The following is a 57,671-nucleotide window of genomic DNA, read 5'->3' as shown; positions in this document are numbered from 1 at the left end:
ACGATCTTGATCATGATCCGTCCGGAGGGGCGGATGATGAGTTTTCTGATTCTGGATGACGGTGTCGGCATGAGCCGGGAGCGGCTTGAAGAGGTTCGCCGATCCCTGCACGAGCCGCTGGATCACAATGATTTGGATCAGGAAGGAGCCGCAGAGGAAGGCGGCTACGGCCTGCGCAACGTGAATGAGCGTCTGATGCTGCATTACGGTCCGGATGCTCAGCTTGAGGTGGACAGCCGGGAGGGCGGAGGTACCCGGATTGCATTCACGATTCCGATGTTGGAGGGGGCGCCATGAAAGTTTTGATCGTTGATGATGAGGAAATCATTCGCGAAGGGTTGTCCAGTGTCATTTCATGGAGCGAGCTTGGGCTCACCTTGCTGCCGCCGGCCTCTTCGGCCGAGGAAGCGCTGGAGCGGCTGCCCGTTGATAAGCCGCATATTATTCTGACGGACATCCGGATGAGCGGCATAACCGGGCTTGAGATGGCGGATGAAGCGAAAGAGCGGCTGCCGGACGTCGAGATTATTATTTTGTCGGGCCATAACGATTTTGCATACGCGCAGAAGGCGATCCGGCAGGGCGTGGTGGACTATCTGCTGAAAACGAGCCCGCCGGAGGATATTATCCAGACCGTGCTGAAAGCGAAACAGCGGCTCCAGGAGCGCTGGGCCGACAAGACCCGGGAGGACCGCATGGCCCGCGATGAGAAGGAGCGGCAATTTTACAAATGGGTGATTCAAGGAGAGCCCGTGCCCGGAGAGCTGCCTTCCTTTATCGGGGAATCGTTTACACGAGCGGGAGAGGATCCCGGCGCCTATCATTGGCAGGTGCTCATCTTGGAGGCGCAGGGCTGGAATGGGCCTGGTTATTCAGCTTCGCTGCTGCTGTTTGCCGTCCAGAACATGCTTCAGGACCTGCTCCCATACAGTGCATTTGCAATCCAGAAGGATAGCCTGGTCGGCCTGATGGCGGTTGGCGCAGGCGGAGAGCCGGCTGGTGCCAAGCCGCAGGACGGATGGCTGCATCTGATCGGCAGGGTAGAGAACCTGCTGAAATGCAATATCCGGCTGGCGATCGGAGAAACGGTGACGAGCGTTGAGCAGGCGCATCAAAGCTATACGGCTGCCGCTTCCGTCTTCCGCTATTTTCACCTGCTGTCATCAAAGGTGTTGGATTACCGGGTCATTGCCAGCCGTCAGGGCGGGAAAATGCTGCTCTCCCAGGAGGAGGAAACGGCGCTTGGCACGCTGCTGCTGGACAACGATCCAGTGGCATTGAACAGGTGGGTGGAAGGCTTGTACGAGACGCTGTCCGCTGATCCGCAGAGCACGTTCGAATCCGCGGAGGCCTGTCTGCAATCGGCGGCCGTGGCAGGCTATCGCTGGCTGGAAAGAACGCTGCGCACGACCGGGCGGGAGGAAGAGCTCCGCATGGAGCCATGGCTGCAAACCGAAAGGGAGGGGCTGCTGCCTCGGGGCGCCCTGTTCCGTTACTTGCATGAAATTATGGATCATTATCATACTCATCTGGGCGATGGTAGCGAGGCGCATGTGAGGCGGGCTAAAGCGTTTGTGGAATCTTCATCATTACGAGAGATCAGCTTGCAGCAGGTGGCCGGGCATCTGCATCTTCACCCTGGGCATCTGGGGGAGCTGTTTCGGAAGGTGACCGGCACGACATTCGGGGATTATGTAACCGAGCTGCGCATGAAGCGAGCGATGGAGCTGCTGGCAGCGTCACCGGCCAAGGTGAGTGAAATTTCACTGCTGATCGGTTATGAAGATGTGAAATATTTCAGCAGGCTGTTTAAGAAGCATGTCGGAAAAACGCCGAGCGAATATCGGGAAGAGACACAGGCAGGAAGTGAGGTTAAGGCATGGAACTGACAGGTCCTTGGAAAATACAGCATTATGAGGTGGGAGAGAAGCATCCGCTTGAGCTTGCGGCACCCGGACTGGATGACCGCTTCTGGATCGGCGCTGCGGTGCCGGGCGATGTACATTCGGCCCTGATCGAGCGAAGAATCATTGATCCGCCGTACTTTGGCCATAACGATGCCAAATGCCGCTGGATCGAGCAGAAGGAATGGTGGTATCGGACGACGTTTACCGTGGACGAAGCGGCTCATCAGGACGAACGGTTTGAGCTCGTGTTCGAGGGGCTGGACACCTTCGCCAAAATTTATGTAAATGGGCATGAGATCGGATCAGCCTCCAATATGCTGATGTCTCACACGTTTGATATTACCCGTATCGTTCGTGCTGGCTGGAACTCGCTGGCCGTCCGGTTTGATCCGCTGTTCCTTCACCATCGTGACAAGGAGCAGTTCGAGTGGTCCTCGTATACGAAGGAGCGGCCCTGGATACGGAAGGCAGCGATGAATTTCGGCTGGGACTGGGGGCCGCGGATGGTGACGGTCGGGATCTGGGGCAAGGTCCACCTGAAGCGCCGTCATGCGGCCAAGCTGGAGGGCGTATATGCAAGCACGATCAAGGCGAGCGCAGAGGAAGCGATCATCCGCTTCGAAGCCGGGATGAAGGCCTACAGGAAGCATGCTGCTGCAACTGTCTCTGTCTGTCTGATTGACGCGGATGGACAGGCGGTGGTCTCAACAGAGCTGAATATGGAGCGGGGAAGGACCGAGCGTGAGCTGGTTGTACCTCATCCCCGCCTATGGTGGACGCATGACCTGGGTGAGCCTTATTTATATACGCTTGAGGTCAAGCTGCTGGTAGATGGTCAGGAAGTGGATCATTACGTGACCCGTTATGGAATCCGGACCATCGAATTGGCGCTCCAGGATCCGGACGGGAATGACACATTTACCTTTGTATTAAATGGTGTCAAGGTATATGCGAAGGGAGCGAACTGGATTCCGGCAGATCACTTGATCGGCGCTATTCGGGAATCGACCTATCGCGGACTGGTAGAGCTGGCTGTGGAAGGACATATGAACATGCTCCGCGTCTGGGCCGGGGGCATTTACGAGAAAGATATTTTCTATGACGAATGCGATCGTCAAGGCGTGCTGGTGTGGCAGGATTTTGCTTTTGCCAATGCGCTGTTCCCGGACTTCAATCAGGATTTCATGAACAACGTCACCGCGGAAGTGATCGACAATGTCAAAAGGCTGCGCAATCGTGCCTCCCTGGCGCTATGGTGCGGAAACAATGAAATTGATTGGCTGTATGACATGAAATCGGCGGCAGGGGATATTACCGGCCCGTTCTTCGGAGAGAGCATCTATCATGAATTGATCCCGTCGTTGCTGGAGGAGCTGGACCCGAATCGCCCATACTGGCCTTCTTCGCCGTATGGAGCAAGCGGGGACAACGATGTCAATGATCCGGACTGCGGAGATCGTCATAATTGGCAGGTCTGGCACGGCTCCGTCTATCCGCGAAAATATGGGGAAGCGCCGCTGCTTGACTACAGCGTGGAAGGCGTGACCTTCAAAAATTACAAAAAGGATGATGCGCTGTTCAGCAGTGAATTCGGGATGCATGCTTCGGCGAACCGCTATACGCTGGAGAAGAACATCCCCCAAGGGCAGTTCTATTGGGGCAGTCCGGAGATGGCTCACCGCAACAAGGATACCAATCATCAGAAGGGGATTCTGCTGATGCAGGGTTATACCGGCATTCCGCATCATATCGAGGAATATATGAATTTCTCCATGCTGACGCAGGCCGAAGGGCTGAAATACGGGATTGAGCATTTCAGGCGGAACAATCACCGCAACCGCGGCGCGCTCGTGTGGCAGTTGAACGACAGCTGGCCGGGGACAAGCTGGTCGATGATCGATTATGAGCTGCTGCCGAAGGCCTCGTATTATTACGCGAGAACGTTCTTCCATCCTGTGCTGCTGTCGCTGGAGCATGAGCCAGGCGAACCGCTGAAGGTGTGGCTGGTCAACGACAGGCTTGAATCTCTTCAAGGGACGGTGACGCTGACGGTATATTCTTTTGCAGGCGAGGTCATTCATCGTTCAGCATTTGAGGCGGGGGTTCCGGGGCAGAGTACAGCGCTCCTCGGTGAACGATCCGAAGTTGAGGTGCTGAGCGGGCATGAGCCAGGGCAGGTGCTGATTGAGCTTGCGGCTGCCGGATTCGCCGCGCCTGCCAGCCGCTACTATCTCCGTGATCCGAAGGAAGTTTCTCTGCCTACCGCGCGACTTGAGGCTGCGGTCCATCCGGATGAGGGGATGGTGACCGTGACCGCCAAGGAGGGCCTTGTCCGGTTCGTAAAACTGGAGCTGCCGCTCGGAAATTTGCGATTCAGCGACAACTATTTCGATCTATTGCCGGGAGAAAGCCGCCAAGTGCTGATCCGGCATCCGGAAGGAATAGAGCCGGATTGGTCGCAGCTGCGGGTAAGCGGCTTGAATGCCGGGCCATCCATCTAGAGAGATTCGGATGATGTGAGCAGGACTCTGCGCTGTTACAGAGCCATGATGCAAGTGATAAACGGATCGACAAGCGGATGATAAAAAGGATCGGAGTTTCCCCGAAGGCCGGATGGTCTGGGGGAGACTCCTTTTTCTACTTGGATAACCTCGTGAATAGACGGCGGCAATCTTTGTCCGGCAGGAGATAGATGGTATGGATCTACTCGACAGAAACAGAGATGCTACGACAATTTCTCCCCATACTCAAATCTAGGCGCCAATGTTATAATCAAGCCAAAAATAGAATAAATACTAGAAATATGCCCCTGTTAAGCGAAATTCGTATTCCCCGAAGCCGCTATCGTTCACACGGCTTACTGTTCCCCGAACCGTTATTTTCGTAAATATGAATCATCCGGCAGGACCGGATGTCGTCCTTCATAATCCTGATTGAAGATTTAGGAAAGCCAATCTCATAAAAATATGGAAGAAGCGAAGGAGGATCTGGCGAGTGCTGATTCAGAGGAAACCGTCCCGAAAGATACTGCTCAAGGTGGGCGATGCTGCGCCTGCGCTGCAGCCGCTGCTGGATTATTATGACGAGCTGGAGCGCAGCGGGTTGAGCTTCGAAATGCTTAGCAGCCAGCGGATCAGAGAGTATCAACTGCATGCACTCAACGTCACATTACGCCATGCCTGGAAACACAATGATTTCTATCGCCATGCGTTCATACAGGCGGGGTTAAGCAAGCCTGAAATTGCTGATCTGGGGGAAATGACACGTATTCCGTTTCTGAGCAAGGATGATATCCGTGGGGAGAAATCCAAGCTGCTGTGCTGTGATCGGAGGGAGGTTGGCCAGGTTCATGTTAATTTCGGTTCGACAGGCGGGCCGATTTATACTTCCTTCACCCTTAACGATCAGTATGTGTATGAACTGCTGCCGAAGTATACGCAGCTGTTCCCGGAGAATGAGCAGGATGTCGTGGCGGTGGCCCTGCCTTATGAATTTGCGCTTCCCGGCCTCGGTTTCCAAAGATTGTATCAATTCGCTTTTGGAAGTATGGTGCTGTCGCTCGGCAAGGGCAGCTACATGGCGCCCGTCGATCAATCCCTGGAATTGATGAAGGAATTCCGAGCCTCGGTAATGGCCACTACGCCATCGTATGCGGTGATGCTCGCAGAGGAAGCGGACGAGCTTGGAATGGACTTGCGGAGAGAGATTGGCTTGAAACGGATCATTCTGACCGGTGAAGGCTGTTCTCCGACGTTTCGGGAGCGGCTGGAGCATATTTGGGGCTGTGAGGTTTCCTTCTTCTATGGTTCCTCCGAATGCGGAGTGATCGGGATTGAATGCAGCGAGCACAGCGGCTACCATGTCGCTCAAGGTCATGTCATCGTGGAGATCGTTGAGCCGAACACTGGCCGCTTGCTCGATGACGGGGAGGTAGGCGAGATCGTGGTGACGACCTTGCTGAGAGAAGGCATGCCGATGATCCGCTATCGCAGCGGTGAGATTGGCTATCTTCAGCAAGCGCGCTGCAACTGCGGAAATCCGATGGAAATCATTCATTTAAGAGGACGTCAGGAGAACCAGATTATGCTGGATCGTGAGATGTTCTCGCCATTCATGCTGGAGCATTACCTGCTTCAGGTGCCTGAGGTCGGATTCTGGTATCACTTCAAAATTACAGCGACTCAGAAGCTGATCATCGAGATCGAGCCGTACCAAACCGATATGGGAGATCGCGAGCTGAGTGACAAAGTCTCGGAGCATATGAAGGAGAAACTCCATATCGATTGCGATATCCGGGTGCTGCCGAGACTTCCGCGAGCCTACGGGAAAGCAACCCGCATCGTTTTTGACGAGGACTGATGCCGTGAAGAGGCTGATGCCGAATCATTCATCCGGAACATGAAATAAAAGACCCGCCAGCTTCGGAAAGAATACTCCGGGGAGGCGGGTTTGTCTGTATGTGCTGCCTTTAGGACGGCTTGTTGTTTTGCTGTTTCAACAGATCACGAATTTCGGAGAGAAGCTCTTCCTCTTTCGAAGGGGCAGGCGGCTCTTCGGCCTTCTCTTCTTCCTTATGCTTGAAACGATTGATCAACCGGATAAACATAAAGATTGCAAACGCCGTGATCAGGAAGTCAATGACGGATTGGAGGAACACGCCATAGGTTATGACGGCATCTCCTACGGTGGCCTGCAGGCCGGAGAAGTTGATTCCGCCTAGCAGAAGCCCAATCAGCGGTGTGATGATGTCATTGACCAGAGAGGATACGATGCTCCCGAATGCAGCGCCAATGATGACCCCGATCGCCAAGTCCAATACGTTTCCTCTAAGGGCGAAGGTCTTAAATTCTTTTAACAGTTTCAAAATGTGTTCACCTGCTTCTAAGTAATAGGGATCGCTGTATCGCGTTATGTACATATTCCAAAAGCTATCCTATCAGCTATTGTATGAATATGCAATACAACGAAAGTGGTGTTTTTTGGCTTGGTGAACCACGAAGGAAGCGTGCAATATAAAAAGCAGCTCTTCCCGGTCCGGTGGAGCAGGGAAGAGCTCTTCATGCATGTATAACAGACTGACGCGGCTGCCGCGGGCCGTGCCTATTCCCGCACCCAACGGCTACAAGATGTAAGCGTTCAGTGGCATGAACCTAAGGGCTAAAATCAAGTTCAACGGTTCCCGTGCGGCTGGTTGCGCCGCCCGGCATAATAAGGATCTCCCGGGTCTAGATCCACGACGACACGATGCGGTGCAGCCAGCGCATATTGGTGCTCATACCGCCACTGCCTTGCGCCAGGTAGGGGAGGGACGGAGCTGGCGCCCAGGACGGTGATCAGCTTGCCGTGTTCGAAGAGATCGTGACCGAAGCTCGTCAAGCGGCTGGCTACCTCGTCCGGCTCCAGGTCATAGAAATGGCATTGCACATCAGGGATGCCCAGAGCGGCAAGTCCGATGGAATCCATGAGCATTTCCTTCCGCGCGTGCTCGCCATGCTGCATCGGGAAGAAACGAATATTCATCGCCCCGTATAGTAAATCCCCCTTCTGAACCGCCGCGATCCATGCAGCGGGCTCTACCAGCTTGTCGCTCTCGCGGAAATAAATCGCGTCTGCTGGCGCTGTCTCTAGCACTGCCAGCAGAGCATCGGTAAACAGCTGCAGCCTGGATTTTGGCTCTAGCCCGGAGGCCATCAGGTCCACGAGCAGCCATGTATAGGCACTTTCCTTCATCACGGCTGCCGCCTCCGGCCAGTGCCTGCTGTGCTGGATTGACGATTCATATTTGCTTATCGGACGTTGGGAGATCGGAATGAGGCTTGTCTGTGCAGGCAGCTCGCCTTCCGCATACTGCACCATATAGTCGAGGTGGAAATAATGGAGCAGCTGCTCTTTCTTAATGTTCTCCCTCTGCGCGTGATACTCAATAGAAGGAGTGAGCCCCTCAGGCTCGGGGGCACTGACTTGCCCGGTATAGCGCCCCATATTGCGCTGAAGTGTCTCCGGATCCAATACGGGCTTCTTCTTGTATATCAGCTCTGCCGCATACACACGGGCAAACCCGAAATCCTGTTCTTCTTCGATTAATGCTTTCACATGGCTGGCGTTCATGGTAGATGGGTGATTACGATTCGACACATTCGTTCCCCCTAACAAACCTAATAATAGCTTCATTATATCAATCTACCAAACTCTACTACAATACCATGTTATTACCATCCCACGACAGCGAAAAAAAAAGATGCCCCGCAAGAAGTTCATCTTGCGGGGCATCTTGATGGAATCGGTCACTGCTGTACAATCGCAACGATTTCGTCTTCCAGTTCCAGCCTGATCTGTTCACGGTAGGCCCGGATATTGTATTCGGTATACAGGTAGCGAAGAATCGCCTCCGTAAGGTTAGCCTCAATCAAGTATTGACTGCGGCCGTGAACCCATACCTCGGCAGTATACCCTGTATCTTCATCCCAGCTGAGCTCCACAGTAACATCTGTCGGTTTGACGCCTTTGCGCTCTGCCTGATGCAGGCAAATGGCATTGACGATTTCGTCCATGCTGAGAATCATTGATTAATACCGATTGTTATTATGATGATTGTTGTTGTGTTGCTCTACAGCTGGCTTGCGACGATTTCGGATCGTGCGCACGATAGCCATAATGACCATAATGATGGCCCAGATGGCGACCAGGTTAATCAGAAGACCCAGAAGCTCACCCATGAAGCCCATACCAGCAAACATGCCGCCGAACAGAAGTCCTGCAAGACCACCGATCATCATGCCTTTCATGAATCCGCCGCCGCCAAAAAGACCGCCACCGCCTGTACGGTTCGCTGTCGAGCCAGCAGTTGCGCCCGTGTTGTTGTTGGACGAATTGCTCTGCTGAACGTTGCTGTCATTCTTCTTCGGCGTATTGGTGTAAGACTTTGTTCCGGACTTGAATCCGCCGCCTCGTCTTGCATCTGCGGAATCAGGCGCCAGCGTTACAAAGAAAAGTGTAAATACCACTAGAATCGCCAGTACTTTTTTCATATCGTTCTGTTGAGCCTCCCAGAAAAAATTTAGTGTACATCTAGTACATACGGACGAGTCACGACATGGTTTCAAATAAATAGGATCATGATTGTCCTGAACTGGATGACTGATGCTGTTTCAGCAAACTGAGGACCCAATCGCACCATTTCAGCTCGGTTTCAGCCAACATGAGCCCTTTGGTAGCCAGAATATAGTTGCTGAAAGTCTTGCTTCCGAATTCACGGCTGTCCTCCGGAATACCCTCTAATATATTCTCGAAGAATCGCTTCTTCTCCGTATAGATGCTTCTGCGATCTTCGTATATATCGATGGCGACACCGATCTCGGCGAGCCACAGACAGAATGTGCGAAGTGAGAGCTCATCCTTCGTGACCGCTGGGGCAATCGGCTGGTACATCCATTCACGCAGCTTCTGCAGGCCTTTTTCCGTGATGGCATATATTTTTTTGTCAGGCTTGTCATTCTGCTGTACCCAATAGGAAGAAAGCAGCTGCTTGTCTTCCATGCTGGCGAGAAGAGGATAGATTTGACTGTGCTTGGCTTGCCAGAACGGCTGTATCCTTAGCATCAGATCATATCCGGATGATTCTTTTCTGGCCACTAATCCTAGCAATCCGTATGACAACGTATTCATGGACATAACTCCCTTTGAAACGCATATCGTGGACCCGGGCGAGGATGCGTCATTCGCCTGTTGGTCCGTTTGATCAAAGTGTACACTGAAACTGTATGGTTTGACAACTGAAAGTAGACCTTGAGTGAAATAATATGGAAAATTTGTGACCAAAAATGGGCAAAGGCGTGACGGGCTTTACGCCGGCTAAAGCAGCTTTAATGAAACAAAAAAAGGAGGTGCTCTGCAAGATCGTTAGTCTTGACAGAACACGCTCCTTGGCTGTTATGCACAATCCGTAGAACGCTGCATAGAACCAGAGGCCGGAGGGCGCGAGTTAGCTCTCGTACCCATCCACAACAAGATCAAGCGCCCCGGTCGTCGGATGAATGACCATGCCATGAACCGGTACATCCGGTGGAAGGAGGGGGTGATTCTTGATCAGGCTGACCGTACTGCGCACGCCGTCCTCCACGTTATCGAAGCCGCGCAGCCATTTGTTAAGCCGGATGCCCGAGTTTTCAAGCGTTGCAAGCACCTCATCGGAAATGCCGCGATCCCGCATATGCTGAATCATCACTTCAGCATTGAGGGAGGCCATGCCGCATTCATGATGGCCAACGACTACCACTTCCTCGGCCTGAAGCTCATACAAGGCCACCATCACACTGCGCATAACACTGCCGAACGGTTGGGAAATGATCGCCCCGGCATTTTTAATGACTTTTACATCACCGTTCTTGAAATTCATCGCTTTGGGCAGCAGCTCAACAAGACGGGTATCCATGCATGTGATAACGACCATTTTCTTGTCCGGGAATCGGCCGGTTACGTAAGATTCATATTCCTTGTTCTCTACAAAACTGCGGTTATGTTCCAGAATGCTATGAAGATGTTTCGTTGTCATTTAGGTTTCCTCCTCGAAATGTCACTTGAATTAATCGCGGTTATCAACGATCCGAATGTTGGTGCCATAGTTCTGCGAACTGCTGTCCAGCTGGAAAGAATAGGTGTTTTCGTTGCCTTCAAGCCTCATTTGTTCTTCGAAAAAGACGGCCTGCCTGCTGTTCATATAAAACGGGATCGGGCTGTCGGTTTCCATAGCGATATCGTCTTCGGAAGCCTTGTGAATGATCTGCAGTGCGGGAACACCATTGACGGCACAACCGCAGCCATCGGTGTCATAGACCAGCCTGACGCCGCCGGCAGCGGTCCCGATCTTCTCTTTCAACCTTCGTTCCGCTAAAGGGGTTAACTGTAATTTCATGGGCCCATGACACTCCTTTGTATGTAAGTATGAATTTATGCTTTCTGAAAGTTGATTATATACCTAGTAAAAAGTATCATCAATAGAGTAGGGGCGAATCCTATAAATTGTATAAGCAGGTGATATGGATGGATGCACAGTTACATAAACATTGGGAGCAGTTTCAGCAGCTCGTTCGCAAAATTATAAGCTATAACGAAGCCCTTGGTTTGCTGTATTGGGATCTGCGCACAGGCGCACCGCGCAAAGGGACGGATATCCGTTCGGAAACGATCGGCATTTTGTCAACGGAAGGCTTTAAGCTGCAGGTGTCTGAGGAGATGGGACAGCTGCTGGCGATTTTTGCCGAGCCACAAAATGAACAGCAGCTGGATGAACGCAGCCGCCGTATGGTCGCCGAGGTTCGCAAAAACTATGAGCAGAGCCAATCCATCCCGCCGGAGAAATTCCAGGAGTACACGATCCTGTCTTCGCAGTCGGAAGTGAAATGGGAGGAAGCGAAGGAGAATAGCGACTTTGCCGGATTCGAGCCGTATCTGTCCAGAATCGTTGCCCTCAAGCAAGAATTTATTGATTACTGGGGGGTAAAGGATACCCGGTACGATACTTTGCTGGATATGTATGAGCCGGAGATGACGGTGGAGAAGCTGGACGCGATCTTTGACCGGCTGAAAGCCCGTCTCGTTCCGCTGGTACAGGCCATCCAGAAATCCACATTCGAGCCGGAGACCGGCTTCCTGAAGCAGCTGTTCCCGAAAGAGCAGCAGAAGAAGCTCAGCCTGTTCCTGCTGGAGCAGATGGGCTACGACTTTGAAGCGGGGCGTCTGGATGAGAGCGTCCATCCGTTCGCAACAGGCCTGAATCCGCGCGATGTGCGGATTACAACCAAGTTCCATCAGGACGACGTGCTTAGCGCCATCTACAGCTCGTTGCATGAAGGCGGGCACGCCCTGTATGAGCAAAATGTGGACATCGAGCTGGCAGGCACGCCGCTTGCGGGCGGAACGTCCATGGGGATCCATGAGTCCCAATCCCGCCTGTGGGAAAATATGATCGGCCGCAGCCGTCCGTTCTGGAACCGGTATTTTACCGATTTGCAGCAGCATTTCCCGGAACAGCTGAAGGACGTTACAGCTGAGCAGCTGTTCCTGGCAGCCAATCGGGTAGAGAATTCTTTGATCCGGATCGAAGCGGATGAGCTGACTTATAATCTGCACATCATTATCCGCTATGAAATCGAGAAGATGATTTTCAACGAAGGGCTGAGCGTCAAGGAGCTGCCGGCCACCTGGAACGCCAAGTATCAGGACTACCTCGGGCTTACACCGCCGAATGACGGCGTCGGCGTCCTTCAGGATGTTCATTGGTCCGGGGGAGACTTCGGCTATTTTGCCTCGTACTCCCTGGGCAATATGTATGCGGCCCAGATTCTGAACACGATGCGCCAAGAGATTCCGAACCTGGATAATCTCATTGAAGAGGGCAAGCTGGCACCGATCAAGGAATGGCTGACCGACAAAATCTACAAGTACGGCAAAAGCGAGAAGCCGGCTGAGATTATTAAACGTGTCACCGGCGAGGAATTGAACCCGGATTATCTGGCAGACTATCTGGAAGCCAAATATACGGAGATTTACAAGCTGTAGTTCGTATCTTTATTCCGGCTTGACGGGATTGAGGAATAGGGAATATTTGCGAAAATGCTGAAGATTGCGGCCTATGTATGGCTGCGGTCTTCGGCGTTTTTTTTGTCTCATCCGCACCCTCCTTGCCTATCGGGCCCTTGCGGTATCCAGGCTGTTTAACCTTTGACCGAGACTGTGCATATGCTGATAGAAATGCAGGGTCAAGGAATGGAGGGGGACGTACGATGAAGCTTCATAAGAAGGGTCACGCATGGCTTGGGCTGACGCTGGCCTTGCTGTTATTGTGCGGTACAGTACTGTCCGGCTGCGGCGGGAGCGGTGACAAGACCAAAGTGAGGATCGGTGAAGTTACGCGGTCGATCTTCTATGCTCCGCAATATGTTGCGCTGGAAAAAGGTTTTTTCGAGGCGGAAGGACTTGATGTAGAGCTGCAGACGACACCGGGCGGAGACAAGACAATGACGGCCCTGCTGTCCGATGCGATCGATGTAGCGCTGGTCGGGTCGGAAACCTCCATATATGTATACCAGCAGGGCTCAGACGACCCGGTGATTAATTTCGGCCAGCTGACACAGACGGATGGAACGTTTCTGATGGCGCGAAACACCGACACTGAATTTGACTGGGAGATGCTGAAGGGAAGTGTCTTCCTCGGCCAGCGTAAAGGCGGCATGCCGCAGATGGCCGGAGAATTTGCGCTACGCAAAAAAGGGGTGGATCCCCATGCGGATCTGGAGCTGATTCAAAATATCGATTTTGCCAACATCGCTTCGGCCTACGCTTCCGGAACGGGGGAATTCGTACAGCTCTTTGAACCGCAAGCTTCCATCTTCGAGAAAGAAGGGCGCGGCAAGGTCGTTGCTTCCTTCGGGGTTGAAAGCGGCAAGCTGCCGTACACGGCATTCATGGCCAAACAGAGCTATATCAGCCAAAAAGAAGATACGGTCCAGCGGTTTACGACGGCGCTCTATAAAGCGCAGCAGTGGGTCGATTCCCATTCGCCGGAGGAGATCGCCGACGCGATCCTGCCGTATTTCAAAGATACAGACCGGGACATTGTCGTATCCTCCGTCAAGCGCTACAAGGAACAAGGAACGTACGCATCCGATCCGATTCTGGATGAAGAGGAATGGAACAATCTGCTGGATGTAATGGACCAGGCAGGCGAGCTCAGGGAGCGGGTCGCGCCGGAGGCCATCGTGGATAACTCCTTTGCCGAAAAAGCGATGGAAAGCAAGTAAGAGGTACTTCTAAGCCATATCAGAAAGGAGAGTGCGCCATGGTACCTGTCGTGGAAATGAAAAACATCGCCCATGTGTACGTCACCGACCGGGAAGCCTCTCTGGCTGTGGAAGGAATTGATATGCAGGTTCGAAAAGGGGAGTTCATCAGCCTGGTCGGGCCGAGCGGATGCGGGAAAACAACCATTCTGTCCGTCATTGCCGGGCTGTTAAAGCCCTCCCGGGGTGAAGTGCTCGTTCACGGAAAGCCGGTGAACGGGCCGACCTCTGAGGTGGGGTATATGCTGCAGCAGGACTATTTGTTTCCTTGGCGGACCATTATGGAGAATGCCATGATCGGCCTGGAGCTGACCGGGAGGCTGACGCCGGACAGCAGGGGCCGGATTGAGAATCTATTGCAGGAGATGGGGCTGGGGAACAGCGGAACACTGTATCCCGCCCAGCTGTCCGGCGGGATGAGGCAGCGGGTGGCCCTCGTGCGGACACTGGCTACGGACCCGGCGCTGCTGTTGCTGGATGAGCCATTCTCCGCCTTGGACTACCAGACCAAGCTGCAGCTGGAGGACCTGATAGTACAAACGCTCAAGGAGCGGGGGAAAACGGCGATTCTGGTCACCCATGATTTGTCCGAAGCGGTTGCCATGAGTGATAAGGTGGTGCTGCTGAACCGGAATCCGGGCAGGATCCATCGCATGTTTGTCATACCGGACCATATTCGTCAGGCACAGCCTTTTCATGCACGCAACCAGCCGGGCTTCAATGAGTTATTCCAGGAAATATGGCAAGAGATGCAAATGACGACCCGTGAAGGAGTGGACTGACATGGCGAACAACAATCGCAATCCTTCCGATCAACGTTCCTCTTCCCAAGGCTCATCTTCAAGTGAGTGGCTGGATCACATCCACCGGATGCACATGAGGCAAAAGCGTGGCTTGCAGGCTCGGGTATTGACAGTACAGCTCAGTTTGCTGCTGCTGTTTTTTGTATGGTGGGAAATGGCCGGCAGATGGAAATGGATTGATGTGCTGCTATTCAGTTATCCGACCCGTATTTTTGCGAATATATGGGATTACATGATCAGCGGTGAGCTGTGGGGGCATTTGGCCATCACCGTCGGGGAGACGGTCGTCGGCTTTTTGCTCGGAACGCTGCTGGGCACCTTGCTGGCGGTATGCATCTGGTGGTCTCCATTCCTGTCGAAGGTGCTGGATCCGTACATGGTTGTGTTCAACAGCATGCCCAAGGTGGCGCTCGGTCCGATCTTCATCGTCATGTTCGGGGCCGGCTTCAACGCCATTGTGGTCACCACGCTGTCCATCACCATCATCGTAACGACGCTGGTCGTCTACAACAGCTTTAATGAAGTCGATGCCAATCTGATCAAGGTGGTTCGCACCTTTGGCGGAACGAAGCCGCAGGTCTTTCAGCGGGTGATCCTGCCTGCTTCTTACCCGGCGATCGTCTCAACGCTGAAGGTGAATGTCGGCATGGCCTGGGTCGGCGTCATTGTCGGCGAGTTTTTGGTGGCGAAATCCGGACTTGGGTACCTGATTATGTACGGCTTCCAGGTGTTCAACTTCACGCTGGTGCTCTCCAGTCTGCTCATTATTGCGGTGGTGGCGACGGCGATGTATCAAATCGTAGTTTATATTGAAAGAAAACTGCTGGCCCACCGCTAGGGCGGCCCAATGTGATGGATGCAGTTGTGAATGGAAGGAAAATCCGCTAGGATGAGAAGGAGAACCATATCATCCTAGCGGAGGCATACATGGGATTTCGAGTCATTAAATCAGCGGTTGCATCTTTGCTGGCTATTCTAATTACAGACGCATTGAACATCCCCGGCGCGACGTCCGCCGGTCTATTAGCGATTCTGGGGGTGGACGTCACCCGGAAGCGGAGCGTGCGCTCGGTAAGCGCCCGTTTTTTTGCATCTGTTCTGGGACTGTTGCTGGCCAGTATTTTATTCTATTCATTCGGATTTCATTATTGGGTTCTGGCCCTCTATATTCTTCTGGCGTTTCCGGCGATTGCCAAAGCGAACTTCAAAGAAGGCATCATCACCAGCTCGGTCGTTGTGTTCCGGGTGTTTTCCGGTGAGGAGATCGGATTGGACATCCTGCTGATCCAGATTGCCTTGCTGATCATCGGCCTCGGTTCTGCGATGGTGGTCAATTTGATCTACATGCCGAACAGCCAAGGCTCCATGACGGAAATTCGCCACAAGGTGGACGGGCTCTTCTCGGTCATCTTCAAGCATTTCTCACTTACATTAAAAGATCCGACCCATGTATGGGACGGACGCGAGCTAATTGAAGCAAGCCGCCAAATCGAGCGGGGCATCCAGGAGGCGAATCGGACGATGGAGAATCAAATCATTCATCCGAGCGCCAGCTGGAACATATATTTCTATATGCGCAAGGAGCAGATGGAGATCGTCCAGAGCATGATGCATCAGATTTCGCAAATTTACGAGAAGCTCCCGCACGGGGTGCTGGCCTCCGCGCTGTTCGAGCAGCTGAGCAAGGATGTCATATCCGAAGGGTACACCGGCCAAACCGAGGTGCTGCTGAGTGAGCTGCAGGCCAAATTCAGGGAGATGGAGCTGCCGACGACGCGTGAGGAGTTTGAACTGCGGGCAGCGATTATGCAGCTGTGCCGCGAGCTGGAGTATTATCTGAACATTTCGAAGAAATACAAGGCGCCCACGTCGAAAAAAGCTCGGGAGAAAGCGGAAAACGCAGATTAAATGCGGCAGGGTCGAACTTTTTTCTAATATTTTTGGCATCATATGAATTTATTTGGACCACTTCATTCAACATTCGCCCATGTCTTGCATACACATGTATGGAATGATTGTATGGAGGAGGTTCGAAGATGTCATTGAGTCATAAACACCAATGTAGAGAAATCATCACAAAAGCGATCTGTGGCAAAGGTCGTAAATTCTCTACCGTAACACATACCGTGACTCCGCCTAATAATCCGACCAGTATTTTGGGGGCTTGGATTATAAACCATCAATACGAGGCGGTTGCCGCCGGAGACGGAATTGAAGTTATAGGTACTTACGATCTCAACATCTGGTACTCGCATAACAAAAATTCACAGACGGATGTGGCAAAAGAAACGGTATCGTATGTAGAACGCGTGCCTCTTTCCTATCTGGATCCGAAGCATCGTGCGTCAACGGTTGAAGTGTCGGCAGAAGCGACACAGGAGCCGAGCTGCGTGGAGGCTACCGTGTCCTCGAATGGCACCAGTGTCATTCTGCGGGTAGAACGGGAGTATGCGGTGGAACTGGTGGCGGAGACGAAGGTTCTGGTGAAGGTGTGCGAGCATCAGCACGGCGACTACGAAGACAAAGATTTCGATTACGTGCTCGGTGAAGAAGTGGAGGATTATGAAGACCTTGAGTTTGAAAATCTGGAGGATGAACTGTAAGCTCTCCTCCGAACCGGTTGTATTACAGCATATGCGGTGAGGGCAGCTTTGCGGAGGGCGGATGCCCTCTTTTTTATTTTTTTCTTGGAGGTGGATTGACATTGATTAGACAGCTCGACAACCCCGTATCCCGTCATGAATATGTCCGCGTGGCCGAGGCGGCGGCATCGGCTTCCCAGTCCCGGCTTGAATGGTCGGGCATTCCGTCCCGAATCGTTTCCCGGCAGCGGCCACAGGATCGCTATACCGCCAGCTACACGGTAAGGGTCAGGCAGCTGATGCCGGCCTTCATCCAGCTTCATCTGCAAGGAGGCAGCTCGTTCCAGCATGAGCCGGACCCGCATACGGGTCTGTTCGCAGACGGGCTGCATCGACGGTTAGGCAAAGCGGCGGTGCGGACGCTCTACACGCTCGGCGCAGAGGAAGGCGAGGTGCAGCTGACAGTCCTGCCGGGACGCGGTTACGTGGTGGATGAGGTATGGCAGAAGGAGAGCAGCAGAAAAGCGGTGATGAGCGCTGGGCCTGTGCGTACCGAGGGTTCGTCTCCTGCAGTTGTAAACATGGAGGGCCAGCAGGATGCCGTATTGCTGATGGGGATGGATCCGGAGTTTGTGCTGGTGCGGGATGGACAGATTGTGCTCGCGTCCGAGTTCATGGACAGGGTCGGAACGGTCGGATGCGATTCGGTGCGCGACCAGGATCAGCTGATCTACCCGCTGGCAGAGCTGCGGCCAGATCCGCAGCCGGACCCGGAGGCGCTGCTGCTGGAGATGCGCAAGGCGCTGCGGGAAGCCTCCCGAATTGTGACGGACCGCTCGCTCGCCTGGAAAGCAGGAGGACTGCCTGTACCGGATTATCCGCTTGGCGGCCATATCCATTTCAGCGGGGTACCGTTAACGCTGCATCTTCTGCAGGCGCTGGACAATTATTTGGCGCTGCCGCTCCTGATTGTGGAGGACCCGCGGGCGAGGGGCCGAAGACCTCGTTACGGCTTTCTCGGCGATTTTCGCAGGCAGCCCCACGGCGGGTTTGAATATCGTACGCTGCCAAGCTTTCTGGTGTCGCCGTTTGTGACGAAGGTTGCGCTCTCCATTGCCTATCTGGTTGCCCGCTACAGCGACCGACTGCAGGCCAGACCGCTGAATACGGAACGGTACCACCGGGCTTTTTACGAAGGTGACGTCGATTTATTAAAGGAGTGTATGCCGGGGTGGCATCGGGATATGTCTTCCTTGCCGGAATATCCGAAATACGCATCGGAGATCGAGCGGCTGATGGCATTCATCCGGGAGAGCCGGACTTGGAATGAGAGCCGGGATATTCGCCCGCTATGGAACATTCCGGTCAAGCCGTAAGTCCATGCCGACAATTTCTGTTATAATAGAGGTCAAGCTTGAGAGGTATGGAGGTACGTCATGGCTAAATATACGCCGATGATTGAACAATATTTAAAGATAAAGGAACAAGCGCAGGATGCGTTTCTTTTTTTCCGTTTGGGCGATTTTTATGAAATGTTTTTTGATGATGCGATTCTGGCTTCGAAAGAGCTGGAAATTACATTAACCGGCCGGGAAGGGGGCGGGGATGAGCGCATCCCGATGTGCGGTGTCCCTTACCATTCCGCCGAGGGCTATATTCAACGTCTCATTGAAAAAGGCTACAAGGTGGCGATCTGCGAACAGATGGAGGATGCCTCCGCTGTCAAGGGTATGGTCCGACGGGAAATCGTCCGGGTGGTGACACCCGGCACGATCATGGACAGCAAGGTGGTTGGCGACAGGTCCAACAACTATATGGTGTGCGTGACCGGCACTGGCGGCTTGTACTCGCTTGCCGCGTGCGACCTGTCAACCGGGGAGCTGTACGTGACCTCGGTGCCGGCATCGGAGGAATGGCTGCGCGATGAGATCAATCTGTATGAGCCGTCTGAAATGATCGGCGATGCCGACCTGCTGGACGTCATCTCCGGGCAGATGCCGCCGGGAGGCCGGGCTGTGGTGTATACGCCTTGGGAACGCCGGGAGGACGAGCTGGTGAAATCCCAGTTCGGCGAGGCTGCCTGGGCCCGTCTGGAGGAGGAGCGCCGAATTTGCGTCTCGCTGCTGATCTCTTATTTAAGTGAGACACAGAAGCGTTCGCTCGGTCAGTTGACCGAGATTTCGTCGTATGAACCGGGGCAATACATGGTGCTTGATCCGTTCACAAGACGCAATCTGGAGCTGGTGGAGACGGTTCGCGAGCGCTCCAAGAAAGGATCGCTGCTGTGGCTGCTGGATCGGACGGAAACCTCGATGGGCGCGAGATTGCTGCGCCGCCGGATCGACAAGCCGCTGCTGTCCAAGAGCCGGATCGAGGAGCGGCTGGAGGCGGTTGAATATTTGTATCATCAGTACATACTCCGCGAGGATCTGCGCGGGGCGCTCAAGGAGATATATGATCTGGAGCGCCTCGTGGGGCGGATCGCCTTTGGCAGCGCCAACGGCCGGGATATGAATGCGTTGAAGCTGTCCTTGGGACAGGTGCCGGGCATCAAGGAGATGTGCGGCACTGCCGGGTCGGCGACGCTCCGCCGCCTGGCGGCGGAGATGGACGCCTGCGAGGACCTGCGCGAGCTGATCGAGGAAGCCATTGTCGATGATCCGCCGGTCTCGGTACGCGATGGCGGCATTATCAAGCCGGGCTTCCACGAACGGCTTGACGAGCTGCGCGAGGCCAGCACGAACGGCAAGCGCTGGATCGCGGAGCTGGAAGCCAGAGAGCGGGCGGAGACGGGCATCAAATCGCTCAAGATCGGCTATAACAAAGTGTTTGGCTACTTCATTGAAGTGACCAAGTCCAATCTGTCCTCGCTGCCGGAGGGACGCTATGAGCGCAAGCAAACGCTGGCTAATGCGGAACGTTTCGTCACACCGGAGCTGAAGGAGAAGGAGAGCCTGATTCTGGAGGCGCAGGAGAAGATGGTGGACCTCGAGTATGCGCTGTTCACTGAACTGCGGGACAAGCTGAACACCCAAGTATCCCGGCTGCAGAAGCTGGCTGAGAAAATCGCGGAAATTGATGTGTATCAATCACTGGCTGCGGTCAGCGCCGAGCACCGCTTCGTCAAGCCGGAGCTGAGCGAAGGGTACGATCTGATCGTCGAGGGCGGCCGCCATCCGGTGGTGGAGGCGGTCATGAAGGACACGTCCTTCGTCGCCAACGGCACGGAGCTGCGGAAGGACGGCTCGTCCATCCTGCTCATCACCGGCCCGAATATGGCCGGGAAGAGCACGTATATGCGCCAGGTGGCGCTGCTGTCGATCCTGGCGCAGATCGGCTGCTTCGTTCCGGCGGAGCGGGCGGTCATCCCGATGGTCGACCGCATCTTTACCCGGATCGGAGCAGCCGATGACCTGATTGGCGGCCAGAGCACCTTCATGGTGGAGATGGCCGACATTCAGGTGATGACAGACAAGGCAACGCCGCGCAGTCTGATCATTATTGACGAGCTGGGCCGGGGAACGTCGACCAGCGAAGGGATGGCGATTGCCCAGGCGGTCATCGAATACGTTCATGACCATATTGGCTGCAAAGCGCTGGTGTCCACGCATTTCCACGAGCTGGCTCATCTGCAGGAGAGCTTGTCTGGCCTGCGGAATTTCTCGATGGCGGTGCAGGAGAGCGGGGATAAGGTGCATTTTCTGCGCAAGCTTATTCCGGGCGCGGCAGACAGCAGCTACGGCATTTACTGTGCGCGTCTGGCCGGTCTTCCGCACAGCATTATCGAGCGCGCCTACGGGCTGCTGCAGGGACTGGAGCAGGTATCGCTGCTGGCTGTTGGCGCCGGTCAGGGAGCAGCCGCAGCTGCTGGTGGGCTGCCTGGCGATGGCAGCCCGCGCCCGCATGAAACTGGCGGGGCTGCCCCGCTGAAGGAGCTGCGGCGCAGCGAGCCAGAGGCGCAGGCTGATGAAGCGGTCGCCATCGCTAGCGGGACGGCTGAAGCTGCCGCAGAGCGCGGGCCAGCGCCGGGCGAGGTGATCCAGCTGTCGATTTTTGACGAGGCGGATACGGCGGCTGCAGAGCATGCGGATGCCCGGCGACAGACAGCGGCCGCAGCCGAGGCCGCAGCATTCGACCCTCAGGTGAAGGGCATTATCGATGCGGTAAAAGGAGCGGATGTCATGAATATGACTCCGCTTCAGGCGATGCAATTGCTGAATGAGCTGAAGCAGAAAGCCAGAGACTTGTAAACGGATTTGCCGTTTATTCATAAGAATCATAGATGATCGTTACCGTAACGGAGGTGGAACCATGGGAAAAATACATGTGCTGGACGAGCATATCGCCAACCAGATTGCTGCGGGTGAAGTGGTGGAGCGGCCGGCATCGGTCGTGAAGGAGCTGGTCGAAAATGCGATTGACGCCGGCAGCACGAGAATCGATGTAGCGGTGGAAGAAGGCGGTCTTGCCAGCATACGTGTCACCGATAACGGCTCGGGAATCGATCCGGAGGATTGCGAGACGGCATTTTACCGGCATGCCACCAGCAAAATTGTTGAAGGGCGCGATCTGTTCCGGATCACGAGCCTCGGATTTCGCGGCGAAGCGCTGCCGTCCATCGCCGCCGTATCGAAGGTGCGCCTTATTACTTCCAGCACGGGCGATGGGCAAGGACGAAAGATTGAGATCGAGGGCGGCCATCTGCGGGTGAATGAGGAGACGGCTGCAACAAGAGGAACGGATTTTCTGGTTAGGGAATTGTTTTACAATACCCCGGCAAGGCTTAAATATATGAAGACCATCCAGACCGAACTGGGTCACATCTCGGATTACATGTACCGGCTGGCACTGTCCAGGCCCGATATCGCCTTCACGCTTCGCCATAATGGCAATACATTGCTGCAGACGCTGGGCAATGGCGATGTGCTGCAGGTCATCGCGGCGGTGTACGGTACCCAGGCGGCCAAGGCGATGGTTGCGGTGCAAGCGGAGAATATGGACTACACGTTGAGCGGCTACGTCAGCCGTCCGGACTTTACGCGTGCCAACCGCAACGGGATGTCGCTCATCGTCAACGGCAGGTACATCCGGAATTATGGCCTGTTCCAGGCCATTCTGAGAGGGTATCACACCTTGCTGCCGATCAACCGCTTTCCGCTTGCCGTCCTGCAGCTGACGATGCATCCGTCGCTGGTGGATGTCAACGTCCATCCATCGAAGCTGGAGGTCCGGTTCAGCAAGGAGCCGGAGCTGTACTCGTTTGTCGAGGAAGAGATCCGGGGAGCGCACCAGCAGGAGGTGCTGATTCCGCGACCGGCCAAACAGCAGATTGGCAAGGGAGACGGCGGGTATATTCAGGAACAGCTGCGGTTTGCGCCAGGACAGACATCGCCTTCTGCTTCCCCTGAGCGGGACACAAGGGAGATGGATGCACCAGCCTCGCCGCCGTCATCCGGGAACGCGTCTGCGCGGGTAGACCGGGACGCTGCATCGCTCCCTTCGGAGCCGTGGGGAGGCGGATTCGCCGCCGGCAGCGCCCAAGGCGCCGCGACAAGGCCGCCACAGGATGGGCAGGCCTATCGTGCAGGGCAAGGGTCATCCGCCTCGTCTGCGCAAATGAGAGAGACGGCAGCAGCCTCCAGTTATCAGTCGGATTACCGGAAGGCTCCTGCATCCGCTGGCAGCCCTAATGTGGCTGCTGTGACCCGGGAATGGCTGCAGAGCGCAGCCGGACCGACGCCGGAAATACCGGCGTTTCCCGAGCTATCCTATATCGGGCAGCACCACGGGACCTATATCGTGGCCCAAAATGACAGCGGCCTGTATCTGATCGATCAGCATGCCGCACATGAACGGATCAACTACGAGTTTTATTACGAGAAGTTTGGCAATCCGGCGGATGCTTCGCAGGAGCTGCTGCTGCCGATAACGCTGGAGTTTACGCCAGCTGAAGCGGAGAAGCTGAAGGAGCGGCTGCACTGGTTTGAACAGGCGGGCGTTTATCTGGAGTTTTTTGGCGGGCAGACGTTTCTGGTCAGATCCCATCCGTTCTGGTTCCCTCAAGGCGATGAGAAGGAGCTGATTGAGGAAATGGCGGAATGGGTGTTGAGCGAGCGCAATATTGATGTTGCGAAGCTGCGGGAGAAATCGTCCATTCTCTGCTCCTGCAAGGCGTCGATCAAGGCCAATCAGAAGCTGACCGAGCAGGAAGCAATGAAGCTGATCGAGCGGCTCGCTGCCTGCCGTCAGCCGTATACCTGCCCGCACGGGCGACCGATTATCGTCTCCTTTTCCGCCTACGATCTGGAGAAAATGTTCAAGCGTGTTATGTAGACGGCAAGGAGGAGTATCATGATTATAACTACTGGAGAAGCCGAGGCGCCTGACATTGTGGAGCGCGCACGGCAGCTCGCCAGGGAAACCGGTTGCCGGTACGTCCGGCGCTGCGGCATGTCGGTTCGTAAGCTGGCTGCCAAAGCCGGGGACGATACCGTTCTGGTCGTGCTGAGCGGCAATGTCCGGCTCAGCGGGCCGGACGGTGCGGTGATGGAGTTTCATCCCAGCATGGGGTTTATTCGACTGAAGCGGGTGCTGAAAGGCATCCCGGACCCGATGCTGGAAGCAGCAGGGATGGAGGAAGGCGACTCGGTCATCGATTGTACGGCCGGTCTCGGCTCAGACTCGCTTGTATTCTCGGTCAAGAGCGGGCCTCGTGGCCGGGTCGTCGCGCTGGAAAGCTCCCTGCCGCTGTATGCGCTGCTCAAGGAGGGGCTGCGCTGCTATGAGAGCCAGCTGGAGGCCAGCGATGACGCGATGCGGCGTATTGAGGTCAGGCACGGGCATCATCTCGACTATTTGCGCGCTTTGCCAGACCGCAGCGTGGATATCGTCTATTTTGACCCGATGTTTCGCGAGCCGCTCACGGATTCCGCTGCGATCCATCCGCTCCGGCTGTACGCCAATGGGGAGCCGCTGGATGCTGACAGTGTCAGGGAAGCGGTCCGGGTAGCGAGAAAATCCGTGGTGATGAAGGAATCGAGATTCAGCGGGGAGTTTGAGCGGCTGGGCTTTGCGGTCCCGGAGCGGGGAACATCGAAAATAACGTACGGAGTGATTTCCATTGACAGTTGACAGTAAACCGAAATTGCTCGTGCTGATCGGCCCGACAGCGGTCGGAAAGACGAGAATGAGCATCGAAATCGCCAAGGCATTCGGCTGCGAGATCATATCCGGAGATTCGATGCAGGTGTATCGGGGGATGGATATCGGAACCGCCAAAATCAAGCCGGATGAGATGGAGGGGATCCCCCACCATCTGATTGATATTCATGATCCGGAACATGCCTATTCGGCGGCCGAATTTCAGGAGCAGGCGACCCGCATCATCCAGGAAGTAGGAGACCGGGGACGCCTGCCGTTCATTGTGGGCGGCACCGGGCTGTACATTGAATCCGTCTGCTACGGCTTCCGGTTCTCGGAAGGGGGCGCCGACGAGGCGTTCCGGCAGGAGCAGCTCCGCTATGCGGAGGAGCACGGGGCCGAAGCGCTGCATCAGCGGCTGCATCAAATTGATCCGGAGATGGCCGGAAAGCTTCATCCGAATGACTTGCGGCGGGTCGTGCGGGCGCTGGAAGTATATCATTTGACAGGTGTCCCGCTGTCAGCCCAATTGGCGTCCCAAAAGAAGGAATCTCCCTATCAACTATGCCTTATCGGTTTGACAATGGATAGGCAAATGCTATATAAACGTATTGAAGAACGTATCGATCAGATGCTGGGCGAGGGACTCGTTGACGAGGTGGCGTTCCTGCTTGGCAGAGGCTTTGGACCGAGCCTCGTGTCCATGCAGGGACTCGGATATAAGGAGATCGTTTCGTATCTTCAAGGACAATGCAGCTATGAAGATGCGGTCGAGCTGCTCAAGCGGGATACGCGCCGATTTGCAAAACGCCAGCTGTCATGGTTCAGGCATATGAAGGACATCGAATGGGTGGATGTATCGAACCCGGCAAATTTTTCGGCTAATTATGAAAAAATCCGTGCTATAATAGCAGGAAAGTTCGGCTCAAATCTTGAATATACTTCAAAACAATCTAATTGATCCATTGGGGGTACGGCTAATGAACAAGTCCATTAACATCCAAGATACGTTCTTGAACCAACTGCGCAAAGAGAACATTCCGGCCACGGTATACCTGACAAACGGTTTTCAAATCCGTGGAACGATCAAGGCATTTGATAACTTTACGATCGTGATCGACAGCGATGGCCGTCAGCAAATGGTGTACAAGCATGCCATCTCCACGTTCATGCCGCAGCGCAATGTTTCCCTGATGCAGGATAACAGCAGCGAAGAATAAACCCGATCTGCTGATTGATTCCCTGGGTCCGAAACATACGGTTACAAAAGCATTTGAAACTTTTTCGTCTATAATTCGTTTAGTTGTATAAGGAGTGCAGAGAGCAACCTGAAAAGGTTGTTCTTTTCGTTCCGACGTCATCTGATGCGAACAGGTTCTAGTATATCCCGCAAGGGAGCAAGGAGGGGGACAAATGGCTGGAAAAGATAACGAGATGTCCAGGGTAAAGAAAAATAAACCAACACCCGCAGCTGGCAAAAAAACAGCCAAAAAGAAAAAAGGCAGAGGGAAGCGCATTGCATGGGCTTTGTTCTTCACAGCTGTATTTGCAATATTTTGTGCGCTGGCCGGCTATTTGTTCATCATGATCAGCGGCGAGAAGCTGCTGGAGCAAAATCAGGATAAATTGACGGCTTACGGAACTTCCAAAGTATATGACCGCAACGGTGTCCTTATGGGCGAACTGTCCATTCAGAAGAGCGACCCGGTTAAATATGAAGATATTCCCGAATTGCTGGTGGCGGCGTTTATCGCAACAGAGGACAAACGCTTCATTGAGCATAACGGGGTGGACATCTGGGCGATCGGACGGGCGGCCGTAAAGGATATTATGGCCCGCTCGATGGTCGAGGGCGGCAGCACGATCACCCAGCAGCTGGCGAAAAACATATTCCTCACGCGTGACAAGACATTCTTCCGGAAAGCGACGGAGATGTCGATCGCCTTGGCGCTTGAGCGGAATCATACCAAAGAAGAAATTTTGGAGATGTATTTGAATCGGATCAACTTCGGGGGTCCGTATTATGGCATTAAAGCGGCCTCCATTCGCTATTTTGGCAAATCCAATCTGGATGATCTGGAGCTATGGGAAATGGCGACACTGGCGGCTATGCCGAAGGGGCCTTCCCGCTACAATCCGCTCAAAAACCCGGACCTTTCCAAGGAGCGGCGTGCGGTTGTGCTGACGCTGATGGCGCAGCAGGGCTACATCTCGCAGGAAGAGGCGGAGGAAGCGAAGAAGGTGGACTATACGTACAAGCCGCCTGAAAGCAAGCAGCATTACACCGCCTTTATCGATTATGTGATGGAAGAAGCGGAGGAGAAGCTGAACTTAACCGAGGATGATCTGAACGTTGGCGGCTATCAAATCTATACAACGATGGATATGAACGCACAGCGTGCGGTCGAAGATGAGTTCAACAATCCGGCGAACTTTGAGGAAAGCCCGGATGATCAGCCCGTGCAGGGCTCCATGGTTATCATCAACCAGGAAACCGGCGGCATTGTGGCGATTTCCGGCGGCCGAGACTATATGCGGGGCGGATTCAACCGGGCGACGGACAGCCGCCGTCAGCCTGGCTCTTCCCTGAAGCCGATCGTTTCTTACGCGCCGGCGCTGGAGAGCGGAGAGTTCAGCAAGGATTCCAGGCTGAGCAACAAGCAGCAGTGCTTCGGCAACTATTGTCCGAGAAACCTACACGGTTATTCCGAGACGATCAGTATGTCGGATGCGATCCAGAACTCGGAGAACATTCCGGCGGTGTGGCTGCTGAATCATATCGGTGTGAAAACCGGCGTTAATTTTGCTCAGAAGCTCGGCATTCAAATGACCGAAAAGGATATGAACCTGTCGCTTGCCCTTGGCGGGATGAGTACAGGCACCAATACGTTTGAGATGGCCCAGGCGTTCAGTGCGTTTGCCAATGGAGGCCAGCTGAACGAAGCGTTTGCCATTAAGCAGATTAAAGACAGCAAAGGCAAAATCATTTACGAGAACAAGGGACGCAACGCCGAACGCGTCATGAGCGAATCAACAGCGATTCAGATGACGGAAATGATGCAGCGCGTCGTTCAGGACGGTACTGGACGCAATGCCCGAATCAGCAGGCCGGTAGCCGGTAAAACAGGCACCACGCAGAGTGGTTATGAAGGCATCAGCTCGAACCGTGACGTGTGGTTCGTCGGATATACGCCGGAGCTGACGGCAGCAATATGGATGGGTTATGATCAGCCCGATCGCCAGCATCTGCTGAAGCGAAGCAGTTCGATGTCCGCGGCGATGTGGGGTAAGATTATGGAGAAGGCGGTGCAGGGTTATGAAGCGAAATCATTCCCGAGCATGGAAGCCGAAACGCCTCCACCGGAGCAAAACCATGAGCTCGCCGCAGTAACCGGTCTGACGGGCTCGTATGATGAGCAGAGCCTCAGCGTCAAGCTGAGCTGGAACCCGGTTGAAGGAAACGGTATTATGTACCGCGTCTATCGCAAGGAAACGTCAGAGGCTGAATACAGACGGATTCTGGATGTGAGCGGAACCTCTATGGATGATATGAGCGCATTGGAAGGCCTGACATACGAGTATTATGTGACGGCCTATGATCCAGCTACAGATACCGAGTCCGAGCGTTCCAACATCGTGCAGATTGTCGCTGCCGGCGAACTGCCGCCGGAGGACCCGGAAGAACCGGATTCGGAGGAGATCATCGATCCTGACATCCCGGACGACGGGACCGGCGGGATTGAAGATCCGGGCATGATCGATAATCCTGGAAATCAGGGCGACCAAGGTCAAGGAGGCAGCCCGGATCAGAACCAAGGGCCGGGCCGTGGCAATGGAAACGGCGGCAATGGCAGTGGTCCAGGTCAGGGGAACGGTCCCGGCAGCAATGGTCCAGGTGCCGGAGACGGGGCCGGAGGATCCCCAGACGGCTCTGAGAACGGGGGCGACTCCAATACCGGTGAAGACACTGGTGACAGCGTATCGGAGCCGGAAGTGGAGACGGTACCCGGAACGGTAGTGACACCGGAACAGCCAACCGAACCGACCGACAATCCATGAATGAAGCGCGAGCAGCGGGGTGTCCCCCCTCTGGCTCGCGTTTTTTTCGGTTCATAGCCAGCCTGCGAAGGAAGGAATTTATAGAAAGGGCTTGCGGTTGGCCTGATGCGGTTGAGTAAATGACGGATTTTGAGTGTACAATCCAAATGTGGTAAGCTGAGAATACGATATGGGGAGGAAAAGTTCCATGAAACGTAAATTCGGAGATCGGGCAAATTGGCGCCGAATCACCCGTCGGCACTTCACTTCCCGTTATGTGGAATGTGAGCAATTCACAGGATATCTCACTTTATATACCATATATGGACTGAAGGAACCTTTATGGAAAACTTACGGCAGCCATACATACCGCATAGCGGATAAAGGTTACTCCTGGCTTCAGTACTATCCGAAGGACAGTCATTATATTGTGACCGCCATGTTTGATGACAAACGGAATATTATCCAGTGGTACATCGATATATGCAAGAAACAAGGCGTGACCGATCAAGGGGTTCCCTGGTTTGATGATCTGTACCTTGATGTCGTTGTCGTCAGCAACGGTGAGGTGTTCCTGCTGGATGAAGATGAATTGGAGGAAGCGCTGCAGCGAAATGATATCACCCGCGACGATTATCAATTGGCGAAGGCGACGGCGCGCAAGCTGCTGCGGGCGATTGATGCGCATGAATTCCCGTATTTCATGATGTCTCTTAAACATCGCAATCGGCTGTTTCATAACGGGGAATTTAGGAGGAAGAAATGATGGAACAGGATGTGTATCTGAGGCGCATGACCGCCGCGATCCAGAAAGGGCAGAAGCGGAAGAGGCGCCAGGGACGAAGCCGGCTTGGGCGCAGGCTTGTATTCGTCGGCATTGGCCTCCTGCTGCTGGGCGCCATGTGGACAGGTTACATCGTATGGAAAATCGAAAGCGCGGTTAGTGCGCCAGCGGAGCAGGCCGATGTCGGCATCATACTGGGCGCTTCCATGTGGGGAGAAGAGCCGAGCCCGGGTTTGCGCGAGAGACTGGAGCATGCTCTGGAGGAATACCGCCAGGGGCGGTTTGAGAGTTTCATCGTCAGCGGCGGTCTGGATGCCCCGGGTATGAAGTATACGGAGGCGGAAGGGATGCGCAACTATCTCGTGCAGGCTGGGGTGCCTGAAGAGCGGATCTATCTTGAAAATGAAGCGACAAGCACATATGAAAATCTGCTGTTCAGCCAACAGATCATGCAGGAGCAGGGCTGGGTAACAGCTCTGATTATGACCCATGACTACCACGGGTCAAGGGCGATGGAGATTGCTCGTGTGTTGGGGTATGAGGAGCCTACGATATCCTTGACGGAATCTACCGTCCTGCCGATGGCCAAGCATAAGTCGAGAGAGGTTCTTGCTTATACCAAATGGAAGATGGACAGAGCGCTTCTGGCGCTAGGCTGGCGATAAGGCGAAACTTCTAATATGCAGGCTGTCAATAGAATACATTGGAATAGATAGTCAGCCCTTTGGATAAAGAGGTGAGAGCAATGAACGGGCGTGCAACGGCCGCTGGCGGCCGGTCTGAAGGACGGCCATCGAGACAGATCAATGTCGTGCTCCGCAGCAGCGAACCGCCGCTGATCAGCAGCACGGCTCCCGAGCGCGAACCGGCTCCTTCCCCGAACGCCGTTTCACAGCACAGTCTATTCCAGGACATTCAGAAGGAACTGGACCAATTGGTTGGTCTGGAGCAGATTAAAGAGCTGGTATTTGAAATTTACGCTTTGCTTCAGATTGCCCGCATGCGCTCAGATGCCGGGCTCATCAGCGACGGACATGTATTCCATATGATTTTCAAGGGGAATCCCGGCACGGGCAAAACAACGGTGGCGCGCATCGTTGCCAAACTGTTTCAGAAGATGGGCGTGCTCAGCAAGGGCCATCTGGTCGAGGTGGAACGAGCCGATCTGGTCGGCGAATATATCGGGCATACAGCGCAAAAAACAAGGGATTTGGTAAAAAAGGCGCTGGGGGGAATCCTGTTTATTGATGAGGCTTACAGCCTGGCAAGAGGCGGGGAGAAAGATTTTGGCAAGGAAGCGATTGACACGCTTGTAAAGGCGATGGAGGACCATAAGAATCAATTTATTTTGATTTTGGCGGGGTATAGTGAAGAGATTGATTTTTTTATGAGCACGAACCCCGGGCTTCATTCCAGGTTTCCGATTCAGATGGATTTTCCGGATTACAATCTGGACCAGCTGATCCAAATTTCAGAACTGATGGCGAAGGAGCGGGATTATATTCTGATGCCGCAGTCGCTCGTCAAGCTGAAAGAACATTTGCAGAACGAACGGGAGAACGGGAGTCATTCGTTCAGCAATGCCCGCTACGTCCGCAATCTAATCGAGAAATCCATCCGAAATCAATCGGTGCGCTTGCTGAATCAGTACGTGACCGGGAATCCGGGTAAGCTGGAACTGATGACACTCAGGCCGGAAGACTTCAGGTTTAACGGAAAAATACCATGATTTATGACCATTCAGCGTTGATAATAAACTTACCGCCATACCGCGTGCCGCTCTGTGCAACAACGGCTCTCTTGCAAGCTTGCAAGGGAGAAGAGAGCTGATTCATAACCGCGCCCGCGGTTTGGTATGTTACAAGAGACTTTACAGGCAAAAAGGAGCAGGATACATGGCAAACAAGACACATGACACCGTATCAGCGCTTGAGGATAAAGCAATTCTGGTCAGTTTGGTGACCGATAGTGTGAAGCGTTCGGGCATTGATCCCGAGGAGTCTCTTCTGGAGCTTGTGCAGCTTGCCGAGACGGCAGGCGTGGAAGTGCTTGATGTGATTACTCAAAACCGGGAGACCCCGGATTCCAAATGGTTTATCGGTAAAGGCAAAGTGGAAGAGCTGCGCATGGCGATCGACGGCCTGGGCGCATCCACGGCGATCTTTGATCAGGAGCTCTCCGGCGCCCAGGTCCGCAACCTGGAGGAAGCGCTTGATGTGAAGATAATCGACCGCACGCAGTTGATTTTGGATATTTTCGCACAGCGGGCCAAAACACGGGAAGGGATTATCCAGGTCGAGCTGGCACAGCTCACCTATTTGCTTCCAAGACTGTCAGGTCACGGGAAGAATCTATCACGTCTCGGTGGAGGCATCGGGACGCGGGGACCTGGTGAGAGCAAGCTGGAGACCGATCGTCGGCATATCCGGGACCGGATCAGCGATTTGAAGCGTCAGCTTGACGAGGTGACTCGCCATCGCAAGCTGCACCGGGAGCGCCGGAAAAAGAGCGGTGCGATTCAGGTCGCGCTCGTTGGTTACACGAATGCAGGCAAGTCTACACTGCTCAACCGGTTAACCGCATCGGACGTTTATGTGGAGAATCAGCTGTTTGCGACGCTGGATCCGACATCGAGAGTGCTTGAGCTGCCGAGCGGCAAAGAAGTTGTGCTGACCGATACCGTCGGTTTCATTCAAAATCTGCCGCATGACCTGATCGCAGCTTTTCGGGCGACGCTGGAGGAGGCTAATGAAGCGGATCTGATTCTGCATGTGGTGGATGCATCCTCGACGATGCGGGAATCTCAAATGGACGTTGTGCAGTCGATTCTGGAGGATCTTGGCGCGGCCGAGAAGCCGCAGATCGTTCTGTTTAACAAAAAGGATGCGTGCCAACCTGAACAGCTGGAGATGCTGCCATCGGGGGATGGATACTTGAAGATTAGCGCTTATGATGAAGCCGATCTGAATACGGTCCGGGAAGTGATTCAGGACCGGCTGTCCGGAGGCAATGTCAGGTTCCGGATTCCGGCTGACCGCGGTGACCTGCATGCTGTCGTCTATCGTGTCGGGGACGTGCTGGAACAGTCATTCGACGAGAATGACCTGATCTATGAAGTGCGGATCAATACAGCGGATTACGAGAAATCCGGTTATCTGCTTGAAGATTTTATCGAGAAGTAAGGGATTGTAAGCATCAAGCCGCCCTGCTGGCGGAAGCTTAGGAGCAGGGCGGCATTCATTATTATTTCACGTGTTGACGGGGGAGAGAACAGCTGGTTATGGCAACATTTTCGGAGGAATTATTGCAACTGGGCCGCACTGTAGAAGAGAAGATCGCCGGGAAAGTGCGGGAGATCGATCACATCGTAGATACGAATCAATGGAAGGTGATCGAGGCGTTTCAGCGCCGTCAGGTCAGCGATTTTCATTTTTCCGGTTCCACGGGTTATGCTTATAATGACCGTGGCCGCGAAGTGCTGGATGAAGTATACGCGGACGTATTCGGGGCCGAATCGGCTCTGGTGCGTCCTCATTTTGCGTCGGGAACGCATACGATATCCACCGCGCTGTTCGGGGTGCTAAGGCCCGGCGATGAGCTGATCTACATTACGGGGCGTCCTTACGACACCCTGCACAAGGTGATCGGACAACCTGGAGATGGAACGGGATCGCTGCGTGACTTTGGCATCGGTTATGGCGAAGTTGCGCTAACAGCGGATGGAGAAGTGGATTGGGAGGCTGTTGAGGCAGCGGTCACCCCGGCTACGAAGGTGATCGGGATTCAGCGTTCTCGCGGATATGACTGGCGGGCTTCCTTTACCGTTCAACAGATCGGCGAAATGGTAGAGCGTATTCGGGCGATCCGTTCCGATCTGATCGTGTTTGTGGACAATTGCTATGGGGAGTTTACCGAGGAATTGGAGCCTACCCAAGTCGGTGTTGACCTGATGGCGGGCTCGCTTATTAAAAATCCGGGGGGCGGGCTGGCCGAGACCGGCGGTTATATTTGCGGCAAGGCACGTTATGTGGATCAGGCGGCCTATCGTCTGACAGCGCCGGGTATCGGGCGCGAGGTTGGAGCGATGCTCGGGACGACCCGAGGCATCTATCAGGGGTTGTTTATGGCTCCGTCCACGGTTGGACAAGCTATTAAAGGAAGTATTTTTGCTGCGGCGATGTTTGAGGAGGTGGGATTTCAGACGAAGCCAAGTTGGCAGGAATCGCGGACGGATCTCATTCAAGCTGTCTCATTTGCCAGTGCAGATCAGCTGATCTCATTTGTCCAGGGCATTCAGAAGGCGGCTGCGGTCGACAGTCATGTCGTTCCGGAACCATGGGATATGCCGGGTTACGAGCATCCGGTTATTATGGCAGCTGGAACATTCATTCAGGGCGGAAGCCTCGAGCTGTCTGCCGATGCCCCGATCAGAGCTCCGTATATCGGCTATATGCAGGGAGGTTTAACGTATTCCCATGTTAAATATGGGGTACTTATGGCACTTCAGAGTATGAAAGATTATAAACTTCTGTGAGTTAAGCTTACATGTGGTTGACGTGTCTGATTAGGAAATGTACAATAAGATCAGAATAGACCACTTGGAAGGTTGATGAGATATGGGTGATGAGATTCGCAGGAATATGGCGCTATTTCCAATCGGCATCGTAATGAAGCTAACGGATCTATCCGCCAGACAAATTCGTTATTATGAACAGCACAACTTGATTGTCCCTGCCCGTACTTCGGGCAACCAACGCCTGTTTTCCTTTAATGATGTTGAGCGCCTGCTGGAGATTAAGGCTTTAATCGAGAAGGGTGTCAATATCGCCGGGATCAAGCAGGTAATGAATCCTGTAACGAAAGAGTCGGAGGAGGCTACTGTCATTACGGCAGATACTGAGAATAAACGCCGTGAGATGTCAGAGTCCCAGCTACGCCGTTTGCTCAAGCAGGAATTGGTTACAGGCAAGCGGCCGGGTCAGGTTTCGTTGATTCAAGGTGAGCTATCCCGGTTCTTTAATAAATAAGGATTCGATGCTTATGGGTAGTAAAATTGTCATTTTTATAAGGGAGAGGATACAGTGAGCTACACTAAAGAGGACATTTTGCGCATTGCCAAAGAGGAAAATGTTCGGTTTATCCGTTTGCAATTTACCGATTTGCTGGGAACGATCAAGAACGTTGAGATTCCGATTAGCCAGCTGCCTAAAGCGCTTGACAATAAAATGATGTTTGACGGTTCGTCCATCGAAGGCTACGTGCGGATCGAGGAATCGGATATGTACCTGTATCCGGACCTGGATACATGGATGATCTTCCCTTGGGTGTCGGAAGTTCGTGTAGCGCGTCTGATCTGTGACGTGTACATGCCGGACGGAACGCCGTTTGCAGGCGATCCTCGCGGAATTCTGAAGAGATGCCTGAAGGAAGCGGAGGAGATGGGTTTCACTTCGATGAACGTGGGACCGGAACCGGAATTCTTCCTGTTCAAGACCGACGAGAAGGGCAATCCGACCACCGAGTTGAATGACCAAGGCGGATACTTCGACCTGGCTCCTACGGACCTTGGCGAGAACTGCCGTCGCGATATCGTGCTGACACTGGAAGAGATGGGCTTTGAGATCGAGGCGTCCCACCATGAGGTAGCTCCTGGCCAACACGAAATTGACTTTAAATATGCGGATGCCATCAAAGCGGCAGACCAGATCCAAACATTCAAACTCGTTGTTAAGACGATTGCTCGCAAGCATGGTCTGATTGCAACGTTCATGCCTAAACCGCTGTTCGGAATGAACGGATCGGGCATGCACTGCAACTTGTCTCTATTTAAAGGCGACCAGAACGCCTTTGTCGATGTGAATGATCCGCTCGGCCTGAGTGCAACAGCGCGTTATTACATGGCGGGAATTCTGAAGCATGCGCGTGCTTTTGCAGCGATCACGAACCCGACGGTCAACTCTTACAAGCGTCTGGTTCCTGGATATGAAGCGCCTTGCTACGTTGCCTGGTCCGCGAGTAACCGCAGTCCGATGATCCGGATTCCGGCATCCCGTGGCCTGAGCACTCGGATTGAGGTGCGCAACCCAGATCCGGCTGCGAACCCTTACCTGGCTTTGGCTGTTATGCTGAGAGCTGGACTGGACGGCATTAAGCGCGAGCTGTCGCTTCCGGCTCCGATCGACCGGAACATCTATGTGATGACCGAAGAAGAGCGCATTGAAGAAGGCATCCCTAGCTTGCCTGCAAGCCTGAAGGAAGCGCTGAGCGAGCTGATCCGCAGCGAAGTGATTTCTGAAGCGCTGGGCGATCACGCACTGGCTTACTTCTATGAGCTGAAAGAGATTGAATGGGATATGTACCGTACCCAAGTACATCAATGGGAACGCGATCAGTACATTACGATGTATTAATTTCAACATGTGCCCAAACCCCTTGCGCCGTCTGGTGCAAGGGGTTTTTGTATGGCTAGACGGATTAGCAAATGGTTGGCGAGCCGGACAGTATCCGATGGGTCGTCGCTGAAACGGGGCAAGGGCCGGCCAATTCCTAACCAAACAAGCATGCTAGAGAAAGGGACGAAAAGTTAAGAAGGAAGAAACGTGGGAAATGGATGCCGGGGCTTGGCGATGAACAATTTTATTTAGCAGTACAAAAAAACGAGGCTGTTCCCCGCAGGTTAGCGGGAAGCAGCCTCGATTTCATGTTCAGTGGCTTTCGATTAAATCAGTGTACGTCTCTGAACAGTCCAATGACCTTGCCAAGAATGGTAACATGATTCAGGCGCAGCGGCTCATAGGTTGGATTCTCCGGTTGGAGGCGAATGTGATCCTTTTCTTTGTAGAAGGTCTTAACAGTCGCTTCATCGTCCTCGGTCATCGCTACGACGATGTCTCCGTTATCAGCGGTCTGCTGCTGCCGGACGATGACATAGTCACCATTATAGATGCCTGCATCAATCATACTGTCCCCGACAACCGACAGCATGAACACTTTATCATCACCTACATAATGCTGAGGGAGAGGGAAGTAGTCTTCAATGTTCTCGGTAGCCGTGATCGGCACACCTGCGGTTACTTTCCCGACAACAGGAACTCTGGCGATCGTATGGGTGAACATATGGCTGGTCTCGGATTCCTCTTGCCCCAGCAGCTCGATTGCTCTTGGTTTCGTCGGGTCACGGCGGATTAAGCCCTTCTTCTCCAGGCGGTCCAGATGCCCGTGAACGGTAGAACTGGAAGCCAGTCCGACAGCTTCCCCGATTTCCCGGACGGATGGAGGGTAACCTTTGCTGCGAACCTCATTGCGGATAAACTCTAGTATCGCCAGTTGGCGGCTGGATATTTTCGACATGCCGTATCAACCCCACTTAGTAACGTTTGGTAAAATTATAACATAGAACCTCCGTTCGTACAAACATAAGTTCTAAAAAAATAATAGAACAAATGTTCCTTGAACCTATTGAATCAAACAGGTGTTCGTGTTATATTAAGAGCATAAGAGAACACCTGTTTGGGGAGATGATGTTTTCATGTTGAGATACAGTACATACCGGAGCATTTATGATACGGTTCCTGCACAGCAGGAGAGCGTAGCAGAGAGATGGATGAAGCGCGCAAGACAGCATATGTCGACGATTCCGGCGATCAAGATCGTTTTGCTTCTTTTTATTATTGTATCGGGATGGACAGGCGCTTATACGGTGTTTGCGGGCGGCGCGGACAAGCCGGTTCAAGCGGTCGAGTTTATTGTCCAACCTGGAGACTCACTGTGGAGCATCGCTTCTAGTCAGAAACCGAAGAATACAGATACACGTGTGTATCTTGAACATATACGGCGTTACAATGGGCTGAAGGGGACGGAGATTCAAGCAGGGGAAGTGTTGAAGCTGCCTGTATGGTAAGGCTCGTGACCTGTTTTATTTGGTTGCTCCTTGTCGATTAGAGAGATGATATCCTTGTTGTGATCGAGACGGGGGATTCATCAGTACACGCTGATCGCTCAATTAAAGCGTCATTCCTTTTATGATGCTTTAATTTATGATTATATGCTGATACAGAGCGATTTCTATATTGTACCGGACATCACGTCTTTTCCTCCATGATGTTGTTCCAGAGCTTGTTCGGGCTGCGCGCCTTGACAAGCTCTATTCGTCATGTTTAAGTTATAATGATATTGGGAATGGAGGAGAAGTTATGGATATCGATACATTGGTTGAACGCATTAATGTTTTAGCCCGTAAACAAAAAAACGAGGGCTTGACCGAAGAAGAGCTGAAGGAAAGAGCAGAGCTTCGGGAAATTTATCTTAACAATATTCGCAAAAACTTCAGGCAACAGCTGGAGTCCATCGAGTGGGTAGATGACAACGACCAAAAAGGTGGCCCTAGATTGAAGCATTAAATGTTATATACAGCCTGATCCATCCCGGTCCCGATATGCACAGCAGCGGTACCATGAGATGGTTAGGTTCTTTATTATATGGAAGATGCCTGTTCAGGAGGCAGTCACAATCCTGAAGAATGATCATCGCTTAACATTGGACATTATTTTGGGAGGTCATGTATGTCACGGTCGTGGGAAAGAAAAGTGAACAAAAATATGGCGCAGCTTAACAAGCAGCGGAAAAAGCAGGGGCTGTCAGGTTATCAAGGCTCGGGTACGGCAGGATCAGCGGATATTTTCAGAGGACGCAAGTATGTGCTTCCGATCATCTTGCTGGCATTAGCCGCATTGTATGCGTTGCTCGGCACTTTTACAACGGAAGAGGGCCAAAGCAACAGCGTGCTCAACTGGGTTGGCGTCAGCTTGTATATACTGCTTGCTGTTATGATCTTTCTGCGCAAGCCGTATCTCAAGGTTGAGAAAGCGGCAGTTTCCACCTTTAAATTCAACCGTGAGCGTCGTCTAAACGTCTCAGAAATTGAGAAAATTCTGATTGCTGACGGTTCCGTGGTTATTCAAGGCAAGGGACGCGGCGGCAACTGGGTATTTTCTCGCTTGATTAACCGATATGATACGAAGGCGATGGGCGAAAGACTTGAAGAGTTTGCCAAGGTACATCATATTCCGGTTGAACGCAGCTGATATCCGTTACAGGCTACTAGGGTGTTAATGAGGGGGAGAGATAATGGGGAAACTGGCGGTAGTGTTTGATCTGGACGATACGTTGTTGTGGGATGAGCGCAGTGTGGAAGAGGCGTTTGAGGCAACCTGCCGGACAGCGGCCGAGCATACCGGTGTGAATGCATCGGAACTGTTGGCTTCGGTCCGTGAAGAGGCCAGAGCGTTATATGAGTCATACGATACCTATGCATTTACCAAAATGATCGGCATTAATCCGTTTGAAGGTCTGTGGGCAAATTTCACCGCTGGCGAACAGCCGGAGTTCCGGCAGCTTCAGCAATTGGCGCCGGTCTACCGGAAAGAGTCCTGGCGCAGGGGGCTGCTGCGCTGCGGGATCGATGACGAGACATTGGCAGCTTCCTTGGCGGACCAGTTCGGCGCTGAGCGTAGAGCACGCCCTTATGTATATGAGGAGACCTATGAAGTGCTGAAATATTTGCAAGGCAAAGTGAAGCTGCTGCTGTTGACCAACGGCAGTCCGGACTTGCAGCAAGAGAAGCTGGATGGCGTGCCGGAGCTTTCCCCTTATTTTGATCACATTGTCATTTCGGGCAGCTTCGGCAAAGGGAAGCCGGATGTTTCCATTTTCACTCACGCTTTAGGGCTGCTCGGGATTGAGCCCCAGGATGCTGTGATGGTCGGGGACAAGCTGACTACCGACATTAAAGGCGGGAACGCAGCGGGAATGACTACGGTCTGGATCAATCGAACCGGCCGCCCTCATGATCCGGAGATTACCCCTGATTATGAAATCAAACATTTGACCGAGCTGTATGCGATTCTGTCCGAAGTATAGAATAGCATGGATGGCTCGGGGATATGATGAAACACCGAAATGGAAATAGGGAGGCTCGTGGAGCGGCTGTAAAGCCGCTTTACGGGCTTTTTTTATATAGCTCTGTGATGTTCGTCACACAATTGTAAGGGGAATGAGATAGAAAAAAAAGGAGATTACAATATAATAAGGAGAACGAAGTAAAATTAGCGCTAAGATGTCGGCATGGGGTGTCGGCGACGATTTGGCGGATGATATAACGAGGTGGACGTGTATGTCGAGGAAGAAGATGGCTTTATTTGCTGCGATGGTGTTGATGGCAGTCGCGCTTTCGGCTTGCAGTGATGGCGATGCCAAAGGCGTCGATGACGAGATGATGCTGGAGCCGATTCTCGTTGATCTTACCCTAAGTCCGGATACAATCCAGGTCGGCGAGACAGTGGCAATTCAGGCCAAGGTTACGCATGGCGGAGCTCCGGTTGAAGATGCGGACAAGGTAGAGTTCGAATTTGCGATGCAGGGCGGCGGCCTGCAGGTCACCGTACCTGTACAGCATGCGGGAGACGGGGTGTACCAGATGGACAAATCATTTGATCGTCCCGGTACATACCGTGTGATTTCGCATGTAACAGCCAGAGGCCAGCATTCGATGCCGCTCAAGGAGCTAACCGTATTGACATCCGATGAATAGACAAAAGGCAGTGCCTGAACCCTTCGTGAATCGGCGGGGCGGCACTGCCTTTCTCGTTGCGAACGCTTCTGTTCCATATGCCCGTATTCATGGACACAGGGTGAAGTGAAGCCGAATGTCGACTTATTTGAACTGTGGATCTGCTACAGGTGTAGCTACCCAGCCGTCTTTTTCAATGAAGAGACGAACGGCAATGATCTTCTTGTTGTCCATCAATGTGAAAAAGTGCGGTGTGTTCTCCGGAACGGAAATGACATCGCCAGGCTCAAGCTCGACGTTGAAGTAGCCGACCTCGTCCGAGCCTTTAATGATGAAAATCCCTTTGCCACCAACGATCGCGCGGATTTCATCCTCGGAGTGCGTATGGATCTCCTCAAATTTCTTGAGCAGCTCTTCCAAGTTCGGTGTGGATTCAGACAATGTGATAACGTCCCAAATTTTATAGCCGCGGCGTGCAGCCAGATCTTTAATCTCTTCATCATAGATGCTTAAGATGCGGTTCTTGTCCTCATCCGTCAGCTGAAAATTCTCACGCAGATCTGCCGGGAGTTTCTCCATGTTCCAGTGCTCGTAGACAACCTCTTGGCTGTTCAAGAATGCCCGGACATTATCTTCACCTGTGATGCGTTCGTTCGTATTTCGGATTACAATCTCTGCCATGTTCATATCCCTCTTTCTCCCGTTGGATTAATAAGTATTATAGCTCTCGTCACATGATTTGTCATCTGTTATAATGCAATTTAATCTTGCGTGATGCTAATCACGCGAAACCGGCTTCTTTTCTATTGAAAAATATTCTGCTACACTAAGATTTAACGTTTTCCGGGGAGGTCAGCAACTTGAATAAGCCTAGCTTGCAAGATGTGCTTAAAGAACGAATATTAATCCTTGACGGTGCGATGGGCACCATGATTCAGCAGGAGGATCTATCTCCCCAGGATTTCGGGGGGGAAGAGCTGGAAGGGTGTAATGAAACATTGGTCATTCATCGCCCCGATGTCATCCAGAGCATTCATGAAAAATATCTGGAGGCGGGTGCCGATCTTATCGAAACGAATACATTCGGCGCAACGTCGGTTGTTCTGGCCGAATATGATATACCCGAGCTTGCGCGCGAGATTAACCTGGAGGCGGCACGGCTTGCTCGTGCAGCCGTACAGAAGTACAGCACTCCGGAGCAACCCCGATATGTTGTCGGCGCGATGGGCCCGACCACGAAGACGTTATCCGTCACGGGTGGGGTGACATTCGCGGAGCTGGTAGCGAGCTATGAAGAGCAGGCAGTTGCTTTGATTGAAGGCGGCGTCGATGCACTGCTTCTGGAAACGTCCCAGGACACGCTGAACGTGAAAGCGGGGAGCATCGGGATTCGTCAAGCTTTTGACAAAACGGGCATTACCTTGCCTCTGATGATCTCCGGTACGATTGAACCGATGGGAACGACACTGGCCGGGCAAAATATCGAGGCTTTCTATATATCATTGGAGCATTTGAATCCGATCTCGATTGGCTTGAACTGTGCGACAGGCCCGGAATTTATGAGGGATCATATCCGCTCTCTGGCGGAAATGTCCAGCTGTGCAATCAGCTGTTATCCGAATGCCGGACTGCCGGATGAGAATGGGCAGTATCATGAATCACCGGAATCCCTCGCGCAGAAGCTGGCTGCCTTTGCCGAGAAGGGATGGCTGAATATCGCGGGCGGCTGCTGCGGCACAACGCCGGAGCACATCCGTGCGCTGAAGGAAGCGATGTTGCAATTCGCGCCACGGCCGCTCACCGGCACACATCTTCCGGCCCTGTCCGGGATTGAGCCGGTCTATATCGAGCAGGCCAATCGTCCGTACATGGTCGGCGAGAGAACAAATGTTCTTGGATCGCGCAAATTCAAGCGCCTCATCGCCGAGGGCAAATACGAAGAAGCCTCTGAAATTGCAAGAGCCCAGGTGAAAAACGGGGCCCATATTATCGATGTGTGCGTACAGGACCCAGACCGTGAAGAAGCCGAGGATATGCGACAGTTTCTGGAGCTGGTGGTCAAAAAGGTCAAAGTGCCGCTCATGATCGATACAACGGATCCGAATGTCATCGATCTTTCGCTGCAGTATTCGCAGGGCAAGGCGATCATTAACTCCATTAACCTTGAAGACGGGGAAGAGAAGTTTGAGAAGGTAACCCCGCTCATTCACAAGTACGGTGCAGCTGTCGTGGTGGGTACGATCGACGAGAGCGGACAGGCCATTCACCGCGACGACAAGCTGAAGGTGGCCAAGCGCTCCTATGACTTGCTCGTGAACAAATACGGCATTCCGCCGGAGGATATTATTTTTGATACGCTTGTATTCCCGGTCGGAACAGGGGACGAACAGTATATCGGATCAGCCAAGGAAACGATTGAAGGCATCCGGCTCATTAAAGAGGCGATGCCGAAGGTGCACACCATCCTCGGAATCAGCAACGTATCATTCGGCCTGCCGGAGGCCGGGCGTGAAGTGCTGAACTCGGTATATCTGTATGAATGCACCAAGGCCGGGCTTGATTACGCGATTGTCAATACAGAGAAGCTGGAACGTTATGCATCCATTCCGGAAGAGGAGCGGCGTCTTGCTGAGGAACTCATCTATCATACGAATGATGAGACGCTTGCTGCCTTCGTGGCGGCTTTCCGCAACAAAAAGGTGGAGAAGAAAGAGAAAATCTCCAACCTGAGCCTGGAGGAGCGCCTTGCTTCCTATGTTGTTGAGGGCTCAAAGGAAGGACTTATTCCCGATCTGGAGGAAGCGCTCAAAATCTACAGTCCGCTGGAGATTATCAATGGTCCGCTCATGGAGGGCATGTCCGAGGTGGGCCGGCTGTTCAACAACAATGAGCTGATTGTGGCCGAGGTGCTCCAGAGCGCCGAGGTGATGAAAGCTTCGGTTGCCTATCTGGAACCGTTTATGGAGAAAAATGAAACATCCGTCAAGGGCAAAATCATGCTCGCCACCGTCAAGGGCGACGTGCATGATATCGGCAAAAACCTGGTGGAGATCATTCTCTCCAACAATGGTTATCAGATTGTGAATCTGGGTATAAAAGTACCACCAGAGCAAATTATAGAGGCATACCGGCGGGAGAAGCCGGATGCGATCGGCCTGTCAGGCCTGCTCGTCAAATCGGCGCAGCAGATGGTGTTGACGGCTCAGGATTTGAAAAATGCCGGCATCAGCGTTCCGATCCTTGTCGGCGGTGCGGCACTGACCCGGAAGTTTACGAAAACCCGCATTCGCCCTGAATATGACGGCATGGTGCTGTATGCCAAGGACGCGATGGATGGCCTTGATCTGGCCAATCGTATCAGCGATCCGGTGCAGCGGGATCTGATCGTCAAGGAGATTCTGGCGGAGCAGGAAGCGGAAGCAGCCGCGCCTAAAGTGGAAAAAACGATGCCCAAGCTGACCCGGGCGGTGCGCTCCAACATTTCGCCGGATGCGCCGGTGTACTTGCCGCCGGATCTGGATCGTCACGTGCTGCGGAACTATCCGATTTCGCATATTTTACCGTATATTAATATGCAAATGCTTCTTGGGCATCATCTCGGCTTGAAAGGTTCAGTGGAGCAGCTGCTGAAGGCGAATGATCCCAAGGCGGTATCGCTGAAGGAGACGGTGGATAGCATATTGGAGGAAGCTGTCCAGACCGGTTCCATCCAGGCCCATGCGATGTATCGGTTCTTCCCGGCTCAATCGCGCGGGAATGACATCATCATTTATGATCCTGAGGATCTCACGAGGGTGCTGCACACCTTCACCTTCCCAAGGCAGCAGGTGGAGCCTTATCTGTGTCTAGCGGACTTCCTGAAATCCGTAGACAGCGGGGTGATGGATTACGTTGGCTTCCTGGTCGTGACAGCGGGCCATGGGGTCAGCAGGCTGGCCAGTGAGTGGAAGGATAAAGGGGATTATCTGCGTTCCCATGCGCTGCAGGCTGTGGCGCTGGAAACGGCCGAAGGGCTGGCTGAACGGGTTCACCATATGATGCGGGACATCTGGGGCTTCCCGGATCCGGCTGATATGACGATGAAGCAGCGGCTCGGTGCGCGATATCAAGGCATCCGGGTGTCATTCGGCTATCCGGCGTGTCCGGACCTGGAAGACCAGGGACCTCTGTTCAAGCTCATGCAGCCGGAGGATATTGGCGTTCAGCTGACCGAAGGGTTCATGATGGAGCCGGAGGCGTCCGTATCCGCGATGGTGTTCAGTCATCCGGAAGCCCATTATTTCAATGTAGACAAAACTTGATGATGATACATGCGTAGGCAAACTGGCAGAAATCCTCCGATGCTTCGGAGGATTTCTCAGGTTTCACGCCCGAAAGGGGAGAAGAGGTATGGAGCTCTATTTTCTAGGAACGAATGCGGGTATTCCGACGCTGCATCGCAACGTAACGAGTGTCGCGCTGCGGCTGTTTGAAGAGCGCAGAAGCCTGTGGCTGTTCGATTGCGGCGAAGGCACCCAGCATCAAATATTGAAATCATCGCTCAAGCTGTCCAAGCTTGAACACATTTACATAACCCATCTGCATGGCGATCACGTCTTCGGACTCCCCGGGCTGCTGTCCAGCCGCGGCGCACAGGGGATAACAGCTCCGCTGACCGTGTACGGTCCGCCAGGGATTCAGGCGTTCATTCAGACGTCGCTGGAGCTGAGCCAGTCGCGCGTGCCTTATGAGCTGAATATTGTGGAGCATACAGGCGGGGTTGTGTTTGAGGATGACGGCTTCCGCGTGGAGGCGGCTAAACTGGAACATCGCGCCGAATGCTATGGCTACCGAGTGATCGAAAAGGATCTGCCGGGAAGTTTGGACCTGAAGCGTCTGGAAACCTATGGCCTGAAGCCGGGACCGCTTTACGGAAGGCTGAAGCGCGGGGAGAGCGTGGAGCTGGAAGGGGGCGGATGGGTCCACCCGGCCGATGTGCTGCTGACACCGAAGAAAGGCCGCGTTGTAACGATCCTGGGGGATACCCGCCCATGCGCCGGCGTCCATCAGCTGGCTAAGGGCGCGGACCTGCTCGTACACGAAGCAACCTTCTCGGCGGAGCTGACCGAGCTGGCTAACGAATATTATCACAGCACGGCGGAGCAGGCGGCGAAGGCAGCGGCGGAAGCGGGGGTGCAGGAGCTGATATTGACTCATTTCAGTTCCCGATACAAAGATATGGAGCATCTGCAGCCGCTGTTGGAGGAAGCCCAGCAGATCTTTCCGAACACGAAGCTGGCGGAGGATTTTGGACTGTATCCGGTGCAGAGAAGATGCTCTGCAGGCGGCAATCCATAATTATTTCTCGGGAAAGCGCAGGAAATGACAAGAAGGCATCAGGAAGAGAAAGTGTTGGACAGTCTTCGATGTGATTCGACAGCGGAAGGGCGTATGCTTATATTCCGTGCATCCGAAGCGGATAAGGCTTAGCTGGCGCATCTGAGTTGCAGCTGTCGTGACCGGGTTCCTTGCATGTGTCAGACCTGTTCTTTACAATGGAATGGAGTGTATAGAAGGGCTGCTCAAGGAACCCGTAGGCTTGTTGTTGATGAGCCGGCACGGCTTGGCACTTGGCGCTTGGCTCGTCATCACATCCCTGGCATTGCAGATGAACCGCACTGGATATATCGTGGTGACGAAGCTTTCTTGCGTGTCAGCAGCCAGTCCCTTCAAGCGGCGCGATAAGCCGATGTTTTTTTATCATAATGAATATTTCATGACATGAACTACATAACTGCAAAGAAGGTGTTCACTTGGAACAGCCCAAAGGCATCTTGATTGATCTTGACGGAACGTTGTACCATGGCAGCATTCGGATTGAAGGAGCGGACAGGCTGATCGGACGCTTGAAGAAGCAGGGGATTCCGTATCTGTTCGTCACGAATAACTCATCCCGCACGCCGGAGCAAGTGGCGAATCACTTGCAACAGATGGGCATACCGGCCAGGCCGGAGGAGGTGTGCACCTCTTCACTGGCGGCCGCCCATTATATCGCCGGAGAGGCGCCGGGAGCCGCCGTCGCCATGATCGGTGAGCAGGGGCTCCGCCATGCGCTTGAATCGGCAGGGCTGATTCTGGTGGAGGACGATCCTCAATATGTTGTACAGGGCATTGATCGATCCTTTGATTATGAGTCGCTGACGCGTGCGATGCGCTGGATTCAGGGCGGGGCGAAGTCCGTCCTGACCAACCCGGATTTGCAGCTGCCTTCCGATACCGGGCTTACGCCGGGGGCAGGCTCGATCGGGGCGGCGATTGAAGCAGCATCAGGCGTACAGCCGATCGTGATCGGCAAACCATCTTCAATCCTGATGAAGTTTGCGACAGACCGGCTGGGACAATCGCCGGAGGAAACGATCGTGCTCGGGGATAATATAAGGACAGACATCGCTGCAGGCGCCCATGCCGGATGCCGGACAGTGCTTGTATTAACCGGGGTGACAACGGAGCACAATATGCAGACACATATCGAAGCTGCAGGCGTGTCTCCCGACTATGTATGCCGCGATTTAGTGGAGGCGGCCGATCTGCTGTGCGGTTCATCGGATGATGAGCCAGCGGGTCTATGAGGCAGAAGCTTCTGTCCATTACATAAGACGCATCGATGAAGGGGTAGATGAATCATGCCGGAAATGCCGGAAATGGAGAACTATAGGAAACTGCTGTCTAACGAAATTATAGATGTCCCGGTGACGGGCGTAACGGTCAACCGGGAGAAATCGGTGAATGTGCCTGTGGAGCAATTTACTGCGGCGTTAAAAGGGGCCAGGGTGATTTATGTGGAGAGAAGGGGCAAATTCCTTGTCTTCCATCTGCATAACGGAGGCAGACTGCTGCTTCACCTGATGCTGGGCGGCTTGCTGTACTATGGGCATGTCGACGAGCCGCGGCCGTCACGATCGACACAGGTCGAAATCACGTTTGGCGAGCATGTGCTCTATTTCATCGGGTTGAGACTTGGGTATCTTCACCTGTTGTCAGCAAGAGAAACAGATGAAGTGCTGAAGGATCTCGGCCCGGAACTGATGGATCGAAGAATGTCCAGGGAGCGGTTTGTGGGCATCCTTCGCAAGCGCCGGGGTTCGCTGAAAAGCACGCTGGTCAACCAGCATGTCATCGCCGGCATCGGCAACTGTTATGCGGATGAAATTGCGTTTGACGCTGGCATTCATCCGGCATCCAAACTTCAGAATTTGTCCGATGAGGAGCTGGGACAACTGTATGACAGCGCCATCCGGGTGCTGACAGAGGCGGTTGATGGCGGCGGGTATATGGAGCTGCCGTTCCGGCAAGGCGATACCCTAACGGGCGCTTATAATGACGAATGCAAGGTGTATGATCGGGAAGGGGAGCCTTGCGTTCGCTGCGGCACACCGATTGTGAAAACAGAGCTGTCCGGACGGAAGCTGTTCTATTGTCCGCAGTGCCAGCATGAAGCGTGACATTCGAATCGGGAGCCATGTCAGCACCCGGGGCGGTTTTCTAGCCGCTGCCCGTCACGCCGCCGACATCGGGGGAAGCTGCTTTCAATATTTCCCGAAGAATCCGCGCAGCCTGCATATCAAGCAGCCGGACATTCGTGATGCTCAGGCGTGTGCTGCCTTTTGCCGGGAGCATGATCTTCAGTCGATTGCCCATACGCCGTATCCGAGCAATATGGCAGTCGGCCAATCACGGGGAGATGAGCATTATCGGCTGACCGTCCAGTCTCTCGTTAATGATCTCGTTATTGCTGAAGCTTGCGGGTCGCTTGGCATCGTGGTTCATTTTGGACATTTGAAAAGCGAGGATGTGCTGGCGGGGTATCAGAATGTGATCCGGTGCCTGAACGACGTTCTGGCAGGCTGGAGGGGCAGTGCCAAGCTGCTGATCGAGAATCAGGCCGGGGATCATGGCAGCATGGGAATGACGCTGGAGGAATGCGTGAAGGTAAGGCAGCTGGCCGAGCACCCGGAGCACATCGGTTTCTGTCTGGACACTTGTCATCTGTATGCAGCCGGTGGCTGGAATCCGGCACGCACCGATGAGCTGCTTGCGAAAGGGCAGGAGCTGGGGTACTGGGATCATCTCGTGGCCGTGCATCTGAACGATTCCAAATATGGGGCCGGTTCGAGAAAAGATCGACATGCCCGCATCGGTCAAGGTATGATTGGCGAGGAAGGGCTTAGAAGCCTGGTTCTGTCAGCCGAATTGGCGGGGAAGATGTTCGTGCTGGAAAGTGAAAAGGGAGAGGACGGGACACACCGGGAGGATATTGCCGAAGTGCTGTCCTGGTCCGATAGCAAGGGAGAGTAAATCGATGATTCATCTATATCTGGATGATTGGCGCGCTTGCCCGAAAGGCTTCGCGCTAGCCCGAAACGGGGAAGAGTGTCTGATGATGCTTCGCGAATGTGAGGTTGACATATTATCGCTTGATTACGAGCTCGGTTATGGTCAGATGAATGGCGGGGATGTTGTTGCGGCCATCGTTGCTGAGCGGCTGCAGGCTAAAGAAATTTATCTTCACACCTCCAGCCCGTCAGGGAGAAGAAAAATGTACGAAATGCTGTATGCGCATATGCCGGAAGGCGTCAAGGTCCATAACGGGCCTATGCCGGAGGAAGTGCTGCATCAGGTGGCTGCAGGAAATCGATGATTGCGGTCACGGAAAGGGAGCTGCTTGAGCGGATCGAATGGCAGGAGCGGCTGGCCGGACGGGATTCGGAGGCGGCTTCGCCGTTGATCGTGTTCCTGTATACGCCGCTGTGCGGCACATGCAGCGCTGCCCGCCGAATGCTGGAGGTGGTGGAGCAGCTGCTGCCGGATGCGGCGGTGCTGGAGGCGGATGTCAACTTTATGCCGAATGTGGTGGACAAGTACAGAGTCCGCAGCGTCCCCGGGCTGATGGCCGTATCGGGGCGGCTGGAGCAGCCGCAATTTCTGTACCGGATGGGATCGGTGCAGGATATTCTATCTTTTATCAAAGGGGCGATGGCATGATCTCGATGCAGCATATTTCGCTGATACGCGAGCAGCGGCGCATTTTGGACGATATCTCGCTTGACATGTCCGCCGGTGAAAACTGGGTCATACTCGGCCGCAACGGGTCGGGGAAGACAACGCTGCTGGAGATGATGACAGGCTACATGTTTCCAAGCTCCGGCCAAGTGGAAGTGCTAGGTCAACGATACGGGCAATGCGATATCCGGGAAGTTCGAAAGAGCATCGGCTATATCAGCCAATCCATGGTAGAACGATTGTCGCTCATTGATCCGGTGTGGGAGGTTGTAGCTACAGGCGCTTTCGCTTTTCTACGCTTTTACCAGGCGATTCCGGAGGATGTCCGCGACCGGGCGCTGAGTCTGCTGGCCGAGATGAAGCTGGATTACCTGGCTGAGCAGCCGCTCGGAACGGTGTCGCAGGGGGAGCGGAAGAAGGTGCTGCTTGCCCGCGCCCTGATGGGCGATCCGAAGCTGCTCATTATGGATGAGCCATGTGCCGGGCTGGATCTGTATGAGCGTGAGAAGATGCTGGCCGAAGTTGATCGGCTGAAGCGGCGGAATGTAATGGTTGTGTATGTCACGCATCATATCGAGGAGATTGTGCCGCTGTTTTCCCACGTCGCGCTTGTCCGGGAGGGGCGGCTGGTCGCTGCCGGACGGAAAGAAGATGTGCTTACACCCGAACTTATCAAGCAGACTTATCATATTGATGTTGAACTGAAATGGGATGACGATCGTCCCTGGATCAGAGTATTGGCAGGAGGATAATCCCATTGGATATTGCGATAATAGCGAAAGAAGAAGAGCTCCGGGAGGAGCTTCATACGAAATTGGTCTGCACCGCGAATCACGGATTTGCCCCTTACGCCCAGGAAGAGCTGCGGCGGCTGTTCGGCAGTGTGAAAAGCACGATGCTCATCCCAGGTGAGGTGTTTGTGGCGACATTGCAGACCGGACCTGAAGAGGCGGTGGAAGCGATCCGCTTGCAGCCTCCGATTTTTCTGCGTCATCTATTCCCTGTACAGATGGAAATGGCTGGTGCTGACGCAGAAGCGGCGATCCGCGAGGCTGCCGGATGGCTCGCTCAACAGGAGGCAGTCAAAGAAGCCAGATCGGCTGCTATTCATGTTCGAAAAACAGACAACAGCTCCTGGGCTCACAGCCCTGGAGAGCTTCGCGAGCAGTTGCAGCAGCATCTCGCGCCGTTAGAGCTGGAGTTCACCGTGCAGCAGCCGGAGTGGATCATATCGCTGTTCGCCACGGATGACATCTGGTATGCAGGGGTGTCCAAAGCGGAGGACAATCTGTCCGACTGGAACGGCGGTGCGATCCGGTTCCAGCGGGAGGAGGGGCAAATCTCCCGGGCCAAGTTCAAACTGCTGGAAGCAGAGCAGCAGTTCTCTATTCCGTTTGCCTCTTATCGCAGAGCGCTCGATATCGGTGCGGCTCCCGGCGGCTGGACTTCCTTTTTGCTGGAGCGGGGGGTTGAGGTGACGGCGGTGGATCCGGCCAAGATGCACCCGTCGCTGTCGGGCCATTCCGGACTTCGGGTCATTCGCAAAAATGCGGCAGAGGTGTCCTTCCGCGAGTCGGAGTTCGATCTGCTGGTGTGTGATATGAGCTGGAGCCCCAAGCAGATGGTCAAGCTGGTGACAGGGCTGCTCTACAGCCTGCAAATCGGGGGGACGGCGGTCATTACCGTCAAGCTGCTCACCAAAAAGCCGATGGCGCTGATCAAGGAGATCATCGCGCAGTTTGAAGAGGCCCGAATGCAGGTTCAGGGAGCAAAGCAACTGTTCCACAACCGGGACGAGATTACGCTATATATGATTAAGTATTAAAAAATGCTTTACAACAGAGCACATCTTGTTCTATAATGATTCCAAAATTAACCAACGATAACAAAGGGAAAGCATCCCGTCAATCACTGTGTCGTACAGTGAGGCGGAAGGCTTTCCCTTTTTTTGTCGTGGCAAGAAGACATAAGGAGCGTAGAAGCAGGATGAATCACCCTTCCAAAATGGAATACGGGGACGTGCTCGGAGGACGGTATGTGATCGAGCGGAAAATTGGCGAAGGCGGCATGAGCTGTGTGTATCTGGCCGACGACCTGAAGCTGCCGGGTCAGAAATGGGCGGTGAAGGAAAGCGTATCGGAGCTGGGCATGCACCGGACGGTGGAGGATGAAGCGAGTCTGCTGATCAAGCTGAGCCACCCCCGTCTTCCGCGCATTGTTGATTTTTTCAAGCCGGATCCGGATGGATACACCTATCTGGTGATGGATTACATCGAAGGGATGACCCTTGAGAGGTATTTCATGACATCACGCTCCAAGATCGGCGCTGATTTTATTGTCAGGCTGGCCGATCAGCTGCTGGAGGTGCTTGGTTATCTGCATGAGCATGACCCGCAGGTCATCTTCAGGGATTTGAAGCCTTCGAACATTATGCTCACCGAGCAATTGGAGGTCAGACTGATCGATTTTGGTATCGCCCGCAGTTTCAAGCAGGAGTCGGGCGAGGACACCGTCAAGCTGGGCACGGTCGGTTTCGCCGCGCCGGAACAGTATGGGGGCAGGCAGAGCGATGCCAGGTCCGATCTGTATGGTCTCGGGGCGCTGCTCTTGTATTTATGCACAGGAGGGAACTTCACCGAATGGATTCCCGGTGTGGAGCGTCATATTCGCGGCGATTTGCCGCGAGGGCTGGTCCCGATCATCCGCAAGCTGCTCCAGTATGCGCCGGAGGATCGATACCCGTCGGCGAAGGAAGCCAGGCAGGCGGTTGACAAGGCGGCCAGGCCGGCACTTCCGGCCCCGTCTGCAAGTCGGTCGATGATGGCGGGAACGCTCGTAGCTGCTGCGCTAGGGGCATCCGCCGGTGTGGGAACCACGCACAGCTGCATCGCCCTGGCCTACTTCCTGGCCAAGCATTACCGAAGGGTGGCTGTTGCGGAGATGGGTTCGCAGTCCTCTGCGTTCAGCCGGATTCAGGAAATTGCAGAAGGGGGCCGGGCTTCGGCTGGGAGCGGCCGCAAATTTGAGATCGACGGCATTCACTTCTGGCGTCAGACCGGGCGAGCGGAAGTGATCTCGCTGCTCGGCGGAAGCTACGATGCAGTTGTGCTGGATCTGGGCGTATATCGCAACAGCGAGCGGCTGGAGGAGTTTCTGAGGGCGGATGTGCCGCTGATCGTCGGTTCGGGCGCGGAATGGCGCCAGCACGAGCTGCTGGCCTTGTCCCGGCTGCTGGCTGATCATCATCAGCCGCACCGGCTGTATGCCCTCCCGCTAGCGGGGCCGGATGCGCTGGAGCGGGTGCGCAAGCTGCTGGATACCGATAAGGTGTATACGTTGCCGCTTCAGCTTGACCCATTTGAGCTGACCTCGCCAAGCGAGCAGGCGTTCCGGCACATGTTCCGGCATATCATTGCCGAGCCGGAGCCGCGCAAGCGAAGATTCAGATTCTTGAGACAATGAATTTAATGATCAGAAAGGAGATGATGTTGATATGCCGATAATCAAGAGCCGCAGCCGGAAGCTGATGTATGCCGGACTTGCAGGCGCAGGCATCGTTGGGCTGATCTGCTCTGGGGTGATCCTCTATATTCATCTGGGGCATAAGGAGCAGCTGAGCATGCAGCAGCAGCGGTATGATGAGCGGATTGCCCAAGTTGAAGAGGAGCGGATTCGTGAATTGAAAGCGATGAAATCGGCCTGGGTTCCGATCCGGGACATCCCTTCGGGCAGTTTCATTCGGGAACAGGACATCAAGGAGGTGAAGCTGCCGGCGGAAGCCGCGCCGGATCATCTGCCCGGGAAAGACCAGATCGCCGGTATGGGAACCAAGATCGAGGTCCGCAAAGGAACGCTGATCACGCAGGCGATGCTGTTCGAGGAAGAACCAACCCCCGCCGATCTCCGGCATCGGGAGATGAAATCGGTATGGCTGCCTAGCAATCTGCGCAAGGACGATGTCGTGGATATTCGTGTGCAGTTCCCGACAGGACAGGACTACATCATCTTATCCAAGAAGAAGATTGACAGGCTGGAAAGTCCGGCATTCTGGACCACGCTGGATGAGAAGGAGATTCTGTTGCTCTCAAGCGCGATCGTGGATGCTTATCTGCATGAGGCGACGCTGTATGCGCTCACCTACGTAGAGCCCGAGCTTCAGGACAAGGCGGTTCCGACTTATCCGCCGAATGAAGAAGTGGCTAAACTCATCGCTCGCGACCCGAACATCGTGAACAAGGCGGAGAAGCACCTGGAGATTACCCTGCGCAGCACGCTGGAGGAGGATTTGGGGAAACGGAGGGCTGGTGGTCAGGTGCATGTATCCGAATATCAGGCAAGTCCGACGTTTGGAGCGAGTGCGTTCGGAGCGAGTACTTCAGGCAATGCAAGCGGGTCTGAATCCTATACAAGCGCTCCGTACACAGTTGAAGCTCCGAGCTCCGTATCAACGAGCGGCACCGTTCTGGAGCCGGAAATGATCATGAGCAGCTCGGCTCGGCAGGACCAAAGCTCCGAGGCTGACCAAATTCTTGGTCCAAGCAGCAGTGATAAGCGGCTGATGGAAGGCGAGGATACGGAGACTGCGAATGCAGAGCTCATCTTCACGCAGCCGTGATAGGGAAACGGACAGGTGCCAGTAAATAACCTGAATTACGGACAAAAAAGGAGGCGTATAGCTTGAGAACCTGGATCTTTGCAGGCATGTGCGACAAGAGCGATCTGCTGATGTACCTGTGCAAAATATTGGCGAACGGGGGCAGCAAAGTGCTGCTTGCAGATGCCGCCCATCATGCTAAATACACGCATTATATCTCAAGAGTGGATGCTTCGCTTGATCTGGCGGAGTTTGGCGGCTTCGATATCGCGACCCGCTTTGCGAATTACGATTCGCTGCTGGAATACATTGAGAAGCAGGAAGGCGCCAGCTACGACTATATGATTCTCGATGTGGAGCAGCCCGAATATCTAAGGCCGGAACACTGGCATGGTGCGGACGCGCGGATATGGGTGAGCGGTTTCGAGCTTATGGGGCTCATTCAAGGCGCGGAATGGCTGAAGCGTATCGCAGAGGAAGCTTTCGGAGATTCCCCGCCTTCATTTCATCGCATTTATATGAATGTCATTGAGGATCTGACGGATGATTCCTATATCGAAAGCTATCTGGATCACAGCGGAGTTCACTGGCTGGACGAGCCGATCCGGATGCCGTGGGATGAGCTGGCCTATGCGCTCAAGGTGGAGAATGAACATGCTGGCCGCCTTCGGTTAAAGCCGCTGTCCAGACACTATAAACGCTCCTTGATGGAGCTTATTCGCCGGCTGACAGAGCTGGAGAGCCGTCACATCCGTCGAGCGCTCCGATTGGCGGAAAGGAGACACGCATGAGGCTGATTGCAGTTTGGAGTCCGCTGCCAAGCGGCAGCGGCGCCACCGTGCTGGCATCTGCACTTCCGGTTGTGCTGGCAATGGAATACAGGGTAAGAACGCTGCTGACCCATGGCGGAAACGCCGGGGAGCGCATCGAGCAGGCTTTCACTTTCAGGCATGAATCACTCGATACGATGGCGGCATTCCAGGATCATGGCATGGATGCACTGGCGAGAATGGCCGGGAGCGGAAGATTGCTGCCGGAGACGATCAGGGATTACACGATACCGGTCCTTTCGGAAAGGCTCGACCTGTTGACAGGCAGCCGGGATGCCAGACATGCCTTGGATGATGTGGCATATGGGAAGTTCGCGGGTCAGGTGCTCGATACAGCGAAGCGAAGCTATGACGTCATCGTTGCCGATGCAGGCAACGGGCGTCCGCAAGGAGCGGACATGGAGCTGATCCGGACTGCAGATCTGGTCGTCGTCGCCTTGAATCAGAATCTCCGTTCTTTGGAGGATGTGTGGGAGCGAAGCAGCATGCCGGACATGCTGATGGACAAAAACTGTGTTTACGCGCTGGGCAGATACGATCCGGAGATCAGCTGCACGTTGAAAAACATCAAGCGACGTTTCCGGCTAAAGTCCGAAATGTACGGCATTCCTTACTGCTCATCTCTGGCGGATGCCTGGAATATGCGCTCCGTCATGGCCTATGTCCAGCGCAGCCGCGGCGGGCTGAACCGCAGCCGGGAGAACGCCGCCTACCGGGCATTGCGCCAGATGGCCGATTTGGCGGCCGAGCGGCTCGGTCTTCCGAGCGGTGGTAGTGTGAAAGCGAGGGGCGCGTATGTTTACGGGTAGCTTCATGAACAGCGCTTGGATCCTTATTATCGTACTGCTGGCCTTTCTCCTTGGCTATCTTCGCTATATCGATTCGAGAAGGCCCAAGTATGACCAGCCGCCTGCAGCTGATCCCTATTCCTTGTCTTCGATGACGGAGTATATGAAGGAGACGCTACATCAGCTGACCCACAGCCAGCTTTCCGATTTGGGCCTGCATGAAGAGGAGTACCGGCGAAGGCTGAACAAACGAAGCGAACTGAGACGCGCCTTGAAGGGCTGTGTATCTGGGGATGTGCTGGACAAGAATTATGTGAAGGATTTTATGAAGGGGCTTCTCGTAAACGATCTGGGCTTGAATGAAGGCAATATCGAGTCGGCCATCCCGTTTGAGCAGCCGCAAGCGTTAACAGCTCAGGATAAATTTGAAATTTTGCTGTATTCGTACAAGCAGAAATACGGGCAGGACGCATTGTCAGCCATGATAGATACCTATGATCTTGCACAGCCGCGGGTGCTGCCGCGTTACGGTCAGGGGGCTGTCTATGCGGTTACGGCCGAGGATATTGAGCACATGTTTGATTCGGAGTGGAGACCGCTTGCGTTTCAGGAGAAGCTCGATATTGTCGTGCAGCGAATATATCAGCAGTATAAAGGCTTCTCCGTCGTTGACGAGATCCGGGATCAGCGGATTGACGGAGTTAGCGGCGGCGTCAGCGGCGTGCTTGATGATGCGGGTCGCCCCGCCCCCGGGCCTGATTGGCTTCTGCCGGAGTCGTCGTCCGACAGCCGGCCCGCTTCGGGATGTGAAAGTGTCTGGATTTTTTACAAAGGGATATCGCTTCATCTGGAATTCCTCTCGTTCGGTAGCCTGCTGGAGCTGAAGCGGGTGTGCCAGAACATCTATAAATACAATCATCCCGGACAGTTGTCGGAGGCGAGCGGCTACAAGGTGAATGAGATGAAGGAGGGTTCGCGGGTCGTGGTGGTCAGGCCGCCGTTTGCGGAGTCATGGGCATTCTTTGTCCGCAAATTCGACCTCCCGAATGCAAGCTTGAATCAGCTGATCACCGGAAGCGGGGCAGACCTTGTCATTAAACTGCTCAAATATTTGATGAGAGGCAGCCGGATTACCGCTATTACCGGCGCGCAAGGCTCGGGCAAGACAACGCTTCTGATGGCGATGGTGGAGTACATTTACGCATCCTATACGCTCAGGGTGCAGGAGATGGCGTTTGAGCTGCATTTGCGGAAAATATACAGCCGCAGAAACATTCTCAGCTTTCGCGAGACGGAGTTTATTAGCGGTCAGGCCGGCCTTGATTTGCAGAAGAAAACGGACGGCACGGTGAACATTCTGGGCGAGGTTGCCAGCGACGAAGTGGCATCCTGGATGATTCAGATGTCGCAGGTGGCCAGCTTGTTCACGGTATTCACCCACCATGCCAAAACATTCAAGGACTTGATTCAATCCCTTCGCAATTCCTTGCTCAAGAGCGGCATGTTTCGCCAGGAGTTTATTGCCGAGCAGCAGGTGGTCAGTGTCATTAATTTTGATATTCATTTGAAGCGCGACGCTTATGGCAATCGATTCATTGAACGGATAACCGAGTGTATTCCTTGTGATGATCATCGGATCACCGGGGAGGCGAGTTTGCCAGACGCAGCGGATGAGAATGGATCAGGTCCATGGGCTGATCGTGACGCGGCAGAGAGACCTTCCTTCATCTCGCGCAATGTAGTGGAATACCGGGATGGCGCCTATGTGACGGTGCACCGGTTGTCGGAGCGGAGCATTGCGGAGATGAGCGATCAGATGCAGCCGGAGGACGCGCTGGAATTCCAGGCGTTTCTGGCATCAGGGTGGGGGACAGCCGGATGACAACCCGACAGATTCTCTTTGGTGTGCTGCTGTTCTCCCTGCTTGCCTGCGCGCTGATCTATGCAGTCCATCTGTGGCTGACCCGGCGAAGCCGGGGCGTGTATGTTCCGCTTCAGGACATTAGCCGGGGAGAAGGGAGGTCAGTCCGGAATTTATACAGGCAATGGCTGCAGCTGGCCTATCGTTTCTGCCTGCATGTCCCGCTTGTCAAAGGGTATGTTATGCGCCTTAGACAGCGGATATCCGTTGTACACCCGTACGATGAAATATCGCTTCGTCTGGAGACGATGAAGCTGGCAGCGGTCATTACCGGAACTATGGGGATCACCGCGCTTCTGTTGATCTGGAGCAATCCGACCATCGGGTTCATAGTGCTGATTATGCTGGCCTGCATCGTCATTCATGATCTGCTGATTGAGATGTATGTCAATCGGCTGGAACGAAAACTGCTGATCCAGTCGGTGGAACTGTTCTCTCAGGTTAGACATCACTATCAGCAGCACGGGATGGTGGACGAGGCGATCTATGAGGGGGCGGAATCCGCCGGTCCGGAAATTGCGCTTCATACCCACCGCATCTATCATGCGCTTGTGTCCAAGGACCCGGAGGAGGAACTGGAGAAGTATTACGAATCGGCGCCGAACCGCTATTTGAAGGCATTTGCCGGCATATCAAGGCTGGTGATGGAATTCGGGGATTACGCGCGAAAGAAAAGCTCCATTTATCTTCTTGGTTTGAGCGGCCTCACCAGAGAAATTCAGCTGGAGATATTGCGCAGGGACAAGCTGGATTATTTGCTCAAGGGCTTGAATGTCATTGCGCTTGCCCCGGTCTTTTTTGCCAAGCCGATTGAACGGTGGGCGAGAGGGAATTTCCCGGC

General features: G+C 53.9%; 53 protein-coding genes (2 of these 53 cut by a window edge). 44 read left to right on the top strand and 9 right to left on the bottom strand.

The genetic code is table 11. The features are described 5' to 3' along the window. The 4 genes from MKX64_RS23825 to MKX64_RS23810 form a co-directional block, all read left to right on the top strand. A protein-coding gene (locus MKX64_RS23825; protein ID WP_095263621.1) for a sensor histidine kinase crosses the window boundary here: on the top strand, nucleotides 1-297 show its 3' end. It extends 1,482 nt beyond the left edge of the window; only the last 297 of its 1,779 coding nucleotides appear in the window; its start codon lies off the left edge, out of view; it ends in the stop codon at nucleotides 295-297. Next, nucleotides 294-1,889, top strand: a complete 1,596-nt coding sequence (locus MKX64_RS23820) for a response regulator (protein ID WP_341037705.1) — start codon at nucleotides 294-296, stop codon at nucleotides 1,887-1,889. Before MKX64_RS23825 ends, MKX64_RS23820 begins: the two co-directional genes overlap by 4 nt. Further along, entirely contained in the window at nucleotides 1,880-4,408 is a 2,529-nt protein-coding gene (locus MKX64_RS23815) for a beta-mannosidase (protein ID WP_341037702.1), read from the top strand. Before MKX64_RS23820 ends, MKX64_RS23815 begins: the two co-directional genes overlap by 10 nt. A 493-nt stretch (nucleotides 4,409-4,901) precedes the next feature. Then, on the top strand, nucleotides 4,902-6,266 hold the full coding sequence (locus MKX64_RS23810; RefSeq protein ID WP_341037698.1) for a phenylacetate--CoA ligase family protein: 1,365 nt from the start codon (nucleotides 4,902-4,904) through the stop codon (nucleotides 6,264-6,266). 109 nt (nucleotides 6,267-6,375) lie between these two features. Here the strand turns inward: MKX64_RS23810 and mscL are convergent, their stop codons facing one another. The 7 genes from mscL to MKX64_RS23775 all read right to left on the bottom strand — a co-directional run bounded on the left by mscL (nucleotide 6,376) and on the right by MKX64_RS23775 (nucleotide 10,818). After that, nucleotides 6,376-6,765, bottom strand: a complete 390-nt coding sequence (gene mscL, locus MKX64_RS23805; protein WP_144029236.1) for a large conductance mechanosensitive channel protein MscL — start codon at nucleotides 6,763-6,765, stop codon at nucleotides 6,376-6,378. Nucleotides 6,766-7,076: 311 nt separating this feature from the next. Continuing rightward, a complete protein-coding gene (locus tag MKX64_RS23800) occupies nucleotides 7,077-8,042 on the bottom strand; it encodes a hypothetical protein (protein WP_341037696.1) in 966 nt (321 codons plus the stop codon). Between the two features lie 149 nt (nucleotides 8,043-8,191). Beyond that, nucleotides 8,192-8,470: a YxcD family protein gene (locus MKX64_RS23795; protein WP_095398509.1), complete on the bottom strand. Its 279-nt coding sequence runs from the start codon at nucleotides 8,468-8,470 to the stop codon at nucleotides 8,192-8,194. Between the two features lie 3 nt (nucleotides 8,471-8,473). Continuing rightward, complete coding sequence (locus tag MKX64_RS23790; RefSeq protein ID WP_095263628.1) at nucleotides 8,474-8,935, bottom strand: hypothetical protein; 462 nt, start codon at nucleotides 8,933-8,935, stop codon at nucleotides 8,474-8,476. Between the two features lie 85 nt (nucleotides 8,936-9,020). Beyond that, nucleotides 9,021-9,572 carry a PadR family transcriptional regulator gene (locus MKX64_RS23785; protein WP_095263629.1) on the bottom strand — a complete coding sequence of 184 codons (552 nt, stop codon included), beginning with the start codon at nucleotides 9,570-9,572 and terminating at the stop codon, nucleotides 9,021-9,023. A gap of 316 nt (nucleotides 9,573-9,888) precedes the next feature. Further along, nucleotides 9,889-10,458 carry a beta-class carbonic anhydrase gene (locus tag MKX64_RS23780; protein ID WP_095263630.1) on the bottom strand — a complete coding sequence of 190 codons (570 nt, stop codon included), beginning with the start codon at nucleotides 10,456-10,458 and terminating at the stop codon, nucleotides 9,889-9,891. A 30-nt stretch (nucleotides 10,459-10,488) separates the two neighbouring features. Continuing rightward, a complete protein-coding gene (locus MKX64_RS23775) occupies nucleotides 10,489-10,818 on the bottom strand; it encodes an iron-sulfur cluster biosynthesis family protein (RefSeq protein ID WP_095263631.1) in 330 nt (109 codons plus the stop codon). A 128-nt stretch (nucleotides 10,819-10,946) separates the two neighbouring features. On the opposite strand from MKX64_RS23775, the gene MKX64_RS23770 reads away from it, so the two are divergent. The 20 genes from MKX64_RS23770 (at nucleotide 10,947) to glnA (ending at nucleotide 35,501) form a co-directional block, all read left to right on the top strand. After that, nucleotides 10,947-12,464: a carboxypeptidase M32 gene (locus tag MKX64_RS23770; RefSeq protein WP_095263661.1), complete on the top strand. Its 1,518-nt coding sequence runs from the start codon at nucleotides 10,947-10,949 to the stop codon at nucleotides 12,462-12,464. Nucleotides 12,465-12,688: 224 nt separating this feature from the next. Further along, nucleotides 12,689-13,705 (top strand): ABC transporter substrate-binding protein, encoded by a 1,017-nt coding sequence (locus MKX64_RS23765; RefSeq protein WP_155617831.1) that lies wholly within the window; start codon nucleotides 12,689-12,691, stop codon nucleotides 13,703-13,705. A gap of 38 nt (nucleotides 13,706-13,743) precedes the next feature. Then, nucleotides 13,744-14,526: an ABC transporter ATP-binding protein gene (locus MKX64_RS23760; protein WP_095263633.1), complete on the top strand. Its 783-nt coding sequence runs from the start codon at nucleotides 13,744-13,746 to the stop codon at nucleotides 14,524-14,526. 94 nt (nucleotides 14,527-14,620) lie between these two features. Continuing rightward, complete coding sequence (locus tag MKX64_RS23755; RefSeq protein WP_425320428.1) at nucleotides 14,621-15,385, top strand: ABC transporter permease; 765 nt, start codon at nucleotides 14,621-14,623, stop codon at nucleotides 15,383-15,385. An 89-nt stretch (nucleotides 15,386-15,474) separates the two neighbouring features. Beyond that, a complete protein-coding gene (locus MKX64_RS23750; RefSeq protein ID WP_095263635.1) occupies nucleotides 15,475-16,455 on the top strand; it encodes an aromatic acid exporter family protein in 981 nt (326 codons plus the stop codon). Nucleotides 16,456-16,583: 128 nt separating this feature from the next. Beyond that, nucleotides 16,584-17,150 carry an outer spore coat protein CotE gene (locus MKX64_RS23745; protein WP_095263636.1) on the top strand — a complete coding sequence of 189 codons (567 nt, stop codon included), beginning with the start codon at nucleotides 16,584-16,586 and terminating at the stop codon, nucleotides 17,148-17,150. A 101-nt stretch (nucleotides 17,151-17,251) separates the two neighbouring features. Next, complete coding sequence (locus MKX64_RS23740) at nucleotides 17,252-18,505, top strand: putative amidoligase domain-containing protein (RefSeq protein ID WP_155617829.1); 1,254 nt, start codon at nucleotides 17,252-17,254, stop codon at nucleotides 18,503-18,505. A gap of 60 nt (nucleotides 18,506-18,565) precedes the next feature. Continuing rightward, entirely contained in the window at nucleotides 18,566-21,379 is a 2,814-nt protein-coding gene (gene mutS / locus MKX64_RS23735; protein ID WP_095398508.1) for a DNA mismatch repair protein MutS, read from the top strand. A 61-nt stretch (nucleotides 21,380-21,440) separates the two neighbouring features. After that, nucleotides 21,441-23,462: a DNA mismatch repair endonuclease MutL gene (gene mutL / locus MKX64_RS23730; RefSeq protein WP_095263639.1), complete on the top strand. Its 2,022-nt coding sequence runs from the start codon at nucleotides 21,441-21,443 to the stop codon at nucleotides 23,460-23,462. 18 nt (nucleotides 23,463-23,480) lie between these two features. Continuing rightward, nucleotides 23,481-24,260, top strand: a complete 780-nt coding sequence (locus MKX64_RS23725; protein WP_095263640.1) for a class I SAM-dependent methyltransferase — start codon at nucleotides 23,481-23,483, stop codon at nucleotides 24,258-24,260. Further along, nucleotides 24,250-25,230: a tRNA (adenosine(37)-N6)-dimethylallyltransferase MiaA gene (miaA, locus tag MKX64_RS23720; RefSeq protein WP_095263641.1), complete on the top strand. Its 981-nt coding sequence runs from the start codon at nucleotides 24,250-24,252 to the stop codon at nucleotides 25,228-25,230. The genes MKX64_RS23725 and miaA overlap by 11 nt, the downstream gene beginning before the upstream one ends. Before the next feature lie 19 nt (nucleotides 25,231-25,249). After that, a complete protein-coding gene (gene hfq / locus MKX64_RS23715; protein WP_095263642.1) occupies nucleotides 25,250-25,489 on the top strand; it encodes an RNA chaperone Hfq in 240 nt (79 codons plus the stop codon). 193 nt (nucleotides 25,490-25,682) lie between these two features. Then, nucleotides 25,683-28,328: a transglycosylase domain-containing protein gene (locus tag MKX64_RS23710; RefSeq protein ID WP_155617827.1), complete on the top strand. Its 2,646-nt coding sequence runs from the start codon at nucleotides 25,683-25,685 to the stop codon at nucleotides 28,326-28,328. Nucleotides 28,329-28,515: 187 nt separating this feature from the next. After that, nucleotides 28,516-29,073 (top strand): DUF402 domain-containing protein, encoded by a 558-nt coding sequence (locus MKX64_RS23705; protein ID WP_095398506.1) that lies wholly within the window; start codon nucleotides 28,516-28,518, stop codon nucleotides 29,071-29,073. Between the two features lie 134 nt (nucleotides 29,074-29,207). After that, nucleotides 29,208-29,756 (top strand): YdcF family protein, encoded by a 549-nt coding sequence (locus tag MKX64_RS23700; RefSeq protein ID WP_413773598.1) that lies wholly within the window; start codon nucleotides 29,208-29,210, stop codon nucleotides 29,754-29,756. 80 nt (nucleotides 29,757-29,836) lie between these two features. Beyond that, a complete protein-coding gene (locus tag MKX64_RS23695; protein ID WP_095263646.1) occupies nucleotides 29,837-30,820 on the top strand; it encodes an AAA family ATPase in 984 nt (327 codons plus the stop codon). 166 nt (nucleotides 30,821-30,986) lie between these two features. Then, nucleotides 30,987-32,273 (top strand): GTPase HflX, encoded by a 1,287-nt coding sequence (hflX, locus tag MKX64_RS23690; RefSeq protein WP_155617826.1) that lies wholly within the window; start codon nucleotides 30,987-30,989, stop codon nucleotides 32,271-32,273. Nucleotides 32,274-32,371: 98 nt separating this feature from the next. Continuing rightward, entirely contained in the window at nucleotides 32,372-33,625 is a 1,254-nt protein-coding gene (locus MKX64_RS23685; RefSeq protein ID WP_155617825.1) for a methionine gamma-lyase family protein, read from the top strand. Nucleotides 33,626-33,707: 82 nt separating this feature from the next. Beyond that, nucleotides 33,708-34,118 (top strand): MerR family transcriptional regulator, encoded by a 411-nt coding sequence (locus tag MKX64_RS23680; protein WP_095263649.1) that lies wholly within the window; start codon nucleotides 33,708-33,710, stop codon nucleotides 34,116-34,118. A 54-nt stretch (nucleotides 34,119-34,172) separates the two neighbouring features. Next, nucleotides 34,173-35,501: a type I glutamate--ammonia ligase gene (gene glnA / locus MKX64_RS23675; RefSeq protein ID WP_330163958.1), complete on the top strand. Its 1,329-nt coding sequence runs from the start codon at nucleotides 34,173-34,175 to the stop codon at nucleotides 35,499-35,501. 313 nt (nucleotides 35,502-35,814) lie between these two features. On the opposite strand, the gene lexA is transcribed toward glnA, so the two are convergent. Next, nucleotides 35,815-36,441: a transcriptional repressor LexA gene (gene lexA / locus MKX64_RS23670; RefSeq protein WP_095263651.1), complete on the bottom strand. Its 627-nt coding sequence runs from the start codon at nucleotides 36,439-36,441 to the stop codon at nucleotides 35,815-35,817. A gap of 178 nt (nucleotides 36,442-36,619) precedes the next feature. Here lexA and MKX64_RS23665 point away from each other — a divergent pair, with 178 nt between their 5' ends. The 5 genes from MKX64_RS23665 (at nucleotide 36,620) to MKX64_RS23645 (ending at nucleotide 39,679) form a co-directional block, all read left to right on the top strand. Next, nucleotides 36,620-36,991 carry a LysM peptidoglycan-binding domain-containing protein gene (locus MKX64_RS23665; protein ID WP_341037664.1) on the top strand — a complete coding sequence of 124 codons (372 nt, stop codon included), beginning with the start codon at nucleotides 36,620-36,622 and terminating at the stop codon, nucleotides 36,989-36,991. Between the two features lie 292 nt (nucleotides 36,992-37,283). Then, the gene (locus MKX64_RS23660; protein ID WP_095263653.1) at nucleotides 37,284-37,490 is read left to right on the top strand and encodes a DUF896 domain-containing protein; all 207 of its coding nucleotides are present in this window, start codon (nucleotides 37,284-37,286) and stop codon (nucleotides 37,488-37,490) included. Nucleotides 37,491-37,652: 162 nt separating this feature from the next. Beyond that, nucleotides 37,653-38,174 (top strand): hypothetical protein, encoded by a 522-nt coding sequence (locus MKX64_RS23655; RefSeq protein ID WP_095398502.1) that lies wholly within the window; start codon nucleotides 37,653-37,655, stop codon nucleotides 38,172-38,174. A gap of 43 nt (nucleotides 38,175-38,217) precedes the next feature. Then, complete coding sequence (locus MKX64_RS23650) at nucleotides 38,218-39,009, top strand: HAD family hydrolase (RefSeq protein ID WP_095263655.1); 792 nt, start codon at nucleotides 38,218-38,220, stop codon at nucleotides 39,007-39,009. 253 nt (nucleotides 39,010-39,262) lie between these two features. Next, nucleotides 39,263-39,679: a FixH family protein gene (locus MKX64_RS23645; RefSeq protein ID WP_095263656.1), complete on the top strand. Its 417-nt coding sequence runs from the start codon at nucleotides 39,263-39,265 to the stop codon at nucleotides 39,677-39,679. A 123-nt stretch (nucleotides 39,680-39,802) separates the two neighbouring features. Here the strand turns inward: MKX64_RS23645 and MKX64_RS23640 are convergent, their stop codons facing one another. Then, nucleotides 39,803-40,339 carry a 1,2-dihydroxy-3-keto-5-methylthiopentene dioxygenase gene (locus MKX64_RS23640; RefSeq protein ID WP_095263662.1) on the bottom strand — a complete coding sequence of 179 codons (537 nt, stop codon included), beginning with the start codon at nucleotides 40,337-40,339 and terminating at the stop codon, nucleotides 39,803-39,805. Between the two features lie 179 nt (nucleotides 40,340-40,518). On the opposite strand from MKX64_RS23640, the gene metH reads away from it, so the two are divergent. From metH to MKX64_RS23565, 15 genes are all read left to right on the top strand, one after another. Further along, complete coding sequence (metH, locus tag MKX64_RS23635) at nucleotides 40,519-43,959, top strand: methionine synthase (RefSeq protein ID WP_155617824.1); 3,441 nt, start codon at nucleotides 40,519-40,521, stop codon at nucleotides 43,957-43,959. A gap of 88 nt (nucleotides 43,960-44,047) precedes the next feature. Continuing rightward, nucleotides 44,048-44,995, top strand: a complete 948-nt coding sequence (gene rnz / locus MKX64_RS23630) for a ribonuclease Z (RefSeq protein WP_155617823.1) — start codon at nucleotides 44,048-44,050, stop codon at nucleotides 44,993-44,995. A 455-nt stretch (nucleotides 44,996-45,450) separates the two neighbouring features. Beyond that, entirely contained in the window at nucleotides 45,451-46,266 is an 816-nt protein-coding gene (locus tag MKX64_RS23625) for a TIGR01457 family HAD-type hydrolase (RefSeq protein WP_155617822.1), read from the top strand. 54 nt (nucleotides 46,267-46,320) lie between these two features. Continuing rightward, nucleotides 46,321-47,139: a DNA-formamidopyrimidine glycosylase gene (gene mutM, locus MKX64_RS23620; protein WP_341037659.1), complete on the top strand. Its 819-nt coding sequence runs from the start codon at nucleotides 46,321-46,323 to the stop codon at nucleotides 47,137-47,139. After that, the gene (locus tag MKX64_RS23615; protein ID WP_341037657.1) at nucleotides 47,129-47,992 is read left to right on the top strand and encodes a deoxyribonuclease IV; all 864 of its coding nucleotides are present in this window, start codon (nucleotides 47,129-47,131) and stop codon (nucleotides 47,990-47,992) included. Before mutM ends, MKX64_RS23615 begins: the two co-directional genes overlap by 11 nt. 4 nt (nucleotides 47,993-47,996) lie before the next feature. Further along, nucleotides 47,997-48,335: a cyclic-phosphate processing receiver domain-containing protein gene (locus tag MKX64_RS23610; protein ID WP_095263666.1), complete on the top strand. Its 339-nt coding sequence runs from the start codon at nucleotides 47,997-47,999 to the stop codon at nucleotides 48,333-48,335. Further along, nucleotides 48,332-48,679 carry a thioredoxin family protein gene (locus tag MKX64_RS23605; protein ID WP_341037655.1) on the top strand — a complete coding sequence of 116 codons (348 nt, stop codon included), beginning with the start codon at nucleotides 48,332-48,334 and terminating at the stop codon, nucleotides 48,677-48,679. Before MKX64_RS23610 ends, MKX64_RS23605 begins: the two co-directional genes overlap by 4 nt. Beyond that, nucleotides 48,676-49,449, top strand: a complete 774-nt coding sequence (locus MKX64_RS23600) for an ABC transporter ATP-binding protein (protein ID WP_341037653.1) — start codon at nucleotides 48,676-48,678, stop codon at nucleotides 49,447-49,449. The genes MKX64_RS23605 and MKX64_RS23600 overlap by 4 nt, the downstream gene beginning before the upstream one ends. A gap of 5 nt (nucleotides 49,450-49,454) precedes the next feature. Continuing rightward, on the top strand, nucleotides 49,455-50,522 hold the full coding sequence (locus tag MKX64_RS23595; protein WP_155617818.1) for an SAM-dependent methyltransferase: 1,068 nt from the start codon (nucleotides 49,455-49,457) through the stop codon (nucleotides 50,520-50,522). A 161-nt stretch (nucleotides 50,523-50,683) separates the two neighbouring features. Next, complete coding sequence (locus MKX64_RS23590; RefSeq protein WP_341037652.1) at nucleotides 50,684-52,159, top strand: serine/threonine protein kinase; 1,476 nt, start codon at nucleotides 50,684-50,686, stop codon at nucleotides 52,157-52,159. A 31-nt stretch (nucleotides 52,160-52,190) separates the two neighbouring features. Continuing rightward, nucleotides 52,191-53,312, top strand: coding sequence for an SAF domain-containing protein (locus MKX64_RS23585; protein WP_095263671.1), 1,122 nt, complete (start codon nucleotides 52,191-52,193; stop codon nucleotides 53,310-53,312). A gap of 62 nt (nucleotides 53,313-53,374) precedes the next feature. Then, nucleotides 53,375-54,082, top strand: coding sequence for a hypothetical protein (locus MKX64_RS23580; protein WP_095398499.1), 708 nt, complete (start codon nucleotides 53,375-53,377; stop codon nucleotides 54,080-54,082). After that, a complete protein-coding gene (locus MKX64_RS23575) occupies nucleotides 54,079-54,930 on the top strand; it encodes a hypothetical protein (protein WP_095398498.1) in 852 nt (283 codons plus the stop codon). The genes MKX64_RS23580 and MKX64_RS23575 overlap by 4 nt, the downstream gene beginning before the upstream one ends. Continuing rightward, nucleotides 54,917-56,791: an ATPase, T2SS/T4P/T4SS family gene (locus tag MKX64_RS23570; protein WP_341037647.1), complete on the top strand. Its 1,875-nt coding sequence runs from the start codon at nucleotides 54,917-54,919 to the stop codon at nucleotides 56,789-56,791. The genes MKX64_RS23575 and MKX64_RS23570 overlap by 14 nt, the downstream gene beginning before the upstream one ends. After that, nucleotides 56,788-57,671, top strand: the 5' end (the start) of a protein-coding gene (locus tag MKX64_RS23565) for a hypothetical protein (protein ID WP_341037645.1). Its footprint extends 1,192 nt past the window's final position; the window shows 884 of its 2,076 coding nt (coding positions 1-884); its start codon is at nucleotides 56,788-56,790; the stop codon falls past the right edge of the window. The genes MKX64_RS23570 and MKX64_RS23565 overlap by 4 nt, the downstream gene beginning before the upstream one ends.

Source organism: Paenibacillus sp. FSL M8-0334, from assembly GCF_038000405.1.
In the GTDB taxonomy this organism is placed as follows: domain Bacteria; phylum Bacillota; class Bacilli; order Paenibacillales; family Paenibacillaceae; genus Paenibacillus_AQ; species Paenibacillus_AQ campinasensis.
The sequence above is the reverse complement of the archived record's forward strand: the minus strand, read 5'-3'. Positions and strand labels throughout refer to the sequence as shown.

What these genes read in the sequence shown, in the direction of transcription:
- MKX64_RS23645 (WP_095263656.1), top strand. Translation starts at nt 39,263, where the DNA reads ATGTCGAGGAAGAAGATGGCTTTATTTGCTGCGATGGTGTTGATGGCA.
- MKX64_RS23590 (WP_341037652.1), top strand. Translation starts at nt 50,684, where the DNA reads ATGAATCACCCTTCCAAAATGGAATACGGGGACGTGCTCGGAGGACGG.
- MKX64_RS23760 (WP_095263633.1), top strand. Translation starts at nt 13,744, where the DNA reads ATGGTACCTGTCGTGGAAATGAAAAACATCGCCCATGTGTACGTCACC.
- MKX64_RS23605 (WP_341037655.1), top strand. Translation starts at nt 48,332, where the DNA reads ATGATTGCGGTCACGGAAAGGGAGCTGCTTGAGCGGATCGAATGGCAG.
- MKX64_RS23640 (WP_095263662.1), bottom strand. Translation starts at nt 40,339, where the DNA reads ATGGCAGAGATTGTAATCCGAAATACGAACGAACGCATCACAGGTGAA.
- hfq (WP_095263642.1), top strand. Translation starts at nt 25,250, where the DNA reads ATGAACAAGTCCATTAACATCCAAGATACGTTCTTGAACCAACTGCGC.
- MKX64_RS23665 (WP_341037664.1), top strand. Translation starts at nt 36,620, where the DNA reads ATGTTGAGATACAGTACATACCGGAGCATTTATGATACGGTTCCTGCA.
- MKX64_RS23655 (WP_095398502.1), top strand. Translation starts at nt 37,653, where the DNA reads ATGTCACGGTCGTGGGAAAGAAAAGTGAACAAAAATATGGCGCAGCTT.
- MKX64_RS23765 (WP_155617831.1), top strand. Translation starts at nt 12,689, where the DNA reads ATGAAGCTTCATAAGAAGGGTCACGCATGGCTTGGGCTGACGCTGGCC.
- mutL (WP_095263639.1), top strand. Translation starts at nt 21,441, where the DNA reads ATGGGAAAAATACATGTGCTGGACGAGCATATCGCCAACCAGATTGCT.
- MKX64_RS23785 (WP_095263629.1), bottom strand. Translation starts at nt 9,572, where the DNA reads ATGAATACGTTGTCATACGGATTGCTAGGATTAGTGGCCAGAAAAGAA.
- MKX64_RS23755 (WP_425320428.1), top strand. Translation starts at nt 14,621, where the DNA reads ATGAGGCAAAAGCGTGGCTTGCAGGCTCGGGTATTGACAGTACAGCTC.
- MKX64_RS23585 (WP_095263671.1), top strand. Translation starts at nt 52,191, where the DNA reads ATGCCGATAATCAAGAGCCGCAGCCGGAAGCTGATGTATGCCGGACTT.
- MKX64_RS23575 (WP_095398498.1), top strand. Translation starts at nt 54,079, where the DNA reads ATGAGGCTGATTGCAGTTTGGAGTCCGCTGCCAAGCGGCAGCGGCGCC.
- MKX64_RS23725 (WP_095263640.1), top strand. Translation starts at nt 23,481, where the DNA reads ATGATTATAACTACTGGAGAAGCCGAGGCGCCTGACATTGTGGAGCGC.
- hflX (WP_155617826.1), top strand. Translation starts at nt 30,987, where the DNA reads ATGGCAAACAAGACACATGACACCGTATCAGCGCTTGAGGATAAAGCA.
- MKX64_RS23650 (WP_095263655.1), top strand. Translation starts at nt 38,218, where the DNA reads ATGGGGAAACTGGCGGTAGTGTTTGATCTGGACGATACGTTGTTGTGG.
- MKX64_RS23600 (WP_341037653.1), top strand. Translation starts at nt 48,676, where the DNA reads ATGATCTCGATGCAGCATATTTCGCTGATACGCGAGCAGCGGCGCATT.
- MKX64_RS23775 (WP_095263631.1), bottom strand. Translation starts at nt 10,818, where the DNA reads ATGAAATTACAGTTAACCCCTTTAGCGGAACGAAGGTTGAAAGAGAAG.
- MKX64_RS23705 (WP_095398506.1), top strand. Translation starts at nt 28,516, where the DNA reads ATGAAACGTAAATTCGGAGATCGGGCAAATTGGCGCCGAATCACCCGT.
- MKX64_RS23710 (WP_155617827.1), top strand. Translation starts at nt 25,683, where the DNA reads ATGGCTGGAAAAGATAACGAGATGTCCAGGGTAAAGAAAAATAAACCA.
- MKX64_RS23790 (WP_095263628.1), bottom strand. Translation starts at nt 8,935, where the DNA reads ATGAAAAAAGTACTGGCGATTCTAGTGGTATTTACACTTTTCTTTGTA.
- MKX64_RS23815 (WP_341037702.1), top strand. Translation starts at nt 1,880, where the DNA reads ATGGAACTGACAGGTCCTTGGAAAATACAGCATTATGAGGTGGGAGAG.
- MKX64_RS23770 (WP_095263661.1), top strand. Translation starts at nt 10,947, where the DNA reads ATGGATGCACAGTTACATAAACATTGGGAGCAGTTTCAGCAGCTCGTT.
- MKX64_RS23660 (WP_095263653.1), top strand. Translation starts at nt 37,284, where the DNA reads ATGGATATCGATACATTGGTTGAACGCATTAATGTTTTAGCCCGTAAA.
- MKX64_RS23570 (WP_341037647.1), top strand. Translation starts at nt 54,917, where the DNA reads ATGTTTACGGGTAGCTTCATGAACAGCGCTTGGATCCTTATTATCGTA.
- MKX64_RS23615 (WP_341037657.1), top strand. Translation starts at nt 47,129, where the DNA reads ATGAAGCGTGACATTCGAATCGGGAGCCATGTCAGCACCCGGGGCGGT.
- MKX64_RS23700 (WP_413773598.1), top strand. Translation starts at nt 29,208, where the DNA reads ATGTGGACAGGTTACATCGTATGGAAAATCGAAAGCGCGGTTAGTGCG.
- MKX64_RS23750 (WP_095263635.1), top strand. Translation starts at nt 15,475, where the DNA reads ATGGGATTTCGAGTCATTAAATCAGCGGTTGCATCTTTGCTGGCTATT.
- MKX64_RS23820 (WP_341037705.1), top strand. Translation starts at nt 294, where the DNA reads ATGAAAGTTTTGATCGTTGATGATGAGGAAATCATTCGCGAAGGGTTG.
- mutS (WP_095398508.1), top strand. Translation starts at nt 18,566, where the DNA reads ATGGCTAAATATACGCCGATGATTGAACAATATTTAAAGATAAAGGAA.
- mutM (WP_341037659.1), top strand. Translation starts at nt 46,321, where the DNA reads ATGCCGGAAATGCCGGAAATGGAGAACTATAGGAAACTGCTGTCTAAC.
- MKX64_RS23780 (WP_095263630.1), bottom strand. Translation starts at nt 10,458, where the DNA reads ATGACAACGAAACATCTTCATAGCATTCTGGAACATAACCGCAGTTTT.
- MKX64_RS23685 (WP_155617825.1), top strand. Translation starts at nt 32,372, where the DNA reads ATGGCAACATTTTCGGAGGAATTATTGCAACTGGGCCGCACTGTAGAA.
- MKX64_RS23795 (WP_095398509.1), bottom strand. Translation starts at nt 8,470, where the DNA reads ATGATTCTCAGCATGGACGAAATCGTCAATGCCATTTGCCTGCATCAG.
- lexA (WP_095263651.1), bottom strand. Translation starts at nt 36,441, where the DNA reads ATGTCGAAAATATCCAGCCGCCAACTGGCGATACTAGAGTTTATCCGC.
- MKX64_RS23610 (WP_095263666.1), top strand. Translation starts at nt 47,997, where the DNA reads ATGATTCATCTATATCTGGATGATTGGCGCGCTTGCCCGAAAGGCTTC.
- rnz (WP_155617823.1), top strand. Translation starts at nt 44,048, where the DNA reads ATGGAGCTCTATTTTCTAGGAACGAATGCGGGTATTCCGACGCTGCAT.
- MKX64_RS23745 (WP_095263636.1), top strand. Translation starts at nt 16,584, where the DNA reads ATGTCATTGAGTCATAAACACCAATGTAGAGAAATCATCACAAAAGCG.
- MKX64_RS23680 (WP_095263649.1), top strand. Translation starts at nt 33,708, where the DNA reads ATGGGTGATGAGATTCGCAGGAATATGGCGCTATTTCCAATCGGCATC.
- MKX64_RS23695 (WP_095263646.1), top strand. Translation starts at nt 29,837, where the DNA reads ATGAACGGGCGTGCAACGGCCGCTGGCGGCCGGTCTGAAGGACGGCCA.